This window comes from Microbacterium sp. FW305-3-2-15-F-LB2 (assembly GCF_058787255.1).
In genome coordinates, this window is the sequence record NZ_JBYSZO010000001.1 from 1401910 (window position 1) to 1456305 (window position 54396).

General features: G+C 70.0%; 58 protein-coding genes and 1 tRNA gene (2 of these 59 cut by a window edge). 29 read left to right on the forward strand and 30 right to left on the reverse strand.

Annotation, left to right across the window (positions count from 1 at the left end; translation table 11 throughout):
• From AC3WLZ_RS06790 to AC3WLZ_RS06805, 4 genes are all read left to right on the forward strand, one after another.
• Positions 1-177: the 3' portion of a phosphoglycerate kinase gene (locus AC3WLZ_RS06790; RefSeq protein ID WP_412924332.1), read on the forward strand. The gene continues 1038 nt to the left of window position 1, outside the view; only the last 177 of its 1215 coding nucleotides appear in the window; its start codon lies beyond the left edge, outside the window; it ends in the stop codon at positions 175-177.
• The gene (gene tpiA / locus AC3WLZ_RS06795; RefSeq protein WP_492469535.1) at positions 168-956 is read left to right on the forward strand and encodes a triose-phosphate isomerase; all 789 of its coding nucleotides are present in this window, start codon (positions 168-170) and stop codon (positions 954-956) included. The genes AC3WLZ_RS06790 and tpiA overlap by 10 nt, the downstream gene beginning before the upstream one ends.
• A 112-nt stretch (positions 957-1068) precedes the next feature.
• The gene (gene secG, locus AC3WLZ_RS06800) at positions 1069-1317 is read left to right on the forward strand and encodes a preprotein translocase subunit SecG (protein WP_138172459.1); all 249 of its coding nucleotides are present in this window, start codon (positions 1069-1071) and stop codon (positions 1315-1317) included.
• 1 nt (position 1318) lies between these two features.
• Positions 1319-1672 (forward strand): RNA polymerase-binding protein RbpA, encoded by a 354-nt coding sequence (locus tag AC3WLZ_RS06805; protein WP_063257886.1) that lies wholly within the window; start codon positions 1319-1321, stop codon positions 1670-1672.
• A gap of 59 nt (positions 1673-1731) precedes the next feature.
• On the opposite strand, the gene pgl is transcribed toward AC3WLZ_RS06805, so the two are convergent.
• Genes pgl through tkt form a run of 6 tightly spaced genes read right to left on the reverse strand, consistent with a single transcriptional unit; the run spans position 1732 to position 9878 of the window.
• The gene (gene pgl, locus AC3WLZ_RS06810) at positions 1732-2523 is read right to left on the reverse strand and encodes a 6-phosphogluconolactonase (RefSeq protein WP_492469536.1); all 792 of its coding nucleotides are present in this window, start codon (positions 2521-2523) and stop codon (positions 1732-1734) included.
• Positions 2520-3467 (reverse strand): glucose-6-phosphate dehydrogenase assembly protein OpcA, encoded by a 948-nt coding sequence (locus AC3WLZ_RS06815; protein ID WP_492469537.1) that lies wholly within the window; start codon positions 3465-3467, stop codon positions 2520-2522. The genes pgl and AC3WLZ_RS06815 overlap by 4 nt, the downstream gene beginning before the upstream one ends.
• A complete protein-coding gene (zwf, locus tag AC3WLZ_RS06820) occupies positions 3464-5014 on the reverse strand; it encodes a glucose-6-phosphate dehydrogenase (RefSeq protein ID WP_412924336.1) in 1551 nt (516 codons plus the stop codon). Before zwf ends, AC3WLZ_RS06815 begins: the two co-directional genes overlap by 4 nt.
• 4 nt (positions 5015-5018) lie before the next feature.
• Positions 5019-6644 carry a phosphoglucose isomerase-related protein gene (locus AC3WLZ_RS06825; protein ID WP_492469538.1) on the reverse strand — a complete coding sequence of 542 codons (1626 nt, stop codon included), beginning with the start codon at positions 6642-6644 and terminating at the stop codon, positions 5019-5021.
• The gene (gene tal, locus AC3WLZ_RS06830) at positions 6641-7762 is read right to left on the reverse strand and encodes a transaldolase (RefSeq protein ID WP_412924338.1); all 1122 of its coding nucleotides are present in this window, start codon (positions 7760-7762) and stop codon (positions 6641-6643) included. Before tal ends, AC3WLZ_RS06825 begins: the two co-directional genes overlap by 4 nt.
• A 19-nt stretch (positions 7763-7781) precedes the next feature.
• Entirely contained in the window at positions 7782-9878 is a 2097-nt protein-coding gene (tkt, locus tag AC3WLZ_RS06835) for a transketolase (protein ID WP_492470951.1), read from the reverse strand.
• A 230-nt stretch (positions 9879-10108) separates the two neighbouring features.
• On the opposite strand from tkt, the gene AC3WLZ_RS06840 reads away from it, so the two are divergent.
• Positions 10109-11035 carry a heme o synthase gene (locus AC3WLZ_RS06840; protein WP_412924340.1) on the forward strand — a complete coding sequence of 309 codons (927 nt, stop codon included), beginning with the start codon at positions 10109-10111 and terminating at the stop codon, positions 11033-11035.
• A gap of 223 nt (positions 11036-11258) precedes the next feature.
• On the opposite strand, the gene AC3WLZ_RS06845 is transcribed toward AC3WLZ_RS06840, so the two are convergent.
• Complete coding sequence (locus tag AC3WLZ_RS06845) at positions 11259-11750, reverse strand: dinucleotide-utilizing enzyme (protein ID WP_492469539.1); 492 nt, start codon at positions 11748-11750, stop codon at positions 11259-11261.
• Between the two features lie 112 nt (positions 11751-11862).
• Positions 11863-12831 carry a COX15/CtaA family protein gene (locus AC3WLZ_RS06850; protein ID WP_492469540.1) on the reverse strand — a complete coding sequence of 323 codons (969 nt, stop codon included), beginning with the start codon at positions 12829-12831 and terminating at the stop codon, positions 11863-11865.
• A 254-nt stretch (positions 12832-13085) separates the two neighbouring features.
• Between AC3WLZ_RS06850 and sufB the strand changes: the two genes are divergently transcribed.
• The 7 genes from sufB to AC3WLZ_RS06885 all read left to right on the forward strand — a co-directional run bounded on the left by sufB (position 13086) and on the right by AC3WLZ_RS06885 (position 19438).
• On the forward strand, positions 13086-14504 hold the full coding sequence (gene sufB, locus AC3WLZ_RS06855) for a Fe-S cluster assembly protein SufB (RefSeq protein ID WP_412924343.1): 1419 nt from the start codon (positions 13086-13088) through the stop codon (positions 14502-14504).
• The gene (gene sufD / locus AC3WLZ_RS06860) at positions 14504-15697 is read left to right on the forward strand and encodes a Fe-S cluster assembly protein SufD (protein ID WP_492469541.1); all 1194 of its coding nucleotides are present in this window, start codon (positions 14504-14506) and stop codon (positions 15695-15697) included. Before sufB ends, sufD begins: the two co-directional genes overlap by 1 nt.
• Positions 15694-16023 (forward strand): non-heme iron oxygenase ferredoxin subunit, encoded by a 330-nt coding sequence (locus tag AC3WLZ_RS06865; protein ID WP_412924345.1) that lies wholly within the window; start codon positions 15694-15696, stop codon positions 16021-16023. Before sufD ends, AC3WLZ_RS06865 begins: the two co-directional genes overlap by 4 nt.
• Positions 16024-16069: 46 nt before the next feature.
• Positions 16070-16840, forward strand: coding sequence for a Fe-S cluster assembly ATPase SufC (sufC, locus tag AC3WLZ_RS06870; RefSeq protein WP_492469542.1), 771 nt, complete (start codon positions 16070-16072; stop codon positions 16838-16840).
• A 9-nt stretch (positions 16841-16849) separates the two neighbouring features.
• On the forward strand, positions 16850-17179 hold the full coding sequence (locus tag AC3WLZ_RS06875; RefSeq protein WP_175988239.1) for a metal-sulfur cluster assembly factor: 330 nt from the start codon (positions 16850-16852) through the stop codon (positions 17177-17179).
• A 104-nt stretch (positions 17180-17283) separates the two neighbouring features.
• Positions 17284-18441, forward strand: coding sequence for a MalY/PatB family protein (locus AC3WLZ_RS06880; RefSeq protein ID WP_492469543.1), 1158 nt, complete (start codon positions 17284-17286; stop codon positions 18439-18441).
• A gap of 67 nt (positions 18442-18508) precedes the next feature.
• Positions 18509-19438, forward strand: coding sequence for a siderophore-interacting protein (locus tag AC3WLZ_RS06885; protein ID WP_412924348.1), 930 nt, complete (start codon positions 18509-18511; stop codon positions 19436-19438).
• A gap of 27 nt (positions 19439-19465) precedes the next feature.
• Here AC3WLZ_RS06885 and AC3WLZ_RS06890 read toward each other — a convergent pair whose 3' ends face one another.
• From AC3WLZ_RS06890 to AC3WLZ_RS06905, 4 genes are read right to left on the reverse strand one after another with little or no spacing between them, the layout of a single operon-like run.
• A complete protein-coding gene (locus tag AC3WLZ_RS06890) occupies positions 19466-20290 on the reverse strand; it encodes an ABC transporter ATP-binding protein (protein WP_492469544.1) in 825 nt (274 codons plus the stop codon).
• Entirely contained in the window at positions 20287-21336 is a 1050-nt protein-coding gene (locus AC3WLZ_RS06895; protein WP_492469545.1) for a FecCD family ABC transporter permease, read from the reverse strand. Before AC3WLZ_RS06895 ends, AC3WLZ_RS06890 begins: the two co-directional genes overlap by 4 nt.
• Positions 21333-22379 carry a FecCD family ABC transporter permease gene (locus AC3WLZ_RS06900; protein ID WP_492469546.1) on the reverse strand — a complete coding sequence of 349 codons (1047 nt, stop codon included), beginning with the start codon at positions 22377-22379 and terminating at the stop codon, positions 21333-21335. Before AC3WLZ_RS06900 ends, AC3WLZ_RS06895 begins: the two co-directional genes overlap by 4 nt.
• 25 nt (positions 22380-22404) lie before the next feature.
• Positions 22405-23439, reverse strand: coding sequence for an iron-siderophore ABC transporter substrate-binding protein (locus AC3WLZ_RS06905; RefSeq protein WP_492469547.1), 1035 nt, complete (start codon positions 23437-23439; stop codon positions 22405-22407).
• Between the two features lie 187 nt (positions 23440-23626).
• On the opposite strand from AC3WLZ_RS06905, the gene AC3WLZ_RS06910 reads away from it, so the two are divergent.
• A complete protein-coding gene (locus AC3WLZ_RS06910) occupies positions 23627-25225 on the forward strand; it encodes an ABC-F family ATP-binding cassette domain-containing protein (protein ID WP_492470952.1) in 1599 nt (532 codons plus the stop codon).
• A 96-nt stretch (positions 25226-25321) separates the two neighbouring features.
• Here AC3WLZ_RS06910 and AC3WLZ_RS06915 read toward each other — a convergent pair whose 3' ends face one another.
• From AC3WLZ_RS06915 to AC3WLZ_RS06930, 4 genes are all read right to left on the reverse strand, one after another.
• Complete coding sequence (locus AC3WLZ_RS06915; protein ID WP_492469548.1) at positions 25322-26215, reverse strand: SURF1 family cytochrome oxidase biogenesis protein; 894 nt, start codon at positions 26213-26215, stop codon at positions 25322-25324.
• Between the two features lie 137 nt (positions 26216-26352).
• On the reverse strand, positions 26353-26559 hold the full coding sequence (locus AC3WLZ_RS06920) for a hypothetical protein (protein WP_492469549.1): 207 nt from the start codon (positions 26557-26559) through the stop codon (positions 26353-26355).
• Positions 26556-26924, reverse strand: coding sequence for a DUF3099 domain-containing protein (locus AC3WLZ_RS06925; protein ID WP_412924355.1), 369 nt, complete (start codon positions 26922-26924; stop codon positions 26556-26558). The genes AC3WLZ_RS06920 and AC3WLZ_RS06925 overlap by 4 nt, the downstream gene beginning before the upstream one ends.
• Positions 26925-26966: 42 nt before the next feature.
• Complete coding sequence (locus AC3WLZ_RS06930; protein ID WP_492469550.1) at positions 26967-27380, reverse strand: DUF4190 domain-containing protein; 414 nt, start codon at positions 27378-27380, stop codon at positions 26967-26969.
• 341 nt (positions 27381-27721) lie between these two features.
• On the opposite strand from AC3WLZ_RS06930, the gene fabG reads away from it, so the two are divergent.
• Positions 27722-28432 (forward strand): 3-oxoacyl-ACP reductase FabG, encoded by a 711-nt coding sequence (gene fabG / locus AC3WLZ_RS06935; protein WP_492469551.1) that lies wholly within the window; start codon positions 27722-27724, stop codon positions 28430-28432.
• A gap of 59 nt (positions 28433-28491) precedes the next feature.
• On the opposite strand, the gene AC3WLZ_RS06940 is transcribed toward fabG, so the two are convergent.
• A complete protein-coding gene (locus tag AC3WLZ_RS06940; protein ID WP_492469552.1) occupies positions 28492-29163 on the reverse strand; it encodes an alpha/beta fold hydrolase in 672 nt (223 codons plus the stop codon).
• Between the two features lie 50 nt (positions 29164-29213).
• Positions 29214-29855, reverse strand: coding sequence for a phosphoserine phosphatase SerB (gene serB / locus AC3WLZ_RS06945; RefSeq protein ID WP_492469553.1), 642 nt, complete (start codon positions 29853-29855; stop codon positions 29214-29216).
• 102 nt (positions 29856-29957) lie between these two features.
• Here serB and AC3WLZ_RS06950 point away from each other — a divergent pair, with 102 nt between their 5' ends.
• On the forward strand, positions 29958-30431 hold the full coding sequence (locus AC3WLZ_RS06950; RefSeq protein ID WP_492469554.1) for an S-ribosylhomocysteine lyase: 474 nt from the start codon (positions 29958-29960) through the stop codon (positions 30429-30431).
• Complete coding sequence (locus AC3WLZ_RS06955) at positions 30431-31198, forward strand: SDR family NAD(P)-dependent oxidoreductase (RefSeq protein WP_492469555.1); 768 nt, start codon at positions 30431-30433, stop codon at positions 31196-31198. The genes AC3WLZ_RS06950 and AC3WLZ_RS06955 overlap by 1 nt, the downstream gene beginning before the upstream one ends.
• An 80-nt stretch (positions 31199-31278) precedes the next feature.
• On the opposite strand, the gene glgC is transcribed toward AC3WLZ_RS06955, so the two are convergent.
• Positions 31279-32523 (reverse strand): glucose-1-phosphate adenylyltransferase, encoded by a 1245-nt coding sequence (gene glgC, locus AC3WLZ_RS06960; protein WP_492469556.1) that lies wholly within the window; start codon positions 32521-32523, stop codon positions 31279-31281.
• 76 nt (positions 32524-32599) lie between these two features.
• On the opposite strand from glgC, the gene glgA reads away from it, so the two are divergent.
• From glgA to AC3WLZ_RS06975, 3 genes are all read left to right on the forward strand, one after another.
• Positions 32600-33790 (forward strand): glycogen synthase, encoded by a 1191-nt coding sequence (gene glgA / locus AC3WLZ_RS06965; protein ID WP_412924363.1) that lies wholly within the window; start codon positions 32600-32602, stop codon positions 33788-33790.
• A 62-nt stretch (positions 33791-33852) separates the two neighbouring features.
• Positions 33853-34638, forward strand: coding sequence for an ABC transporter ATP-binding protein (locus tag AC3WLZ_RS06970; RefSeq protein ID WP_412924364.1), 786 nt, complete (start codon positions 33853-33855; stop codon positions 34636-34638).
• A gap of 124 nt (positions 34639-34762) precedes the next feature.
• The gene (locus tag AC3WLZ_RS06975; RefSeq protein WP_412924365.1) at positions 34763-35014 is read left to right on the forward strand and encodes a type B 50S ribosomal protein L31; all 252 of its coding nucleotides are present in this window, start codon (positions 34763-34765) and stop codon (positions 35012-35014) included.
• A gap of 88 nt (positions 35015-35102) precedes the next feature.
• Here AC3WLZ_RS06975 and AC3WLZ_RS06980 read toward each other — a convergent pair whose 3' ends face one another.
• Complete coding sequence (locus AC3WLZ_RS06980) at positions 35103-35645, reverse strand: GNAT family N-acetyltransferase (RefSeq protein ID WP_492469557.1); 543 nt, start codon at positions 35643-35645, stop codon at positions 35103-35105.
• Between the two features lie 76 nt (positions 35646-35721).
• Here AC3WLZ_RS06980 and AC3WLZ_RS06985 point away from each other — a divergent pair, with 76 nt between their 5' ends.
• The gene (locus AC3WLZ_RS06985) at positions 35722-36153 is read left to right on the forward strand and encodes an SRPBCC family protein (RefSeq protein ID WP_492469558.1); all 432 of its coding nucleotides are present in this window, start codon (positions 35722-35724) and stop codon (positions 36151-36153) included.
• 25 nt (positions 36154-36178) lie between these two features.
• Here the strand turns inward: AC3WLZ_RS06985 and AC3WLZ_RS06990 are convergent, their stop codons facing one another.
• Positions 36179-37621 (reverse strand): HNH endonuclease signature motif containing protein, encoded by a 1443-nt coding sequence (locus AC3WLZ_RS06990; RefSeq protein WP_492469559.1) that lies wholly within the window; start codon positions 37619-37621, stop codon positions 36179-36181.
• 48 nt (positions 37622-37669) lie between these two features.
• Entirely contained in the window at positions 37670-38404 is a 735-nt protein-coding gene (locus AC3WLZ_RS06995) for an exonuclease domain-containing protein (RefSeq protein ID WP_492469560.1), read from the reverse strand.
• A gap of 179 nt (positions 38405-38583) precedes the next feature.
• Between AC3WLZ_RS06995 and AC3WLZ_RS07000 the strand changes: the two genes are divergently transcribed.
• The gene (locus AC3WLZ_RS07000) at positions 38584-39477 is read left to right on the forward strand and encodes an alpha/beta fold hydrolase (RefSeq protein ID WP_492469561.1); all 894 of its coding nucleotides are present in this window, start codon (positions 38584-38586) and stop codon (positions 39475-39477) included.
• On the opposite strand, the gene AC3WLZ_RS07005 is transcribed toward AC3WLZ_RS07000, so the two are convergent.
• Positions 39465-40025 (reverse strand): CGNR zinc finger domain-containing protein, encoded by a 561-nt coding sequence (locus tag AC3WLZ_RS07005; protein ID WP_492469562.1) that lies wholly within the window; start codon positions 40023-40025, stop codon positions 39465-39467. The two genes, AC3WLZ_RS07000 and AC3WLZ_RS07005, sit on opposite strands and share 13 nt — an antisense overlap.
• A 72-nt stretch (positions 40026-40097) precedes the next feature.
• Between AC3WLZ_RS07005 and AC3WLZ_RS07010 the strand changes: the two genes are divergently transcribed.
• On the forward strand, positions 40098-41090 hold the full coding sequence (locus tag AC3WLZ_RS07010; RefSeq protein WP_492469563.1) for a DMT family transporter: 993 nt from the start codon (positions 40098-40100) through the stop codon (positions 41088-41090).
• Between the two features lie 57 nt (positions 41091-41147).
• Here the strand turns inward: AC3WLZ_RS07010 and AC3WLZ_RS07015 are convergent, their stop codons facing one another.
• The 3 genes from AC3WLZ_RS07015 to AC3WLZ_RS07025 all read right to left on the reverse strand — a co-directional run bounded on the left by AC3WLZ_RS07015 (position 41148) and on the right by AC3WLZ_RS07025 (position 43315).
• Positions 41148-41621 (reverse strand): Lrp/AsnC family transcriptional regulator, encoded by a 474-nt coding sequence (locus AC3WLZ_RS07015; protein WP_412924373.1) that lies wholly within the window; start codon positions 41619-41621, stop codon positions 41148-41150.
• A gap of 141 nt (positions 41622-41762) precedes the next feature.
• Positions 41763-42350 carry a histidine phosphatase family protein gene (locus AC3WLZ_RS07020; protein ID WP_492469564.1) on the reverse strand — a complete coding sequence of 196 codons (588 nt, stop codon included), beginning with the start codon at positions 42348-42350 and terminating at the stop codon, positions 41763-41765.
• A gap of 116 nt (positions 42351-42466) precedes the next feature.
• Positions 42467-43315 carry a Sir2 family NAD-dependent protein deacetylase gene (locus tag AC3WLZ_RS07025; RefSeq protein WP_492469565.1) on the reverse strand — a complete coding sequence of 283 codons (849 nt, stop codon included), beginning with the start codon at positions 43313-43315 and terminating at the stop codon, positions 42467-42469.
• A gap of 107 nt (positions 43316-43422) precedes the next feature.
• On the opposite strand from AC3WLZ_RS07025, the gene AC3WLZ_RS07030 reads away from it, so the two are divergent.
• Positions 43423-44229, forward strand: coding sequence for a TrmH family RNA methyltransferase (locus tag AC3WLZ_RS07030; protein ID WP_492469566.1), 807 nt, complete (start codon positions 43423-43425; stop codon positions 44227-44229).
• Positions 44230-44231: 2 nt separating this feature from the next.
• Here AC3WLZ_RS07030 and AC3WLZ_RS07035 read toward each other — a convergent pair whose 3' ends face one another.
• The gene (locus tag AC3WLZ_RS07035; RefSeq protein ID WP_492469567.1) at positions 44232-45092 is read right to left on the reverse strand and encodes an SGNH/GDSL hydrolase family protein; all 861 of its coding nucleotides are present in this window, start codon (positions 45090-45092) and stop codon (positions 44232-44234) included.
• Between the two features lie 248 nt (positions 45093-45340).
• On the opposite strand from AC3WLZ_RS07035, the gene AC3WLZ_RS07040 reads away from it, so the two are divergent.
• Both AC3WLZ_RS07040 and AC3WLZ_RS07045 read left to right on the forward strand, forming a co-directional pair.
• Positions 45341-47260, forward strand: a complete 1920-nt coding sequence (locus AC3WLZ_RS07040; RefSeq protein ID WP_492469568.1) for a DEAD/DEAH box helicase — start codon at positions 45341-45343, stop codon at positions 47258-47260.
• A gap of 160 nt (positions 47261-47420) precedes the next feature.
• Complete coding sequence (locus AC3WLZ_RS07045) at positions 47421-48500, forward strand: VIT1/CCC1 transporter family protein (protein ID WP_492469569.1); 1080 nt, start codon at positions 47421-47423, stop codon at positions 48498-48500.
• Between the two features lie 155 nt (positions 48501-48655).
• On the opposite strand, the gene AC3WLZ_RS07050 is transcribed toward AC3WLZ_RS07045, so the two are convergent.
• Both AC3WLZ_RS07050 and AC3WLZ_RS07055 read right to left on the reverse strand, forming a co-directional pair.
• A complete protein-coding gene (locus AC3WLZ_RS07050) occupies positions 48656-49699 on the reverse strand; it encodes an isopenicillin N synthase family dioxygenase (RefSeq protein WP_492469570.1) in 1044 nt (347 codons plus the stop codon).
• A 133-nt stretch (positions 49700-49832) separates the two neighbouring features.
• Positions 49833-49917, reverse strand: a tRNA-Leu gene (locus AC3WLZ_RS07055).
• A 140-nt stretch (positions 49918-50057) separates the two neighbouring features.
• Between AC3WLZ_RS07055 and AC3WLZ_RS07060 the strand changes: the two genes are divergently transcribed.
• Positions 50058-51359 carry a M20/M25/M40 family metallo-hydrolase gene (locus AC3WLZ_RS07060; RefSeq protein WP_492469571.1) on the forward strand — a complete coding sequence of 434 codons (1302 nt, stop codon included), beginning with the start codon at positions 50058-50060 and terminating at the stop codon, positions 51357-51359.
• Between the two features lie 8 nt (positions 51360-51367).
• The gene (locus tag AC3WLZ_RS07065; protein ID WP_412924382.1) at positions 51368-52216 is read left to right on the forward strand and encodes an undecaprenyl-diphosphate phosphatase; all 849 of its coding nucleotides are present in this window, start codon (positions 51368-51370) and stop codon (positions 52214-52216) included.
• A 62-nt stretch (positions 52217-52278) separates the two neighbouring features.
• On the opposite strand, the gene AC3WLZ_RS07070 is transcribed toward AC3WLZ_RS07065, so the two are convergent.
• Positions 52279-53145, reverse strand: a complete 867-nt coding sequence (locus AC3WLZ_RS07070) for a PAC2 family protein (RefSeq protein WP_412924383.1) — start codon at positions 53143-53145, stop codon at positions 52279-52281.
• 97 nt (positions 53146-53242) lie between these two features.
• On the opposite strand from AC3WLZ_RS07070, the gene AC3WLZ_RS07075 reads away from it, so the two are divergent.
• Positions 53243-53935: an HAD family hydrolase gene (locus tag AC3WLZ_RS07075; protein WP_492469572.1), complete on the forward strand. Its 693-nt coding sequence runs from the start codon at positions 53243-53245 to the stop codon at positions 53933-53935.
• Positions 53932-54396 carry the 5' portion of a tRNA (adenine-N1)-methyltransferase gene (locus AC3WLZ_RS07080; RefSeq protein WP_492469573.1) on the forward strand. It continues 561 nt past the right edge of the window, so only the first 465 of its 1026 coding nucleotides appear in the window; the start codon lies at positions 53932-53934; its stop codon lies off the right edge, out of view. Before AC3WLZ_RS07075 ends, AC3WLZ_RS07080 begins: the two co-directional genes overlap by 4 nt.

Consider the following 54396-nt stretch of genomic DNA (forward strand, 5'->3'; position numbering starts at 1 on the left):
GCCCTGACCGAGGTCGACGGCCTGAGCGTCGTGGGCGGCGGTGACTCGGCCGCGGCCGTCCGCCAGCTCGGCTTCACCGACGACCAGTTCGGCCACATCTCCACCGGTGGCGGCGCCAGCCTGGAGTTCCTCGAAGGCAAGAAGCTCCCCGGACTGGAGGTCCTCGGATGGCAGTGAACAGAACCCCTCTCATCGCCGGCAACTGGAAGATGAACCTCGACCACCTGCAGGCGGTCGCGTTCGTCCAGAAGCTGCACTGGACGCTGAAGGAAGCGAAGCACGAGACCGGCAGCGTCGAGGTGGCGGTCTTCCCGCCGTTCACCGACCTGCGTACCGTGCAGACGCTCCTGGACGCCGACAAGATCGAGTTCGCCCTCGGCGGGCAGGACCTTTCGGCCCACGATTCCGGTGCCTACACCGGCGAGATCTCGGGGCAGTTCCTCGCGAAGCTCGACGCCCGTTACGTCATCATCGGGCATTCCGAGCGTCGGCAGTTCCACCACGAGTCCGACGAGGTCGTGGCGGCCAAGACCGCCGCGGCCCTGCGCCACGGTCTCGTTCCGGTGATCTGCGTCGGTGAGACCTCGGACGACCTCGAGAAATTCGGTGCGAGCGCCGTCCCCGTGGGGCAGCTCGAGGTCGCGCTCGAGGGCGTGGCATCCGATGCCGACATCGTCGTGGCGTACGAGCCGGTCTGGGCCATCGGCTCGGGCCAGGCCGCAACGCCGGACCAGGCTCAGGAGGTCGCGGCCAAGCTCCGCGCCGTCGTCGCCGACAAGCTGGGTGCGGACGCGGCGGCTCGCACGCGCATCCTCTACGGCGGTTCGGTGAAGTCGGGCAACATCGCCGGGTTCATGCGTGAGCCCGACGTGGACGGTGCCCTGGTGGGCGGTGCGAGCCTCGTCGTCGACGAGTTCGCGGCGATCATCCGGTACCAGAAGCACGTCGGAGTCTGACCGACACGATGCCCGCGGCCCTGCGCCGCGGGCATCCGTGTGTCCGGCCCCGCTCCCCGTATACTTGACGCTTGTGCGGCCGTCCCTGGCCGCTCGCGAAAGGCTTTCGACAGTGCAGATTCTCGAGTTCGTCCTGCAGGTTTTCCTGGGCGTGACCAGCCTCCTGCTGACCCTGCTCATCCTGCTCCACAAGGGACGCGGCGGCGGTCTGTCCGACATGTTCGGCGGCGGCATGAGCTCCGCGATGGGCTCGTCCGGCCTCGCCGAACGCAACCTCAACCGATTCACGATCGTGCTCGCGCTGGTGTGGTTCATCACCATCGTCGGCCTCGGTCTCCTGACCAAGTTCGCGGAGCTCTGACATGGCCACTGGCGGTAACGCCATCCGCGGCACGCGCGTCGGCGCGGGCCCGATGGGAGAACAGGACCACGGTTTCCACGCCGATCGGGTAGCGGTGTCGTACTGGGATGCGCTCGGCAACGAGACCGTCCGCTACTTCGCGGCGGGCATCCCCGACGACGAGATCCCCGAGACCATCGATTCGCCGCACTCTGGGCTTCCGGCGGGGCGCGACAAGAACAATCCGCCGGCGCTCGCGAAGACCGAGCCCTACAAGACGCACCTGGCGTACGTGAAGGAACGCCGGACCGACGAGGAAGCGGCGTCGCTCCTCGACGATGCGCTTCAGCAGCTGCGCGAGCGCCGCGGCCAGTAGAGACCGAACGAGAAAGAGACCGGATGCCGATGGCATCCGGTCTCTTTCGTCGTGCGGGCTCAGTACTCGCGATCGATGAGCTGCGGCGGCACCTGGTCAGCGGCGGCCTCGTCGACGAAGAACGCCGTGCGACGACGGCCCTTCGCCCCGGCGGCGGGAACGCTCTGGTAGCTCGCGCCGGCGAGGGCGAGGCCGAGAGCGGCGGCCTTGTCGGCGCCCGCGATGACCATCCACACGCGCTTGGACGAGTTGATGACCGGGCGGGTGAGCGAGATGCGCTCCGGCGGAGGCTTGGGGGAGTCGCGCACCGGCACCGTCGCCCGATCGGTGACGGAGATCTCCGGCCGATCAGGGAAGAGCGAGGCGATGTGCGCGTCGGGACCGACACCGAGGAAGCAGATGTCGAAGGACGGCCACGGGCCCGTCTCACTCCGGTCGGAGGGCGCGAACTGCGCGAGCTCATCGGCGTAGGCGATCGCCGCGGCGTCCAGATCGAGGCCGTCGTCGGTCGAGGCGGCCGAGTGGATGTTCTCGGCCGGGATGTCGAGACCGTCGAGGAAGGCGACACGCGCCTGCTTCTCGTTGCGATCGTCCGAGTCCCGGCTCACGAACCGCTCGTCACCGAACCAGAAGTGCACGAGCGACCAGTCGACCTCGTCGACACGCGGATCGCGAGCGGCCGAGCGCAGGACCGCACCGCCCATCGTGCCGCCGGTCAGGCAGACGTGCATGCGTTTGCCCTCGGCGACGCGCTTCACGATGCGGTTCACGAACCGGGTCGCGACGTAGTCCGCGAGGGTATCGGCATCCTTCTTGATGATGACCTGCTTGGCGGAGCCGTTCTCGGTCATCGGTCGCCCCCCTCGTCGAGGGTGTGCAGCAGCTCCGTGCACTGCGTCAGGACGCGGCCGTACAGCACATCGGGGTCGAGGCGACGGAGCTCCTCGGCGAGGCACTCGCGAAGCGTCCGACGCGGGAAGTCGAGCTCGTGCGTCGGCTGGCCGGGCTGCGTGAGGATCGCGACACCCGGCGTGGGGCGCTCGAGGAGGGTGTCTCCGCTCGCGCGTGTGAGGCGCACCGACTTGATGCCGCCGGCCCATTCGGCCTCCGGGAGGTAGCTGTACGTGACCGGCGCCTCGAGCTTCAGGCCCAGCCACGCCGCAAGCAGCGCCGTGGACGGCGAGTCGCTCGAGCCGGAGACCTCGATCGAGGTGACCGGCTCGTAGGGCGGCTGGTCCAGCACGGCGGCGAGCTGTTCCCGCCAGCGCGTGACCCGGGTCCACGCGAAGTCGGTGTCGCCCGGGGCGTAGTGTTCGCCGAGGTGCGCGACCCACGCGGTGGGGTCGGGCTGCGACTTGGCATCGGTGATGCGGCGCTGAGCGATCCGGCCGATCTCCGACAGGGAGGGGTCGGTGGGGGCCTCGGCGGGCCACCAGGCGACGACCGGCGCGTCCGGGAGCAGCAGACCCGTGACGAGACTCTCGGCGTTGGACGCGGCCGCTCCGTGGGCGCGGAGCACCACGACCTCGCTCGCGCCGGCGTCGCCGCCCACGCGGATCTCGGCGTCCAGGCGTGGCTCTTCATCGTCGTCGCCGAACAGCACGGCGATGACGCGCATCGGGTGCTCGCGGGAGGCGTCGTTGGCGGCCTCGATGACCTCTTCCTCGGCGCCGTGGTGCGTGACGATGATGAGGGTCAGCACGCGCCCGAGAGCGACGGCACCGCCCTCCTCCCGGACGCTGACGAGCTTCTTCGAGATCGCGCTGACGGTGGTGTCGGGCAGATCGATGATCACGGACGCCTCCAGGTGCGGCCATCGCGGGCGAGGAGTTCGTCGGCGGATGCCGGCCCCCATGACCCGGGAGAGTACTGTTCGAGCGGTCCGCCCTGGGCGGCCCAGAACTCCTCGATCGGGTCGAGGATCTTCCAGCTGAGTTCGACCTCTTCGTGCCGCGGGAACAGCGGCGGGTCGCCGAGAAGCACATCGAGGATGAGTCGCTCGTAGGCTTCGGGGCTCGCTTCGGTGAAGGCGTGGCCGTATCCGAAGTCCATGGTGACGTCGCGCACCTGGGTACCGTCACCGGGGACCTTGGATCCGAAGCGGATCGTGACGCCCTCGTCGGGCTGCACGCGGATGACGAGGGCGTTCTGCCCCAGCTCCTGCGTCTGGCTGCGAGAGAACAGCTGCTGCGGGGCGCGCTTGAACACCACGGCCACCTCGGTGACGCGGCGTCCGAGACGCTTTCCGCTGCGGACGTAGAAGGGGACGCCCGACCAGCGGCGCGTGTTGATCTCGAGCTTGACCGCGGCGTAGGTCTCCGTCACGGACTCCGGGTTCATGCCGTCCTCTTCGAGGAAGCCGAGCACCTTCTCACCGCCCTGCCATCCGCCGGCGTACTGCCCGCGGGCGGTCGCCTCGGCGAGATTCTCGGGCAGACGCACCGCCGCGAGCACCTTCTCCTTCTCGGCTCGCAGGTCGGCCGCGTTGAAGCTGATGGGCTCTTCCATCGCGGTGAGGGCCAGTAGCTGCAGGAGGTGGTTCTGGATGACGTCGCGGGCCGCGCCGATCCCGTCGTAGTACCCCGCACGACCGCCGACGCCGATGTCCTCGGCCATCGTGATCTGCACGTGATCCACATAGTTGCGGTTCCAGATCGGCTCGTACAGCTCGTTGGCGAACCGCAGCGCCAGGATGTTCTGGACGGTCTCTTTGCCGAGATAGTGGTCGATCCGGAAGATCGAGTCGGCCGGGAAGGCGCTCTCGACGACCTCGTTCAGCTCGCGCGCCGAGGCGAGGTCGTGACCGAACGGCTTCTCGATGACCACGCGCCGCCAGCCGGTGGTGTCGTCCGCGGTCTCGCCGACGAGTCCCGACGCCTTGAGCTGCGTGGTGACCAGCGGGAAGGCCTTCGGCGGGATCGACAGGTAGTACGCGTGATTGCCCATGGTGCCGCGCTCGGTGTCGAGCTTGTCGACGGTCTCGCGCAGACGCTGGAACGCCTCGGGGTCGTCGAACTCGCCCTGGACGAAGCGGATGCCTTCCAGCAGTTCCTGCCACGTCTCCTCGCGGAACTCGGTTCGGGCGTACTGCTTCACCGACTCGTGGACGACCTTGGCGAAGTCCTGGTCTTCCCAGTCGCGGCGGGCGAAGCCCACGAGCGCGAAGCCGGGGGGCAGTAGACCGCGGTTGGCGAGGTCGTAAACCGCCGGCATCAGCTTCTTGCGCGACAGGTCACCCGTCACGCCGAAGATGACCAGGGCGCTGGGCCCCGCGATGCGGCTGAGTCGGCGATCCTCGGGATCGCGAAGGGGATTGTGACCGGGTGTGATCTCTACGACCATGCTTTTACTGCGCCGCCTCGAAGAGTGAAAGCACCTCGACCTGCGGGTCGGTGAGCGTGAGCGTGACGACGGGACGGCCGTGACCGTCCGCCAGCACGCTCGCGTCGCCCGCGGCCTGTGCGTGGATGAGCTCACCGAACGTGAACGGTCGACCGGGAATCTCGAGGTCGACATCGGTGCGTTCGGTGATCTGGAGGAAGACGCCGTTCGCGGGCCCTCCCTTGTGGTACTGACCGGTCGAGTGGAGGAACCGGGGTCCCCACCCGAATGTCGTGGGACGACCGGAATCCGCCGCCACCAGTTCGCGCAGTCCCGCGAGCTGGGGCAGGTCGATCCGGTTCACGTACGCCTGGATGCTGACGTAGCCGTCGGCCGGAACCGAAGCCCACAGCGCGTCGAGAACGCTCGCGAGCGTGCCCCCGGATGCCAACGCGGGGTCCGACACGCGCACCTCGACGCCGTCGAGCACGAAGGCCGGAGCCGTCGGCTCGGGCCGGGCGTCCAGCAGGCCGCGGGCCGCGGCCTTCGCCGACTCCACATCGGGCTGGTCGAACGGATCGATTCCGAGCAGTCGCCCGGCGATGGCCGTGGCGTACTCCCACACGACGAACTGGGCTCCCAGCGAGCCGCTCACGAGGACATCGCCCTCGTGGCGGTCGAACAGATGGAAGGCGTCGGCGTGGTCGACGAGACGGACGACCTGCAGGTCGGCCGGCTTCGTCTCCAGCTCCGGGGACACCGGAAGCAGGACGACGGGCAGGATGCCGGTACCGTCCTTGCCCGTGGACTCGGCGATCAGCTGCTCGATCCAGTCCGGGAGACCCGGGAGGTGGCTCCCGTCGGTGACGAGGCCGAGCTTGTCACGGCGCTGGTCGCCGCCGCCCGCGATGGCCGCGGCCAAGACGAGCGCCGGGTTCTCGGGGGAGTCGATCGCGACCTCGAGAAGTGTGGCATCCGCTTCGTCCAGGAGGTCATCGAGGTCGACGCCGGCGAGACCCGCGGGCACCAGCCCGAAAGCGGTCAGCGCGGAGTAGCGTCCGCCGACGGTCGGGTCGTCGGTGAAGACGCGGTAGCCGTCGGCGCGAGCCGCCTGCTCGAGCGGAGAGCCGGGGTCCGTCACGACGACGATCCGCTCCGCGGGGTCGATGCCGAGGTCGCGGAACGCGGCCTCGAACGCACGCTTGGCCGAGTCGGTCTCGATCGTGGAACCGGACTTGCTCGAGACGACGAGCACCGTCTCCCGCAGGCCACCGGCTTCGGAGTCACCGTCGATCGCGGCGAGCACCTGCCCGGGGGCGGTGGAATCCAGGATGACCAGAGGGACGCCCGCGGCGCGCGCGATCACCTCGGGAGCGAGCGACGAACCCCCCATCCCGGCGAGGACGACGCGGGTCACGCCCTGCGCGACGAGGGCGTCGCGCAGGGCCGTGATCTCCGGCACGAGGGGGCGCGAGACGGAGACCGCCTGCACCCACCCGAGTCGACGGGATGCCTCGTCCTCGGCTGCGGGACCCCACAGCGTGGGGTCGCCCGCCGTGATGCCGGACGCGACGAGCGAACCGACCAGGCCAGGCAACTCGGAGTCGACGACCGCCTTGACGTGGCCGGTGACCTTGACGGCGAAAGTCACTTCGCCGCCTGGGCGCTTCCGGCCTCGAGCGCGGTGGCGACGGTCTCCTGCAGTTCGTGCCAGGACGCGATGAACTTCTCCACGCCTTCGTCCTCGAGCACCTGCGTGACGTCGGCGAAGTCGACGCCCGCGGCGGCGAGCTGGTCGAAGACCTCGTGGGCCTCGCCGTATGCGCCGGTGATGGTGTCGCCGGTGATCACGGCGTGGTCGAACGTTGCCTCGAGCGTCTTCTCGGGCATCGTGTTCACGGTGCCGGGGGCGACGAGCTCGGTGACGTAGAGCGTGTCGGGCAGCGCGGGGTCCTTGACGCCGGTCGACGCCCACAGCGGGCGCTGCACGGTCGCGCCCGCGGCGAGGAGCTCCTTGGCGCGGTCCTCCGCGAACTTCTGCTCGTACAGCTCGTAGGCCAGACGCGCATTGGCGATACCGGCCTTGCCCTTCAGCGCGGCGGCCTCGTCGGTGCCGATCGCGGCGAGACGCTTGTCGACCTCGGTGTCCACGCGGGACACGAAGAACGACGCCACCGACTGCAGGGTGGAGATGTCGTGTCCGGCCTCACGGGCCTTCTCGACACCGGCGAGGTACGCATCGATGACCTCGGCATACCGCTCGAGGCTGAAGATCAGCGTGACGTTGACCGAGATGCCCGCACCGATGACCTCGGTGATGGCGGGCAGGCCCGCCTTGGTCGCGGGGATCTTGATCAGGACGTTCGGGCGGTCCACCCGCGCCGACAGATCCTTGGCCTGGGCGACGGTCGCGTCGGTGTCGTGGGCGAGGTCGGGGGAGACCTCGATCGACACGCGGCCGTCGACGCCGCCGGTGGCCTCGAAGACGGGCAGGAAGATGTCGCATGCGTCGCGCACGTCGTCGGTGGTGATCGAGAAGATCGCCTCGTCAACGCCCGCGCCGTGGCCGGCGAGCTCACGGACCTGACCCTCGTAGGCCTCGCCCTTCGAGAGCGCGCCCGCGAAGATCGTCGGGTTCGTGGTGACGCCGGACACGTTGCGCTTCTCGATGAGCTCGGCGAGGTTGCCGGTCTGGATGCGCTGACGCGACAGGTCGTCCAGCCAGATGCTGACGCCCTGAGCGGAAAGCTGTTCGGTGGGAGTGCTCATTGTTCTCGTTCTCCTCGGATTACTTCGCAGCGGCGATCGACTCGCGGGCCGCCTCGACGACGGCCTCGGCGGTGATACCGAACTTCTGGAACAGGGTCTTGTAGTCGGCCGACGCACCGAAGTGCTCGATCGAGACGGAACGGCCGGCGTCACCGACGATGCCGTGCCACGACAGGGCGGAACCCGCCTCGACGGACACGCGCGCCTTCACGGACGACGGCAGGACCGACTCGCGGTACGCCTCGTCCTGCTCGGCGAACCACTCCAGCGACGGAGCCGACACGACGCGGGCCTGCACGCCCTCGGCGGCGAGGGTCTCGCGCGCCTGGACGGCGAGCTGCACCTCGGAACCGGTGGCGATGAGGATGACGTCCGGCTCGCCGCTCGCCGCCTCCGCCAGGACGTAGGCGCCCTTGACCGCATTCGCGGCCGAGGCGAACTCGTCGCCCGAGGCCTCACCGGCACCGCGGGGGAACACGGGGATGTTCTGTCGCGTGAGTGCGATACCGGCGGGACCCGCCGTGCGGCGGAGCATCTCGAGCCACACGACCGAGGTCTCGTTGGCATCCGCCGGGCGGACCAGAGCGAAGTTCGGGATCGCCCGGAGGGTCGCGAGCTGCTCGATCGGCTGGTGGGTCGGGCCGTCCTCACCGAGGGCGACCGAGTCGTGCGTCCACACGAAGATCGTCGGGATGTTCATCAGCGCGGCCAGACGCACCGGCGGGCGCATGTAGTCGCTGAAGATGAGGAACGTGCCGCCGAAGGGACGCGTCGGACCGTGCAGCACGATGCCGTTCAGGATCGCGCCCATCGCGTGCTCGCGGATGCCGAAGTGCAGCACGCGGCCGTAGGGGTCGCCCGACCATTCGTGCGTCGACCACGAGGTGGGGATGAAGGACTTGGCATCCTTGATCGTGGTCAGGTTCGACTCGGCGAGGTCGGCCGAACCGCCCCACAGCTCGGGGAGCTCGGCGGCGAGGGCGTTGATGACCGTGCCGGAGGCGGCGCGCGTCGAGACGTCCTTGCCGGCCTCGAACGCGGGCAGCGCGTCGGCGATGCCCTCGGGCAGTTCGCGAGCCTGCAGGCGGTCCCACAGCTGCTTGCGCTCGGGGTGGGCAGCGGCCCAGGCGTCGAACTTCTCCTGCCAGGCGGCCTTCTCGGCTTCGCCGCGCTTCACCAGCTCGCGAGTGTGCTCGAGCACGTCGTCCGCGATGGCGAAGTGCTGCTCGGGGTCGAATCCGAGCACCTCCTTCGTTGCACGCAGCTCGTCTGCTCCCAGCGCCGAACCGTGGATCTTGCCGGAGTTCTGCTTGCCGGGGGAGGGCCAGCCGATGATCGTCTTCAGGATGATGAGCGACGGCTTGCTCGTCTCGCCCTTCGCGGCCTCGATGGCCGCGAGCAACTCGGCGACGTCCTCGACGTACTGGCCCGTCTTCTTCCAGTCGACGGTCTGCACGTGCCAGCCGTAGGCCTCGTAGCGCTTCTGCACGTCTTCGGTGAAGGCGACGTTCGTGTCGTCCTCGATCGAGATCTGGTTCGAGTCGTAGATCGCGATGAGGTTGCCGAGCTCCTGGTGGCCGGCGAGCGAGGAGGCCTCGCTCGTGACGCCCTCCTGCATATCGCCGTCGCCGGCGATCACGTAGACGAAGTGGTCGAAGGGGCTCTCACCGGCGGGGGACTCCGGGTCGAACAGGCCGCGCTCGTACCGGGCGGCGTAGGCGAAGCCGACGGAGGAGGCGAGGCCCTGACCGAGCGGTCCGGTCGTGATCTCGACGCCGTCGGTGTGGCCGTACTCGGGGTGACCGGGGGTCAGGGAGCCCCACGTGCGGAGCGCCTCGAGGTCCTTCATCTCGAGGCCGAAACCGCCGAGGTAGAGCTGGACGTACTGGGTGAGCGAGGAGTGCCCCACCGAGAGGATGAAGCGGTCGCGGCCGGGCCAGTGCGTGTCGGCCGGGTCGTGGCGCAGGACGCGCTGATACAGCAGATAGGCCGCGGGTGCGAGGGACATGGCCGTACCGGGGTGGCCGTTACCCACCTTCTCGACGGCATCCGCCGCCAGAACGCGTGCGGTGTCCACCGCGCGCCGATCGATCTCGTCCCATTCGAAGTCCGACAACACGGTGCCTTTCTCGTCACTTTGCGCCCGGGGTCACGATCCGACGCCGCACTCGACGCCGTAGGGGCGGGAGTGGGGTGGGGTGGTCGGCGCGGGGCGCGCGTTCATCGCCAGCATAGCGAGAACGCACGAAGGGCCGGGACTGTTCCCGCGGGGGTCGACAGGCGGCCGGGTGTGTGTACGGGATGCCATAGAATCGTGGGGATACGCTCGCTCTACCCCGGGGGACGATGGACATCTCGACGACGTCGCACGTCACTGCGACGACCGATCGCCGCTCCGTCGGACGCACCCTCCGCGCTTACGTCGCGCTGACCAAGCCGCGGGTGCTCGAACTGCTCCTGGTCACGACCGTTCCGGTCATGATCCTCGCCGCGCGCGGACTCCCCGACCTCTGGCTCATCTTCGCCACCGTCATCGGCGGGTCGCTGAGCGCCGGTTCGGCCGCCGCGTTCAACATGTACCTCGACCGCGACATCGACGCGCACATGCAGCGCACCGAGAACCGTCCGCTGGTCACCGGCGAGGTGTCGCCCCGCGGCGCACTCACGTTCGCCTGGACCCTCGCCGTGTTCTCCACCGTGTGGCTGTGGGTGTTCACCAACCCGCTCGCGGCCGGTCTGTCGGCCGCGGCCATCTTCTTCTACGTCGTGATCTACACGATGATCCTCAAGCGCCGCACCGAGCAGAACATCGTGTGGGGCGGGATCGCCGGATGCTTCCCCGTGCTCATCGGCTGGTCGGCGGTGACGGGATCGCTCTCGTGGGCGCCCTTCATCCTGTTCGCGCTGGTGTTCCTGTGGACGCCGCCCCACTACTGGCCGCTGTCGATGAAGTACGCCGACCAGTACGACGAGGTGGACGTGCCGATGCTCGGCGCCACCCGCAGTGGATCGCAGGTCGGGCTGCAGGTCATCCTGTACGCGTGGGCGACGGTGGCGTGCTCGCTGCTGCTGATCCCGGTGGCATCCATGGGCCTGGTCTACAGCGTCTCCGCGCTGGTCTTCGGCGGTTGGTTCGTCTACGAATCGCACCGCTTGTACTCGCGAGCCGTGCAGGGTGGCGAGCCCCGACCCATGCGCGTGTTCCACGCGTCGATCACGTATCTGACGCTGCTGTTCGTCGCGATCGCGGTCGACCCGCTGCTGCCCTTCTGATCATCCGGGCCCGAGGGCCATTCGCCCCCTGTTCCGCGGGACGGGCGGTCATTCTCGGAGCCCGTGCGTCGGAACCCATGCACCGACGCACGAAGCGACCCCGGTGCGCCGACGCACGAGAACGCGCGGAAGCGATGACACACGAACGCGCGCGGGTGCACGGACGCACGAAGACGCCCGCCCCCGAATCGGGGAGCGGGCGTCTTCGGCGTGGTGGCGGTGGTCAGGCGCGAGGGGTGTCGTCGCCCGTGTCCAGCTTCGGGGCGTCGTGGCTCGCCGCGGCTGCTTCCGCTGGAGCGGGGGCGTTGGACGGGGTCTCGACGTCCGCGTCCTCGAGCACGAGGGGAGCGGCCGGAGCGGTCGTCGCAACGGCGGCCACGGTGGGAGCGGCGGCGAAGGGGGCGCTCTCGTCGTCGTCGGTCCAGTCGATCGTCTCGACCGACACGTCGGGGCGCGGACGCGTGGACACCACGGCGGCCACGGCGAGCGTCGCGACGAGGCCGAGAGCACCGGCACCGAGGACGGCGGCGCCGACGATCGCCCAGGACTGCGCGACGTAGACCGTGACGACCGTCGCGTTCGGGTCGTTCAGCACCGCTTGCATCGCGTCGATCTGGCGGAAGACGATGACGAGTCCGCCGAACACTGCGGCCAGGGAGAGGACCAGAAGAGCCCAGAACGGGATGCTGGTCACCAGGCGGGGGCGGGTCTGCATGGAATGAACTCCTTAGATTCCGGGCACGGTCGGCACCAGAGGGTCCACAGTCTCCCACGCACCGGTGCGCCCGCTCTGTGCGCTCGATGAATCGGCTATGAACGCGCTAAGGTCAGCGCTGCGCGGCGCCGACCGCGTCCCGTGCGTCGGTGCGCGTGACGGCGACGGGTGCCTTCAGCCGGAGGACGACGACCGTCATGGTCGCGGCGGCCAAGGCTGCCAGCACCATGTGGATGCCGACGGCGAGCTCGGGCAGGCCGTTGCGTGCCTGGTAGAGGCCCACGGCGATCTGGACCAGTTCGACCGCGAGCAGCGCGGTCGCCCAACGCCGCACGGGGAGGCGCAGCCGCCAGGCGATGACGACGATCACGAGGGTCAGGGCGAACAGGGCGTAGCCGGGCCAGGCGTGCACGTGCTCGAGGATCTCGGCGTCGAATCCGTTGCGCTGCACCGCTGCGGCATCTCCCGAGTGCGGTCCGGCGCCGGTGGTGAGCACGCCGAAGACGACGGTGAGGGCGAGGACGCCGGTCGTGGCATGGACCAGACCCGCGAACCACGCGGGGACGGCACGCTCGCGCGGACCGGCCGGAAGGTACATGAGTGTCAGGAACGCCGCGCACACGGTGACGAGGACGACGGACGCGATGTAGTGGAACCCGACGATGAACGGGTTCAGACCGGTGAGCACCGTGATGCCGCCGACGACGGCCTGCGCGACGATGCCGCCCAGCACCACGAGGGCCAGCACGAACATCCCGCGGCGCTGCCTCCGCATGCGCCACATGAGCACGACGACGACAAGGGCCAGGATGCCGACGACCCCCGTGAGCGTCCGGTTACCGAACTCGATGATGCCGTGGATGCCCATCTCGGGCGTGTTCACGAGCGAGTCCGGAGTGCAGCGCGGCCACGTGGGGCACCCGAGTCCCGAGCCGGTCAGACGTACCGCCCCGCCGGTGCCGATGATGAGCACTTCGGCCACGAACGACAGCCACGCAAACACGCGTACTCGGCGGTCGACCTGGGTCGGCAGCCCGTCGACGATGCGACGGAGGACGCGGGGGGACGAAGCGGTGGACATGCGCGCAGCCTCCTGGCGGCGAGGCTCTCGGGCCGCGGCGGCGGGTCAGCGCCGTGCCGGGAGCGGGTGTTGCCTGTAGAATCGAAGGGTCTTCGGGTGCAGCGCTCGCGCGTCCCGCACCCCTGACAGTCTAGGCGCGCAGCCAGCGCCTTCGAGCGGGCCTACCAGCGACCTTCCTGTGACTCCGACCGGAGTTCCTCCTGGAATGTCGGGGCGGATGACACCGTTGAGGCCCGAGAAGGAGAGTGACCACCATGTCCGATGTACTCATCGACCGACCAGAGCTCGAAAGCCTGGGGCAATACGAGTTCGGCTGGCACGACACGGATGCCGCAGGCGCGCTCGCGCAGCGCGGCATCAACGAAGACGTCGTGCGCGGCATCTCCGCCCTGAAATCCGAGCCCGAGTGGATGCTGAAGACGCGTCTGAAGGGCTACCAGCTCTTCGGCCGCAAGCCCATGCCCACGTGGGGCGCCGACCTGTCGGAGATCGACTTCGACAACATCAAGTACTTCGTGCGCTCGACCGAGAAGCAGGCGCAGTCGTGGGAGGACCTCCCCGAGGAGATCCGCAACACGTACGAGAAGCTCGGCATCCCCGAGGCCGAGCGTCAGCGTCTCGTCGCCGGCGTCGCCGCGCAGTACGAGTCCGAGGTCGTGTATCACCAGATCCGCGAAGACCTCGAGCAGCAGGGTGTCATCTTCATGGACACCGACACGGCGCTGCGCGAGCACCCCGAGTTCTTCGAGGAGTACTTCGGCACCGTCATCCCCGCCGGCGACAACAAGTTCGCCGCGCTGAACACGGCCGTCTGGTCGGGCGGCTCCTTCGTGTACGTGCCGAAGGGCGTGCACGTCGAGATCCCCCTGCAGGCGTACTTCCGCATCAACACCGAGAACATGGGTCAGTTCGAGCGGACCCTGATCATCGCCGACGAAGACAGCTACGTGCACTACATCGAGGGCTGCACGGCCCCGATCTACAAGAGCGACTCGCTGCACTCGGCCGTCGTCGAGATCATCGTGAAGAAGAACGCCCGCGTGCGCTACACGACGATCCAGAACTGGTCGAACAACGTCTACAACCTCGTCACCAAGCGCGCCGTCGCCCACGAGGGCGCGACCATGGAGTGGGTCGACGGCAACATCGGCTCCAAGGTGACGATGAAGTACCCGTCCATCTACCTCATGGGCGAGCACGCCAAGGGCGAGACCCTCTCGGTCGCTTTCGCCGGCCCCGGTCAGCACCAGGACGCCGGCGCGAAGATGATCCACATGGCGCCGTACACGCAGTCGTCGATCGTCTCCAAGTCGATCGCGCGCGGCGGAGGTCGAGCCGGTTACCGCGGCGAGGTCCGAGTGGATGCCAATGCGCACCACTCCGCGAACACCGTGCGCTGCGACGCGTTGCTCGTCGACACGATCTCGCGCTCGGACACGTACCCCGCGATCGACATCCGCGTCGACGACGTGCAGCTCGGTCACGAGGCCACGGTCTCGAAGGTCAGCGAGGAGCAGCTGTTCTACCTGCAGTCCCGCGGCCTTCCCGAGGACGAGGCGATGGCGATGATCGTGCGCGGCTTCATCGAGCCGATCGCGCGCGAGCTGCCCATGGAGTACGCCCTCGAACTGAACAAGCTCATCGAGATGGGCATGGAAGGATCCGTCGGCTGATGACGACTGCGACCCAGACCCCCGTCGGCGCCGCGGAGGGTCACATCGACCCTGCCGCCCTGGTGGCATCCGTGGTTCCCGTCCAGACCCGGTCGGAGCGCCCGACCTCGTTCGACCCCGGCGACTTCGGCGTTCCCAGCGGCCGCGAGGTCAACTGGAAGCTGACCCCCGTCGGCCGCCTGGCTCCGCTGTTCGTCGACGAGGCGGGCGTCGAGGGCGTCGTGCGCGTGGAGGTCAGCGCCCCGGCCGAGGTGGTGCAGCAGCGACTGCGCGTGGGCGACGCCCCGCGGGGCGAGCACTTCCGCCCCGAGGACCTCACCGCCGCTCTCGCGTGGACACACGAGCCCGAGGCGCCGCTGCTGCGCATCCCGGCGAACGTCGAGCTCGACGAGCCCATCGTCGTGCGGCTGACCGGCACGGGCGGCCTCGCGCACGCCCATGTCGTCATCGAGGCGCAGCCGAACTCGCGCGGCACGGTCGTGCTTCGTCACGAGGGCAGCGCGCACCACGCGCAGAACGTCGAGATCCTCGTGCGCGACGGCGCCGACCTCACGGTCGTGTCGGTGCAGAAGTGGGACGACGACGCGCTCCACGCGTCCTCCCACCAGGCGCGCGTCGACCGCGACGCCAAGCTCACGCACGTCGTGGTGAGCTTCGGCGGTGGCGTCGTCCGCGTGAACCCGTCGGTCGAGCTCTCGGGCGCGGGCAGCGAGGGACGCCTCTACGGCCTGTCGTTCGCGGATGCCGGTCAGCACCTCGAGTCGCAGGTGTACCTGCACCACAAGGGTCCGCACACCGTCGGCGACGTGCTCTACAAGGGTGCGCTCCAGGGCGAGAACGCCCGGAGTGTCTGGATCGGCGACGTGCTCATCGGACACGACGCCACCGGCACCGACTCCTACGAGGCCAACCGCAACCTCGTGCTCACCGACGGCGCGCGCGCCGACTCGATCCCGAACCTCGAGATCGAGACCGGCGACATCCAGGGCGCGGGTCACGCCAGCGCGACGGGTCGCTTCGACGACGAGCAGCTGTTCTACCTGCAGGCCCGCGGCATCGCGGAGGACGAGGCCCGCCGTCTGGTCGTGCTCGGGTTCCTCACCGAGATCGTCCAGCGCATCGGCATCCCGGAGCTCGAGACCGAGCTCATCGAGGCGATCGAGCGAGAGTTGGCCGAAGGGGCGGCGGCGTGAGCGCGTCGCGCGTGTGCGGGCTCAGTGAGCTCGTCCAGGACGAGGCCCGCCGGGTCGAGGTCGACGGCGTCGCGATCGCCGTGGTACTCGACGGCAACGGCGAGGTCCACGCCATCGGCGACGTCTGCACGCACGGCGACATCTCGCTGTCCGACGGCTTCGTCGAGGGCGAGACGCTCGAGTGCTGGGCACACGGCTCCGCGTTCTCGCTGAAGACCGGGCGCCCCCTCAATCTCCCGGCCTACGAGCCGGTTCCCGTGTACGAGGTCGTGATCGACGGTGACGACGTGCTCATCGATCCCGCCGTCACCAAGGCGACGGCCTGACGGTCGCGTCCCCCACGACTCCCCGAACTACCGAGTAAGGAACATCATGTCTGTCCTCGAGATCCGCGACCTCCACGTGACGGTCGAGACGGATGCCGGCACGACCCCGATCCTCAACGGTGTGACGCTGACGCTGCGCACCGGCGAGACCCACGCCATCATGGGCCCCAACGGCTCCGGCAAGTCGACCCTGGCCTACACCATCGCCGGTCACCCGAAGTACACCGTCACGAGCGGCTCGATCACGCTCGACGGTGAGGACGTGCTCGAGATGAGCGTCGACGAGCGTGCGCGCGCGGGCCTCTTCCTCGCGATGCAGTACCCCGTCGAGATCCCCGGCGTCACCGTGACGAACTTCCTGCGCACCGCGAAGACGGCCATCGACGGCGAGGCGCCGGCGATCCGCACGTGGACCAAGGACGTCAAGGGCGCCATGGAGAACCTGCGGATGGATGCCAAGTTCGCCCAGCGCAATGTCAACGAGGGCTTCTCGGGCGGCGAGAAGAAGCGCCACGAGATCCTCCAGCTCGAGCTGCTCAAGCCGAAGATCGCGGTGCTCGACGAGACCGACTCGGGTCTCGACGTCGACGCGCTGAAGATCGTGTCCGAGGGCGTGAACCGCGCCAAGGAGAACACGGACCTCGGCGTCCTGCTGATCACGCACTACACCCGCATCCTCCGCTACATCCGCCCCGACTTCGTGCACGTCGTCGTGAAGGGCCGGATCGTCGAGGAGGGCGGCCCCGAGCTCGCCGACCGGCTCGAGGAAGAGGGTTATGACCGTTTCCTCGACGCCGGTGCCCCGGTAGACGCGTAGGATCGTTACATGACCGCAACACTCGCTCCCGAGAAGTACGACGAGGTCACCGAGGCCCTCAAAGACGTCATGGACCCCGAACTGGGGATCAACGTCGTCGACCTCGGTCTGATCTACGACCTCGCGTGGGATGACGAGAACGACGCGCTCGTCATCCATATGACCCTCACCTCGGCGGGGTGCCCCCTGACCGACGTGCTCGAGGAGCAGACCGCGCAGGCCCTCGACAGCGTCGTGGATCGTTTCCGCATCAACTGGGTGTGGATGCCGCCGTGGGGCCCCGAGCGGATCACCGACGACGGCCGCGACATGATGCGCGCCCTCGGCTTCGCGATCTGAACCCGTGCGAATGGCCCGTCCCGCTTTGGCGAGACGGGCCATTCTGTTTCCCCGTCTGACGGCGGGTATGTGGCATCCGAGGCGTGCTGGTTAGGGTCGACAGCGTGAGTGTCCCCCCTTTGAAGGCCCTGCCGCTCGAGCTGCTGCGTCAGCGATCGAGCACGAAATGGCGATCGTACGGGGACGACGTCATTCCGATGTTCGTCGCCGAGACGGATTTCCCGCTCGCGCCGGCCATCACCGCGGCGCTCGTCCGTGCCGTCGAGATCGGCGACACCGGGTACACGCCGCCGCGACCGGGGATCGACCGCGACTTCGCCGACTTCGCCGATCGGCGTTGGGGGTGGCGTCCCGACTCCGGTCGCATCCGCTGGACCGGGGACGTCATGATGGGCGTCGTCGAGGTGCTGCGCGCGGTGACCTCGCCCGGGGACCGCGTCGTCGTGACGCCGCCGGTCTACCCGCCCTTCTACGACACGGTCGAGGAGGCGGGCGCGGTCGTCGAGCGGGTTCCGCTCGTCGACACGGGGGAGCGGTGGGAGCTCGACCTCGAGGGGATCGCCGAGGCACTGGCATCCGGAGCGAAAGCCGTCCTGCTCTGCAACCCCCACAACCCGACGGGCACCGTGCACACGCGGGAGTCGCTCGCGGAACTGGCGCGCCTCGCCGCGAGGTTCGGCGCATCCGTCGTCAGCGACGAGATCCACGCTCCGCTCACCCACGCGCCGTCGGTGTTCACCCCGTTCCTGGATGCCGCTCCCGAGGCGGCGGAGGTCGGCTACACGGTGACGAGCGCGAGCAAGACCTATAACCTCGCCGGGCTCAAGTGTGCGGTGATCGCCACGGGATCCGACGAGACCGCCGCGGTCGTGCGCGCGTTGCCCTGGGAGGTCGAGTGGCGTGCGGGTCTTTTCGGCATCATCGCCAATCGCGCGGCCTTCGCCCCGGAGAGCGACGCGTGGCTCGAGCAGCTGCTGGTCGCCCTCGACGACAATCGCCGCCTGCTCGCCGATCTACTGGTCGAGCACCTCCCCCTCGCGCGGTACCGGCTGCCTGAGGCGGGGTTCCTCGCGTGGGTCGATGTCTCCGCGTACGGGTGGGGCGACAACCCCGCGCCGTACATCCGTCGCGAGGCGAAGGTCGCGCTGCATCACGGACCCCTGTTCGGCGCCGAGGGTGTGGGGCACGTGCGCATCAACGTGGGCTGCGATCCCGACGTGCTACGCGAGGCCGTCCAGCGCATCGGTGCCCTCGTCGGGTAGTTCGGCGGTGACCTTTTCCGGGCGGCGCGACGTGGCATCCAAGGATAGGTAAGGATATCCTTATCGGGTGAAGACAGCCACGCGTCCCGCCTACCGCCCGTACGTCGCCGTGGTGAAGGAGGCCCGCCGGCTGTCGCCGCACTTCGCGCGGATCACGTTCACGTCGCCCGATTTCGAGATCTTCGGCACTGATCGCCGCGACCAGCGCGTGAAGATCGTCCTGCCGGGGTCGGATGGCACGCTGTGCGACATCGGCCAGACGGATCCCGTCGCGATCGACAACGGGGAGTGGTACACGCGCTGGCGTGACCTCCCCGACGACGAGCGGATGCCGTTCCGCACCTACACCGTGCGCCGGATCGATCCCGCGGCGCGCGAGCTCGACATCGACTTCGTCCTGCACCATGACGCCGGTCCCGCGGGCGCGTGGGCCGAGATGGCCGCCATCGGCGATCGGATCATCGTGGTCGGTCCGGACGCGCGCAGCCCGGAGTCCGCGCAGGGCATCGACTTCCACCCGGGGACCGCGCAGCGTCTGCTGTTGGCCGGCGACGAGACCGCTGCGCCGGCGATCTGCGCGATCCTGGAGGGCCTCGGAGAGGGCTTCATCGTGGATGCCTTCATCGAAGTGCCGACGGAGGGCGACGCCCTCCCCGTCGCCGCCGGCGACGCGCGCGTACGCTGGCTGTCCCGCGGAGACCTCCCGCACGGTGAGGTCCTGATCGAGGCCGTCGAAGAGTGGACCGCGGCGTCCGGGGACGTGCTCGCGCGGGCCGCGGCTCCGCGGCCGCAGGAACTGGACGACATCGACGTCGACGTGGAACTGCTGTGGGACAGCCCCGACGACACGGAGGGTGAGTTCTACGCGTGGATCGCCGGGGAGTCGCAGACCGTCAAGACCCTGCGGCGTCTGCTCGTCCAGGGCTGCGGGGTGGACCGCAAGCGGGTGGCCTTCATGGGCTACTGGCGCACCGGCCAGGTCGAGCGGACGGCCTGAGGCGTCCCGCTCGCCCGAGCGGCGGGATCAGCCCACGGCCTGCTCCGGCTCCACCACGGTGTGGTGGCGCCCGATCGGGATGACCATGGGGCGACCGGTCAGCGGATCGGGGACGACTCGGCTGTCGAGGCCGAACACCTCGCGCACGATGTCTTCGGTCAGGACCTCGCCCGGGTCGCCCGCGGCGATGACGCGGCCGCCGGCCATCGCGACGAGGTGGTCGGCGTAGCGGGCGGCGAGGTTCAGGTCGTGCAGCACCATCGCGACGGTCGTGCCGCGCTGGCGATTGAGGTCGGTCAGCAGGTCGAGCACGTCGATCTGGTGGCTGATGTCGAGGAACGTCGTGGGCTCGTCGAGGAGGAGGACGTCCGTCTCCTGCGCGAGCGCCATCGCGATCCACACGCGCTGGCGCTGGCCGCCGCTGAGCTCGTCGACATGGCGGTCGGCGAGATGCGCGGTGTCGGTGGCCTCCAGGGCACGTGCGACGGCGTCGTCGTCGGCCCGCGTCCACCGGGCGAGTGCTCCCTGGTGCGGATGCCGCCCCCGGCTGACGAGGTCGGACACGGCGATGCCGTCGGGGGCGACGGGCGACTGGGGGAGCAGGCCCAGGACACGCGCGACCTGCTTCGTCGGCATCCGGTGTATGGCCTTGCCGTCCAGGAGCACCTGACCGGTCGTCGGTGCGAGGAGGCGTGCCATGGACTTCAGCAGCGTGGACTTCCCGCACGCGTTCGCGCCGACGATCGTCGTCACGCGTCCCGGGGGGAGCTGCAGATCGAGTGTCTCCACGATGACGCGGTCGCCGTAGCCGAGGGTGACTCCTTCGGCGCTGAGAGTGCGCTCGATGGTCATAGCGTGGTTCCTCCGGATCGACTGCTGCGGACGAGCAGGTAGATGAGATAGGGCGCGCCGAGCACGCCGGTGATGACGCCGACGGGAAGCCGCGTGCCGAACGCGTACTGCGCGCAGAAGTCGGCGACGAGGACGAGAAGGGCTCCGACGAGTCCCGCGGGCAGGACGGGGGAGCCGACCGGGCCCAGGATCCGCACGGCGATGGGGCCGGCCAGGAACGACACGAACGCGATGGGACCCGCCGCGGCGGTTCCGAACGCGAGGAGACCCACAGCCGCGACGATGAGCAGAAGGCGGCTGCGTTCGACGGGCAGGCCGAGGGCGGCCGCGGTGTCGTCGCCCATCCGCAGGATCTCCAGGCGGCGGGCGAGAACGAGGAGCACCGGGCCGAGCACCACGACCGCGCACACGACGGGCAGGGCGCGGTCCCACGTCGCATCGTTGAGATTGCCGGTGATCCAGCGCATCGCGGCGGGGAGGTCGTACTCGGCGGCCCGCGCGATCACGTACGACACGACGGCCTGGCACATCGCGGCGACCCCGATGCCGACGAGGATCAGCCGCGCGCCCGATCCGCCCTCGCGGTAGGCGAGGAGGTAGATCGCGAGCGCGGCGGCGAGGGCGGCGGCCATCGCGAGGAACGACACCGCGGTCTCGCCGAGGCCCAGCACGACGATGCCGATGACGGCCGCGGCGCTGGCACCGGTGTTGATCCCGATGACGTCGGGGCTCGCGAGGGCGTTGCGCAGCATCGTCTGGAAGACCACGCCGCCCATGCCGAAGCACAGGCCGGTGAACAGTGCCGTGGTGGCGCGGGGGAGGCGCAGTTCGCCCACCGTGAACGACGCACCCCGGACGCGTTGGCCGGTGAGGACGCCCCAGACCTCGGCGGGGGAGTAGTTCGTCTGGCCCAACATCAGCGACAGGGCGAACGCGACGACGACGAGGACCGCCAGGACAGCGGTGACGGTCACCCAGCGCCGGCGGCGGCGGTGCCGACCGGCGGTGACGGATGCCAGGACGGGCGAGGTCGTGATCGCGCTCACAGGGCGCGCATCCTCTGCCGGCGCACGAGCGCGATGAAGAAGGGGGCACCCACGAGCGCCGTGACGATGCCGACCTCGATCTCCTCGGGGCGGGCCACGACGCGGCCGATGACGTCGGCGAGCGTGAGGAGAACGGCGCCACCGAGAGCGGAGACGGGCAGGAGCCACCGGTGGTCCACCCCGACGACGAGCCGGATCATGTGCGGGACGATGAGGCCCACGAAGCCGATGGGACCGGCGACCGCGGTCGCGGCGCCGCAGAGGATCACGGCGCCGGCCGATGACGCGAGGCGGGCGGTACGCACTCGGGCCCCCAGGCCCGTGGCGAGTTCGTCGCCGAGAGCCAGGGTGTTGAGCGCGGACGCGCTCGCGAGACAGATCACGAGCCCGACGAGGAGGAAGGGCGCCACCTGGAGGATCGTCTCCGGCGTTGCTCCGCCCACGCCGCCGATCTGCCAGAACCGGAACTCGTTCATGACGTTGACGCGCGGCAGCAGGATCGCGCTCGTGAGGGAGCTGAAGGCGACCGCGGTGACCGCGCCGGCGAGCGCGAGCCGCAGCGGCGTCGCGCCGCCGCGACCGAGCGAGCCGACGGCGTAGACCAGGACGGCGGCCGCCCCGGCCCCGATCATGCCGACCCAGATGTACGACGTGGCCGAGCCGAGACCGAGGAAGGCGATGCCGACGACGATCGCGAGCCCTGCGCCGCCGTTGATGCCGAGGATCTGCGGATCGGCGAGCGGGTTGCGCGTCGCCCCCTGCAGCACGGCTCCGGAGACGGCGAGCGCCGCCCCGACGAGGATGGCCAGCACCGTCCGCGGTACCCGCTTGGCCACCGCGGCCGCGGAGGCCGTGTCGGTGGAGCCGGTGAGTCCGCTCCACACGTCTGCGGGGGATACGTCGCGTGCGCCGAAGGTGACAGACAGCACGGCGGCGGCGATGAGCACGAGCACGAGGGCCGTCACCCCCACGACCCGTCGCCGCCCCCAGCGACGCGGGCGGGCGTCACCGGGGGCGGTCGAGGTCGGAGCGAGAACGGTCATCGCGCCGACGGGTGGGCGACCTGCATCAGGACGAGGCCTTCTCGGCTGCTGCTCCGACGAGACCGATGTACTCGTCGCCGTAGCTCGTGCCGATGTTCAGCGGCGTCGGGGTGATGGCGGACGAGAGCGTCGAGCCGCTCTCGATGACGGCGATCGCGCCCTTGGCGACCGCGGGGATCTTCGACAGGAGCGGGTCGGCCTGCATGGCGCTGATCATGCCGTCGGCACCGTACGCGACCATCATCTCGACGTCGGTGAAGTTCTCGATCTGCTCGGTGCTGGGCGTGAACCAGAAGGTTTCGGAAGCTGCCGACTGCGAGGCGACGTACGACGACGGGGCGAGCCCGAGCTCCTCCAGGTATCCCATGCGGGGGTCGAGCGTGTTGTAGAAACCGAGGGTCGACAGGTTCGTCGGGTCGAAGTAGGTCAGGAGCGACTTCTTGCCCGCGAGGGCGGGGTACTTCGCCACTTCGTCAGCGATGTGCTGCTCCTTATCGGACACGAGCTTCTCCGCCTCGTCCTTCAGTCCGAGGGCCGTGCCGTCGAGCACGGTCATGTCCTGCCAGGTGGTGCCCCAGGCGACGCTCTGGTAGGTCACGACCGGCGCGATCTTGCTCAGGGTGTCGTACTGCTCTTGGGTCATGCCCGAGTAGGCGGCGAGGATGACATCGGGCTGCGCGTCGGCGATCGCCTCGTAGTCGTAGCCGTTCGTCTCGTCCATGAGCGTGGGGGTCTCGGCCCCGAGCTCGGCGAGCTTGTCCTTGGTCCAGGGCAGGAGGCCGTCGCCGTCTTCGTCGCCGTAGGTCACCTTCGGCATGGCGACCGGGACGATGCCGAGTGCCAGCGCGACGTCCTGGTTGCCCCAGTCCACCGTGACGACGCGCTCGGGCTTGGCGTCGATCGTGGTCTCACCGAAGACGTTCCCGATCGTGAGGGGGAATGCCCCGTCCGCCGTCGTGGAGGCCTCCGAGGCGCCGGGAGCGGCGGAGGTGCCGGCGCAGCCGGTGAGGACGAGGGCCGTGCCGGCGGCGAGAGCAGCCAGCGCGCGGTATCGGGACACAGAGGACCTCCTGCGGGTTAGGTAAGGATAGGCTTAGTTTAGATCACGCCCCGTCGGCGACCGCAAACCGGGATGCCATCACCTGGGCCGGAACCTCTCGACGGCGAGGTAATCGCCCGGCGACGTATACTGGGTGGCTGGCCACCTCGGCCGCCCCTCCCTCTCCTTCAACGAACGGACGTCTGCTGTGCTCGCCGTGCACGATCTCGAGATCCGCGTCGGCGCGCGCGTGCTGATGTCGGAGGTGTCGTTCCGCGTCTCGGACGGCGACAAGATCGGACTCGTCGGCCGCAACGGCGCGGGCAAGACCACGTTGACGAAGGTCCTCGCCGGCGATCTGCTGCCCTCGGCGGGTGGCGTCGACCGCATCGGCGAGCTGGGCTACCTGCCGCAGGATCCGCGCTCCGGTGATCCCGAGATGCTCGCGCGTACGCGCATCCTCGACGCTCGCGGCCTCGGCACGCTCGCCCTCGGGATGCAGGAGGCGTCGCTTGCGATGGCCAGCGACGACCCCGCCATCGCCGCGAAGGCGATGAAGAAGTACGGCAACCTCACCGAGCGATTCGAGGCCCAGGGCGGATATGCGGCGGAGGCCGAGGCGGCATCCATCGCTCACAACCTCTCTCTCCCCGACCGGATCCTCGACCAACCGCTCAAGACGCTCTCGGGCGGCCAGCGCCGTCGCATCGAGCTGGCTCGCATCCTGTTCTCGGACGCCCAGACGATGATCCTCGACGAGCCCACCAACCACCTCGACGCCGACAGCGTCGTGTGGCTGCGCGAGTTCCTGAAGGGGTACAAGGGCGGACTCATCGTCATCTCGCACGATGTCGAGCTCGTGGGCGAAACGGTGAACCGCGTGTTCTACCTCGACGCGAACCGCCAGGTCATCGACGTCTACAACATGAACTGGAAGAACTACCTGCGCCAGCGCGTGGCCGACGAGGAGCGCCGCAAGAAGGAGCGCGCCAACGTCGAGAAGAAGGCCACGGCGCTGCAGCAGCAGGCCGCCCGGTTCGGGGCCAAGGCCTCCAAGGCCGCGGCCGCGCACCAGATGGTCGCGCGCGCCGAGAAGATGCTGTCGGGTCTGGATGACGTGCGTCAGGACGAGCGCGTCGCGAAGCTCCGGTTCCCCAAGCCGGCACCGTGCGGCAAGACCCCGCTCATGGCATCCGGTCTCTCGAAGTCGTACGGCTCGCTCGAGATCTTCACCGACGTGGACCTCGCGATCGACCGCGGGTCGCGGGTCGTCATCCTGGGTCTGAACGGTGCGGGCAAGACGACGCTCCTGCGCATCCTCGCCGGTGTCGACAAGCCGGATACCGGGCAGCTCGAGCCCGGACACGGACTGAAGATCGGCTACTACGCCCAGGAGCACGAGAACCTCGACGTCAACCGGTCGGTTCTCGACAACATGATGTCGGCCGCCCCCGACATCACGGCCACCGAAGCGCGCAAGGTCCTCGGATCGTTCCTCTTCGTCGGCGATGACGTGCTGAAGCCCGCCGGGGTGCTCTCCGGTGGCGAGAAGACGCGTCTGTCGCTCGCGACGCTCGTGGTGTCGTCGGCCAACATGCTGCTGCTGGATGAGCCGACGAACAACCTCGACCCGGCCTCCCGCGAAGAGATCCTCGGCGCCCTCGCCCACTACGAGGGCGCGGTCGTGCTCGTGTCGCACGACGAAGGGGCCGTCGAGGCGCTGAACCCCGAGCGCGTGCTGATCCTGCCGGATGGCGTCGAAGACATTTGGGGCCGCGACTACGCGGACCTCGTGACGCTGGCGTAGCTCCTCCGCTCACCGGATCGGATGCCGCTGCCGCGGCGTCCCGGCACGGTCAGCGCGCCACGGTCACCGCGCGCCGACGGGGGTGTCCCGGCACGGTCAGCGCGCGTCGAGCAGGGCGTCTTCGTCGTCCGCGTCGCGATCCTTCGGACGCTTGCGGGAGCGGTGGAGAGCGACGGGGTCGACCCGGCGACGCTCGGTCGAGGCCTTCTCGGGTTCGGGCGTCAACACGAGGTCGTCCTCGTCCTCGTCCTCCTCCTCGTGACGGAGCTTCCGTTCGCTGACGATCACATACGTGATGAAGCCGAAGCCCATCACGGCGAACAGGATCCACTGCACCGCGTACGACAGGTAGGGGCCGGGGTCGTTGCTCGGCGGGTCGACGGGAGAGGGTGCGGTGGCCGGCGCCGGGGACTCCGACATGAGCAGCCCGTAGGCGCCCTGCTCGATCGGCCCCGTCTGCTCGGCGACGAGACCGAGGTTGATCGTCGGTACCTGTCCGGGCTCGGCGGTGCGCCCCGAGGTCGGTGCGGCTTCCTCGGGCCGCAGTCGCACCTCGACGGTGACCGTGCCCGACGGGGGCGCCGGGATCTCGTCCGGATCCGCTTGACGGTTCCCGGGCGGGAGCCAGCCGCGATCGACGAGGAACGTCCGCCCGTCGTCCAGACGGAACGGGACGAGCTGCTCGAAGGCGGCCGACCCTCCGTGCGCACGGTTGCGGACGAGCAGCTGCTCGTCCGAGAGGTACTGACCCTGCATGCGTACGGGACGCCACTCGTCGGCCGGGTTCATTCGCGCGCCCGGAGCGAGCAGCTCGGCGAGGGGCACGGGCGCGGCGTCGTAGTTGTCGGTGACGAGCTGCAGCTGTTCGCTGCGCTCGGCGTTGCGGGAGAACTGCCAGTTCGACAGGAACCCGCAGGCGATCGCGAAGACGATCGCGATACCGACGTACATGGTCCAACGCGCGGCCGTGGGCATCTCTCGCGCGCTCATGACCCGTCTCCGCTGCGAGCGCTCCCGGGGTGCACGGCTGTCGAACGCGCACGAACGGACCGCCGTGCGCGGCGCGCGCTCACTTCGACAGACCCGGCCACGTCATCCAGGGTACGTCGGTCGGAGCAGCCCCGTGCTCATGCGCGTCCGCTCGTCAGGGCGGCGACCTCGACGGGGAAATCGCGTGCCCTCAGGAACTCCCGCAGGTAACCCACGTGCTCTGGGCACGCGACCCAGGTCTTGCGTCGATCCGCGGTGTGGATGCGGGGATTGCGCCAGTGGATCGCCCACTCCGCCTGCGCGCGGCAACCGGCTCGGGAGCAGTGGACGGTGTCGTCGGTCACGACCGCTCGTCGCGCGGCTGCTCGAGACGGGGGGTCTCAGCGATACGGATGACGGTCGGAGCCTCAGCGGCGGGGGCGGGGGGAGCGGACGCGGCCGTCTCGATCATGCGCTCGGGGTTCACGGCGTCAGGCACCTCGGCATCCTGCCCGACGTTCGCGACGATCACCGCCAGATACGGGAGGAAGATAGCCCCGGCCGCGAAGACGAACGTGTACCACCCGTAGGGGGTCACGACCGCCATCGCCACGAAGCACGCGATGCGGATCCCCATCATCACCATGTACTTGGTGAAACGGGATCCGGCGTCGTCCCGCGGAGCCTGCGGGAGCGACGTCGCTGATTGGGCACGAGACGATGTCTTCACGGTGAACCCAGGGTACGCCCGTCCCGCCCGGGCGGGATCCGTTTAAGCGCCGTATCGAGATGACTGGCTCGCCGCGATTCCGATGCTCACGAGCAGTCCGATCACGAACAGCACGATGGCGCCGATGCCGACCCAGCCCACGATGGTGCCGGCGAGCGCCATTCCGCGTCCCTTCTCGCCGGTTCGCTTGATCTGCCCGAGCGAGATGTGTCCCGTGACCACCGCCGCGATCGGTCCGATGACCGGCAGGATCCAGAGGAATCCCGCGATGGACGCGACGAGCGAGATGATCGAGAGCACGTTGGTGCGCACGGTCGAGTAGGCGGATGCCGCGTACTGCGCGGCACCGTACTGTTCGGCGCCGTACGGAGCCGCGCCGTATGTCGGCGCGGCGGGGTTCTGGCCGTAGGCGGGAGCGCCGTACGGCGGCGCGGGGGGCGCGTCATAGCGGGGCACCGGCGGCGCGTCGTATGCGGGAGCAGCCGGCGCAGCGGCGGGAGCGTCGGAACCAGGACCCGCGGGTGCGCTGTAAGTGGGCGGGGCATACGCCGGCGCGTCCGGGACGGGCGGGACCGGAGGGGCAGCGTGCGAGCCGTCGGGCGCGCCGGCCGTCGTCGGCGTGTCGTGCCCGTCGGGCGATGCGGGAGTCTGGTTGTCGCTCACAAGGAGTCCCTTTCGTCGTGCTCGCCCCCAGGCTTCCAGCGGGCATCGGCCGTGTCAAACGCCGACACCCCCGAGGGACGCGGGCTCCTGGGTAGGCTGGGCCGGTTCCGTCCCTCGCACCGCAGGAGTCTCATATGTCGCAGGACCGCGTCGTCGTCGTTACCGGAGGCAATCGGGGCATCGGTCGCGCCATCGCCGAGCGTTTCGTCGCCGAGGGGTGGCGGGTCGCGGTCACCGCCCGTTCGGGCGAAGGTCCGGAGGGCGCGCTCACGGTTCGCGCGGACGTCACGGATGCCGCCGCCGTGGACGCCGCGTTCAGCCAGATCGAGGCCGAGCTCGGCCCGATCGGTGTCGTGGTGGCCAACGCGGGCATCACCAAGGACACCCTGCTGCTGCGCATGAGCGAGGACGACTTCGACAGCGTCGTCTCCACGAACCTCGGCGGGGCGTTCCGCGTGGTCAAGCGCGCCTCGAAGGGGATGTTGAAGGCACGGTGGGGCCGCGTCATCCTCATCTCGAGCGTCGTCGGTCTGTACGGGTCGGCGGGCCAGATCAACTACTCGGCGTCCAAGAGCGCTCTCGTCGGCTTCGCCCGATCGCTCACGCGCGAGCTCGGCGGACGGGGGATCACCGCGAACGTCGTGGCGCCCGGTTTCATCGAGACCGACATGACCGCGGAACTCCCCGCGGACACCCAGGCGGAGTACAAGAAGAACATCCCCGCGGGCCGCTTCGCCTCGGCCGACGAAGTCGCGGGAGTCGTCACCTGGCTCGCCGGCGACGACGCCGCCTACATCTCGGGGGCTGTCATCCCGGTCGACGGTGGCCTCGGCATGGGCCACTGAGAGAACCTGCCTCCCGTAGCGCCGGCGCGGCGTCTGCGCCGGTCGAGGAGATCCCGGGCTCAGCGCACCGCGCCCCGCAGCTTCGCCGCGAACGTCTCGGGTTGTGAGAACTGCGGCCAGTGCCCCGAGCCGAGCGTGATGACCTCCGTGTCGCGGATCGCGGAGAACTCGTCGGCCCACGCACCCCACTCCGCCAGCGCGTGCGCGAGGGTCGTGGCATCCAGCTGCCCGGAGAGCACGGTGACGGGAACGTCGTAGCGACGGTCGTCCGACAGCGGCAGCGGGTCGGTGGGGACGGCGCCCGGCACGTCGACGGCGCGCTCGGCGACACGCTGTCGCGTCTCGTCGTCGAGATCGGCGATGTCGGGCTCATCGAAGAAGTCCCACCCCGGGAACGGCACCACACCGTCGCGGATGGGGAACTCCGAGATCATCGCCCCGGGGGGCGGTGGCATCGTGTCCACGAACACGACACGACGGACGCGGTCGGGTCGGGCATCGGCGGCTCCCCAGACGACGTTGCCGCCGCCGGAGTGACCGACGAGCACGACCGAATCCGCCGCGCCATCGATCTCGGCGACGACCGCCGCGACCCAATCGCCGATGCGGGCATCGGGGGCTGCCGGGAGGGTGAGCGGGTGCACGGTGTGCCCCGCCTCGGTGAGCGCCGGTGTCACGGCATCCCACGACGATGCATCGAGCCACAGGCCCGGAACCAGAATCACGTCCATGGCGAGACCCTACGCGCGGCTTCCGACATCGCGGGAGGGCGGACCGGATGCTAGCGCGGCAGCAGCGGAACGACCTCGGCCAGGTCGACGCGACCGATCACGAGGTCAGCGTTCGCGCGGACCGCGGGCTTGGCGTTGAAGGCGAGGCCGAGTCCGGCTGCCTCCATCATGCGCAGGTCGTTGGCGCCGTCGCCGATCGCGAACGTCAGGGCCATCGGCACGCCGTGATCGGACGCCCACTCGCGCAGGGTGTCGGCCTTGGCCGTGGCATCCACGATCGGTCCGTCGACCTCGCCCGTGAGCGCCCCGTCGGCGACGGCGAGCCGATTGGCGCGCCACACGTCGACGCCGAGGTCGGGCGCGACGGTATCGAGCACCTCGTGGAACCCGCCCGAGACCACGCCGACGAGGCCGCCGCGCGCGTGGACCGTGTCGATGAGCTCGCGGACTCCGGGAGTCGGTTCGATGCGCGCGATCGCGCGGGCGAACGCCTCGACCGGCACTCCGGCGAGCGCCGCGACCCGCGTCCGCAGGCTCGTGGCGAAGTCCACCTCGCCTCGCATCGCCGCCTCGGTCGCGGCGGCCACCTCGGCGCCGCGGCCCGCTTCGTCGGCGAGCAATTCGATCACCTCGTTGCGGATGAGGGTGGAATCGGCATCCAGGACGACGAGGAAACGGACGGGCTCGGGCACGGCCTCGACCCTAGCGCGTCACGTGGCGACGCACTCGGCAGGGGCGGCAGCGGCGCGCGTAAGCTCAAAAAGCCCGTGCCCGCAGCCGAAAGGACCACTCCCATGGCCGACGTCGAAAGCTTCACACTCGATCACACCGCCGTTCTCGCCCCCTACATCCGCCTCATCGGCACCGAATCGGGTCCGCGCGGCGATGTCATCTCGAACTTCGACGTGCGCCTGGTGCAGCCCAACGAGGGCGAGATCCCCACCGCCGGCATCCACACGATCGAGCACCTGCTCGCGAGCCTCCTGCGCGACCGCATCGACGGCGTCATCGACATCTCGCCGTTCGGCTGCCGCACCGGCTTCCACCTGATCATGTGGGGCGAGCCCGACCTGGGGGACGTCGTCACGGCCGTCACCGACTCGCTGCGCGCGATCGCCGAGGACGTCGAGTGGGAGGACGTGCCGGGAGTCGACGCGTTCAGCTGCGGCAACTACCGCGACCACAGCCTTCACACGGCGCGCGAGTGGTCGAAGCTCGTGCTGTCCCAGGGCATCAGCCGCGACGCTTTCGCCCGCGTCGGGGTCTGATGTTCGCCGAGCTCCGCGGCCGAGTGATCCTCGTCACCGGAGGAGCGAACGGCATCGGCGACGGCGTCGCCGCCGCGTTCGCTGAGGAGGGGGCGGTCGTCGTCCGCGCGGACACCGCCTACCCCTCCGGTGCCCTTCAGCGAACGGCCGAAGGCGCCCGTGTCGCGCTCGACGTGACCGATGAAGCCGCCGTCGAACGCGTCGTGGCCGAGGTCGAGGGCGAGCTCGGACCGATCGAGGTGCTCGTCCACGCGGCGGGCACGTCGACGATGGCTTTCGGGGTCGACACGACCGAGGCCGAGTGGGATCTGAACCTCGACGTCAACGCGAAGGGATCGTTTCTCGTCGCGAAGCACGTCGCGCGGGGTCTTCGTCGCGCCGAGCGTCCGGGCAGCATCGTCCTCATCGCGTCGCAGGCGGCGAAGAACGGGTATCGCGGCATGTCCGCGTACGTCGCGTCGAAGCACGCCGTGCTCGGGCTCACCAAGACTCTCGCGACCGAGCTCGCGCGGGAGCAGATCCGCGTCAACGCCATCTGCCCCGGCATCATCGAGACGCGCATGAAGCAGCGGGAGCGTCGCGAGGGAGCCGAACTTCGCGGCCTGACGGTGGCGGACATCGAGGCGGAGGACCGCTCCCAGGTTCCGCTCGGTCGCACGGGAACGCCGCAGGACGTCGCGGGGGTGGCGCTCTTCCTCGCGAGCGACCTCTCGTCGTACATGACCGGGCAGGGCATCAACGTCACCGGTGGCATGACGATGCACTGACGGCCTACGGATGCCAGAAGGGGCGGTGACCGCACTGGTCACCGCCCCTTTCGGCATCCGGGTCTGGCCGGCATCCGGGCTCAGGCGTCGACGCGGACGTCCTTCCCGACCACGGTGATACCCGTCTCGGTGACGGTGAAGCCCCGCGCGAGGTCGCGTTCACGGTCGACGCCAATCGTCGCTCCGGGAGCGAGGGTCACGTTCTTGTCGAGGATCGCGCGGTGGATGCGGGCACCCGCACCGACCTGCACGCCGTCGAACAGGACCGAGTCGGTGATCGTCGAGCCGCCGCCGGCGAGCGCCCACGGACCCACGACGCTGCGCTCGAGGTGCGTGCCCGAGAGCACCGATCCGAGCGAGACGATCGAGTCGATCGCGTTGCCGATGCGCCCGACCGAGTCGCGGACGAACTTCGCCGGGGGAGCGTTGAAGGTCTGCGAGAAGATCGGCCAGTCGGTGTTGTAGAGGTTGAAGATGGGGAGGGTCGAGATCAGGTCCATGTGCGCGTCGTAGAACGACTCGATCGTGCCCACGTCCCGCCAGTACGACCGGTCGCGCGGGGTCGACCCGGGCACGTCGTTGCGCTGGAAGTCGTAGACCGCAGCCTCTCCGCGATTGACGAAGTACGGCACGATGTCGCCGCCCATGTCGTGGGCGGAGGTCGGCAGTTCACCGTCGTGCGCGACGGCCTCGACGAGCGCGTCCGCGTCGAAGATGTAGTTGCCCATCGACGCGAGTACCTCGTGCGGAGCGTCGGCGAGCCCGGTGGGGTTCTGCGGCTTCTCGAGGAACGCGCGGATCATCGTGGGATCGCTGGGGTCGGTGTCGATGACGCCGAACTGGTTCGCCAGCGAGATCGGTTGACGGATGCCAGCGACGGTGGCCCGCGCGTCCGAGGCGATGTGCGCGTCGAGCATCTGCGCGAAATCCATGCGGTAGACGTGATCGGCGCCGATCACGACGACGATGTCGGGCTTCTCGTCGCGGATGAGGTTCATCGACTGCAGGATCGCGTCGGCCGATCCCGAGAACCACCGCTTGCCCAGTCGCTGCTGGGCGGGGACGGATGCCACGTACGAGCCGAGCATCGGCGACATGCGCCACGTCTGCGAGATGTGGCGATCGAGGCTGTGCGACTTGTACTGGGTCAGCACGACGAGCTGACGCAGTCCCGAATTGATGAGATTCGAGATCGCGAAGTCGATCAGGCGGTACTGACCCCCGAACGGCACGGCGGGTTTGGCGCGGTCGGCCGTCAAGGGCATGAGTCGTTTGCCCTCGCCGCCGGCGAGGATGATTCCGAAGACCTTCGGCGCTGCAGGCATGGCACAACACTAGGGGTCGAGTGCGATCGCGGGAACCGGCACGCGGCGGGGGTTGCGCTGCGCTACGGTTCGTCTCATGCGCGTCGATGTCGTCACCAAGGAGTACCCGCCGGAGATCTACGGGGGAGCGGGTGTCCACGCGACCGAGCTGGTCCGTGCGCTCCGCGCGGAGGGCACCGAAGTGCAGGTGCGGGCCTTCGGGGCGCCGCGCGACGAGGCCGACACGACGTCGTACGCCGTGCCGAGCGAACTGGCATCCGCCAACGGGGCGATCCAGACGCTGGGCACCGATCTCGAGATCGTGTCCGACGTCGCCGGCGCCGATGTCGTGCACTCTCACACCTGGTACGCGAACTTCGCCGGACACCTCGCCTCGTTGCTGCACGGCATCCCTCACGTGGTGACCGCACACAGCCTCGAGCCGCTGCGCCCCTGGAAGGCCGAGCAGCTCGGGGGCGGCTACGCCGTGTCCAGCTACATCGAGAAGACCGCCTACGAGGGGGCCGCGGCCGTCGTCGCGGTGAGCGAGGGGATGCGCGCCGACATCCTGCGCAGTTACCCGACGCTCGACCCCGACAAGGTGCGGGTCATATACAACGGCATCGACACCGAGGCGTGGCATCCGGTGACGGACGACGCATTCCTCGCCTCGGTCGGCATCGATCCCTCGCGGCCCTCGGTGGTGTTCGTCGGGCGCATCACGCGTCAGAAGGGGCTGCCGTACCTGCTCCGCGCGGCCGAGCAGCTGCCCCCCGACGTGCAGCTGGTGCTCTGCGCCGGCGCGCCCGACACCCCGCAGATCCTCGCCGAGGTCGAGGAGCTGGTCCGCGGACTCCAGGCCACGCGTGAGGGCGTGGTGTGGATCGACCGACTGCTGCCGCGCCACGAGCTGTGCGCGATCCTGACCTCCGCGACGACGTTCGTGTGCCCCTCGGTGTACGAGCCGCTCGGCATCGTCAACCTCGAGGCCATGGCGTGCGGCGCGGCCGTCGTCGGTACCGCGACGGGCGGCATCCCCGAGGTCGTCGTCGACGGCGTCACCGGACGTCTCGTGCCCATCGAGCAGGTGCAGGACGGCACCGGCACGCCCGTCGATCCCGAGCGCTTCGTCGACGACCTCGCCCGGGTGCTCACCGAAGTGGTGACGGATGCCACGCGAGCGGCGGAGTACGGCGAGGCCGGGCGTCGCCGCGCGATCGAGGACTTCAGCTGGGCCGCGATCGCCCAGACGACAGCGGCGCTGTACGCCGAGGTCGCGGGTCGGTAAACCTCGCGCCGAGGGGTGCGCTGGTGCCGGGCATCGGCGTCTCCGGCCGTTAGGCTGGACGCATGCCGCAGGTTCTGGAGTTCTCCGACGTCGTCGTCCGCCGGAACGCCCGGGATATCGTCTCCCACCTCGACTGGTCGGTTTCGGACGATGAACGCTGGGTCGTCCTCGGTCCGAACGGCGCCGGCAAGACCACGGTGCTGCAGCTCGCCGACACGCTCCTGCACCCCACGTCGGGTGCGGTCACGATCCTCGGCGAGCGTCTCGGCCGCACCGACGTGTTCGAACTACGTCCGCGCATCGGTTTCGCCTCGTCGGCGATGGCGCGTCGCGTGCCGCCCGAGGAGACGGTGCTCGACGTCGTGCTGACGGCCGCCTACTCGGTGACGGGTCGCTGGCGCGAGGAGTACGACGACATCGACGAGCGTCGCGCGCTGCGCGTCCTCGCGGAGTGGCGTCTCGACCACCTCGCCGACCGCACTTTCGGGACGCTGTCCGACGGCGAGCAGAAGCGCGTGCAGATCGCGCGCGCCGTGATGACCGACCCCGAGCTCCTTCTCCTCGACGAGCCGACCGCGAGCCTCGACCTCGGCGCGCGCGAAGAGCTGCTGGCGCTGCTCTCCGGGTACGCGCAGGCCCCGACCACGCCCGCGATGATCATGGTCACGCATCACGTCGAGGAGATTCCCGTCGGGTTCACGCACGTCCTGCTGCTGCGGGACGGCGAGGTCGTGGCATCCGGGCCCCTGTCCGAGGCGCTCACGGCCGAGAACCTGTCCGCGACCTTCGGGGTGCAGATCACGCTGACCCAGGATGCCGGCCGCTACGCGGCGCGCGCATCGTCCTGAGGGTCGCATGGCCGACGTCGTGATCGGGCCTCGGGCCTGGTAGACTCGTCCTTTGGTGCCTCCGGCGCCGCAGACTTTGACCGTCCTGGCAGAATCCAGGGCACCACTTCTCAAAGGACCTCCCATGAAGACTGACCTCCACCCGGACTACCGCGCCGTCGTGTTCCGCGACCTCGGCTCGGGCGAGACGTTCCTCACCCGTTCGACGGTGACGAGCGACAAGACGATCGAGCTCGACGGTGTCGAGTACCCCGTTATCGACGTGGAAATCTCGTCGGCCTCGCACCCCTTCTACACGGGTAAGCAGCGCATCATGGACTCGGCCGGTCGCGTCGAGAAGTTCAACCAGCGCTTCAAGAACTTCGGCGCGCGCTGAGTCGCGGCGGTTCTCGCCGGAAGCCCTCGTCCTTCGGGACGGGGGCTTCCGCCATTTCTGGTGGGTGTCGGCGCCGCGCGACTGATTCTCACCGGACCAGGCGCACCGTGCGCGGGATCGGGCCGAACGAGGACTCGGCGCCGTCCGGGCGGAAGCCGTTCCGCAGGTAGAAGGCGTGCGCGCGCGGATTGTCGGCGGCGACCCAGAGTGAGGCCGGGCGGTCGGCGAGCACGGCGTCGAGCAGCGCCTGCCCGGCACCCGAGCCGTGGGCGCTGCGGAGCACGTAGATCATCGTGAGTTCCTCGGGACGGACGGCATCCGGTTCCGCCGTCGGTGTCGTCGAGGCGAATCCGACGATGCCCCCCTCGCCTTCCGTCACGGCCGTGGTGTGGGAGTCCTCCCGCAGAGTGGCCTGCCACATGGCGATCCGGCGGTCAACGCGGAACCACCGGCTTGTGTCCGGGTCATCGACGAACTTGCCGTACGTTTCGCGCCAGGATGCCGCGTGCACGCGGGAGATCGCCTCGGCGTCGGAGAGACGGGCGCGGCGCACCCGGAAATCACCGGCACCGGCGTTCGCCTCGGAGTCGGGTGCCGGCGCGGGCGTCTCGGGGTCGCGGGCGGGATCCATACCGGGCAGCGTAACGTTGCGCGACCGCGAGACCTCGGAGACCTCCCGAGGTCAGCGTGCTCGATAGCGTGGGTGGATGCATTCTGACTCGGTGACCGTTCGCGCCGACATCGATGCACCCGTGGAGGTTGCCTGGCGAGTCTTGACCGTAGAACGGGACTCGTGGTGGCCCGAGATGCGGTTCACCGCAGCCGTCGGAGCCTCGCTCAGCGAAACCTGGACGGAGGATGGGCACCGGATGAGCGCGACCGGCACGGTTACCCGCTGCCTGCCACCGCACGGTCTCGCATTCCGGTGGATCGAGCCGCGGTGGAGTCTGCCTCTCGACGTGGACATCCGCCTCGCCCGGCGGTCGGGGGCCACGTCGGTCACGCTCGTCGAATCCGGGTTCGTCCGCGCGACGAGTTCGCCAACGTTGCCCGCGGAGCACGAAGACGGGTGGATGTACCACCTGGAGCGGTGGAAGCGCGCGAGCGAGCGGGCCGTGAACGACGACCGCGTACGGTGACCGCTCCAGCCCTTCCCGCGGCGATCTAAAACGGTGGCGGATCTGCGTCGATGTGGGCGCCGAGCGGGCTGGTCCAGACGAGGGCGCCGGTGTCGGGGTCGCGACCGGCGGCCCAACGGGTCTCGTGGCGGAGGCGGTGATGGTGGCGGCATTCGGGATCGAGGTTGTCGTCGTCGGTGGCACCGCCCTCGCTCCACGCGCGGAGATGGTCGAGGTCGCAGTCTCGTGTCGGCCGGCCGCATCCGGGGAACGCGCAGGTCGGCGACGTGATGCCGAGCCACCGTCGCAGGGCCGTGGGCACCCGGTACGTCGTGCGGTCGAGAGCGAGGGGAGCCCCGGTGACGGGGTGGGTGAGCACGCGGACCCACGACGTCGCCTCTCCGGCGAGCCGCCGTGCCGTGTCGAGGTCGATCGGCCCGTAGCCCTCGAGAGTCGGCGGGGTGTCGTCCGCGCCGAGCAGGGTGAGAGCCGGGATCGTGACGACGACACCGGGACGAGAGACGGGTCCGCTGCGGCGTGCGCGGGCGGGGCCGGCGGGGGTTGCCGCGGCATCGACCCCAGCCCCCGCTCCGGTGAGCAGATCGGCCAAGGCGTCGGCGCGGAGCTGCGCGAGCGTGCGCTCCTCGTCCTCCGCGGTGGCGAGGTGGCGCGCGGCCCGGTCGAGGTGGGTCATTGCGGCGGCGGCGCGATCAACGGGGAGGAACGCGGTGAGCGTTGCCATGCCATCGAGCTCGGCAGTCATCCAGACGCCCCGGTCTTCGCGGGCGCGCTCGTGGCGAGTCTGGAGGGATTCGGCGTGCACGCGCTCGCGCAGAGCCCGCGCCGACGTTGCGAAGCGGGCAGGGGAGAGCCGGAGCGCCCGGTCGCGCGCGCCCGTGTCAAACGCCGCCCACGATGCGGGGTCTGCGGGGAGGCTCACGGAGAGCCGCGCGGTCTCGATCGCGTGACGTTCCGACACGAGCCCCTCGGCGAACGCTCCCCAGACCCTCGGGCAGCGTTCGCCAAGGATCGCAGCGTGGGCCGCGCGGGTGCGTACCGTCTGCTCCGCGAGTCGCAGACGGACCGCGATCTCGGCCACCGCGGCGCGTTCGGCCATGTCGAGCCGGTCGCGTCGGACGGCGGCGGCGGAGCGCCCGCGAGGGTCGCGCCAGAGGCCGTTCAGCGTGGGGTCGGGGCCGACCCAGGGATCGGGGTCATTGAGGGCGTCCTGGAGCACGCGTCGGATCAGGTCGTACTCCGCAGCCGTCGCGCGGTGCCGGGCGGTCGCCGACTCTTCGAGACGGTCGATGAGCAGCGCCCGGGATGTGGAGAAAGCGCCGTCGTCGTCGTCGTCTTCGTCGACCAGACCGAGGGCGATCGCCCACGCGGAGTCCGCGTCGGCTTGCAGGATGTCGTCGCCCGGCCGAGGCACCCCCGCCCACGCGTCGGCCGCGGGCGACCGATCGTGTGCGGGTGCGGGTAACTCCATGATCGAACGCTACCGAGGGCCTCCGACATCGCAGCCCGACGTCGCGGTTCAGCGGATCGGCCACGCCCCGTCGAGCGGGGGAGCCTCGGCATCCAACCGTCCGATCTTCACGAAGTACTCCGTGAGGCTCGCCGCCTGCGCCCGCGCCCACGCGATCTGTCGCGTGTGCAGTTCGTCGAGAGTCGGCGGCAGCCACGCGGCGTAGCGCTCGGCGAGGGCGAGGGCGAGGCGTCCCGCGGCGACGGCGTCGGCGCAGGCTTCGTGCGCGGACTCGAGCGGCACGGCGTAGTGTGCGGCGACGTGTGTGAGCGTGCGCTTGCCGCGCCGGTAGCGGTCGTAGGTCTTGTCGACGACGAGCGGGTCGATCACCGGTGACGGAGCATCGATCGGCAGGATGCCGTGGCGTAGGGCCTCGTACTTCAGCAGCGAGAAGTCGAACGGAGCGTTGTACGCCACGACGGGGATCCCGGCGTCGAACAAGGCCCGCAGCGCCTCGACGACCTCGGACACGACGGAAGCGGCCGGCGCCCCTTCGGCGCGGGCCTGAGCGGTGGTCACGCCGTGGATCGCGGCGGCGCCCGCGGGGATCTCGACGCCGGGGTCGGCGAGCCAGTCACGGGCGTCGATGATGTGGCCGTCGGCGTCGAGCACGCCCACGTGCGCGGTCACGATCCGATCGTTCCTGACGTCGACGCCGGTGGTCTCGAGGTCGAACACGCCGACGACGCGCGCCCACTCCGGGGTCTGGAACAAGGGGAGCGGCTCGGCCTGCCACGTGGTCATGCGCTCACGCTAGGGCGGGGTTCCGACACGGCGCGCGAGGCGCTCCGCAACGGCCCCCACGCCGGACCTCCCGCGCCCCCGGCCCGGCGTCCCCGGGACGGAAGACCACGCCCACGCCGGACCGCCCGCGCCCCGCCCCGACGCCCCGGAGCGCGCACCCCACCTCGTAGAATCGACGGATGCCGAACCCCTACGCCCCGCTCCTGGCCGAGATCGCGGTCGAGCGGCGGACGGCCGAGATCCTCGGCGGGACGACGGCGTACTGGACCTACGGCGACGAGGACGCCGCGACGACGATCGTGGCGGTGCACGGCTTCCGCGGCGAGCACCACGGGCTCGAGCCGGTCGTGGCGCACCTGCCCGGCATCCGGGTCATCTCGCCCGATCTGCCGGGTTTCGGCGAGACCGCTCCGTTGCCGGGACGCACGCACGACCTCGACGCGTACGCGGACTGGTTGCGCGCGTTCGTGGAGTCGGTGGCGCCGGGGGCGATCGTCCTCGGTCACTCGTTCGGCTCGATCGTCGCCTCCGCGGCGGTCGCCGGCGGTCTCGCGACGCCGCGGCTCATCCTGGTGAACCCGATTGGCGCTCCGGCGCTCGAGGGGCCCCGTGGGCTGCTCACGCGCCTCGCGGTGTTCTACTACCTCGCCGGCGCGCGTCTTCCGCGCGCGCTGGGGGATGCGCTGCTGCGCAACGGTGTCATCGTCCGGGTCATGAGCATCGCGATGGCCAAGACCCGCGAGCCCGATCTGCGCCGGTTCATCCACGAGCAGCACGACGCGTACTTCTCGCGTTTCGCCGACCGCGACGTCCTGCACGACGCGTTCGTCACGAGCGTGTCGCACGACGTGCGCGAGTTCGCTCCGCGCATAGCGCAGCCGACCCTCCTCGTCGCCGCCGAGAAGGACGACATCACCCCCATCGAGGCCGAACGCCACCTCGCAACCCTGTTCCCGGATGCCGAGCTGGTCGAGATCCCGGCCGTCGGTCATCTGATCCACTACGAGACCCCGGCCGTCGCGGCATCCGCGATCCGCGGGTTCCTCGGAACCGAGGATTCTCAGGCCGGCTGATCCGCCTTGCGGCGCCGGTAGGCGTTGACGTTCATGCGATTGCCGCAGTTGCCCGAATCGCAGTACCGCTTCGAGCCGTTCTTCGAGAAGTCGACGTACACGCCGCGGCAGTCGTCGGCATCGCACACGCGAACGCGCGCGTACTCGTCGGCGCGGATGACGTCGACGAACGCCATCGCCGCCTCGACGAGGATGCGCTGAGCGAGCGCGTCCGAGGGGTCGGACGCGTGGATGTGCCAGTCGAATCCGTCGTGGCGCACGAGCTGCGGGAGGGCGCGGCCGTCGCGGAGCATCGCGTTCACGAGGGGGACGCCCCCGTCGCGGTCGACCGTCCACAGCTCGTAGATCCGGTTGCGGATGCCGCGGACCGCGGCGAGCTCGCGATCGTCGTGCGTGCGCGAGCCCGTGTAGCCGTGCCGGGTGGCGAAGTCCTCCAGCTGCTCGGGCGAGACGAGCGTGTCTTCGCCCGCGGTGTCGGTGTGGGGGAGCGTGTTGACCAGCTCGACCGTGGCGCGAAGGACGAGTTCGGTGTCACGGATGAAGACCATGTTGACTCCTGACAGGCGAAGGCTCTACTGTCACGAGTGTAAACGTATTTGACTCCTGACAGCGGGCTTTGCATGACCACTTCCTCCGTCGCCCTCCCTCGCCCGACCCACCGCGGGTCAGGCGCCGTCACCGGCCTCGCGATCGCCGTCGCGTCCGCCCTGGCGTTCTCCTCCAGCGGCCCCTTCGTCAAGCCGCTGCTGGAGGGCGGGTGGTCGCTCGGCGCCGTCCTGCTCGTGCGGATGGCCCTGGCATCCCTGATCCTGTCGCCGGCCCTCATCCGCGCGATCCGCCGTCAGCGCGGGTTCCTGCGCCGCCACGGGCTGATCATCGTCTCGTTCGGTTTGACGGCCGTGGCCGGATGCCAGGTGTTCTACTTCGCCGCGCTTCAGCGGATGCCGGTCGCCGTCGCGCTGCTGATCCAGTACATCGCGCCGGTTCTGCTCGTGGTGGCGGTGTGGGTGCGGACGCGCCGGGCGCCGTCCAGGCTCGTCATCATCGGTTCCGTCGTGGCGATGGCGGGTCTCGTGCTGGTCGTGGACATCAGCGGGGCGCGCTTCGATCTGCTGGGAACGCTCTTCGCCCTGTGCGCCGCGGTGTGTGCGGCGGCGTACTTCGTCATCGCGGCACGCGCCGGCGATGAGCTTCCGCCTCTCGCGCTCGCGGCCGGTGGTCTGCTCACCGGCACCCTCGTCATGGCCGTCCTGGTGGCCACCGGGGTGCTCCCCTTCGCCGCTCCCGCGATCACGGTGCAGGTGCTGGGGCTCGAGGTGCCCGGCATCCTGCCCCTGCTGTGGGTCGGCGCCGTCGCGACGACCCTCGGGTACGCGCTCGGCGTGATCGCCGTGCCGCTCATCGGTTCGCGCGTTGCGTCGTTCGTGGGGCTCAGCGAGGTGCTCTTCGCGCTCGGTTTCGCGTGGCTCCTGCTCGGCGAGACGCCGGCGCCCGTGCAGTTCATCGGGGGAGCGGTGCTCCTCGCGGGAGTGGTGCTCGTGCGGCTGGATGCCAGTGACCCGGTCGAGCAGCGGACCGAGACCGCGAGCATTCCGGTGGTGCCGTCGCCCTAGGTCGCTCGTTGCGCACGGACCCGTGGGCGGTGCGCGGTCGACCAGCGGGCGCCCGGCTCAGAGCTGCTCGCGCGCCAAGTCCATCAGCGGGCTCACGCGGTAGCCGATGACCTCGCCCATCACGAGAGATGTCTCGGTGCGTTCCACGCCCTCGATCGAGAGGATGCGCGCGTCCGTGTCGAACAGGTGCTGGGTGTCGCGACAGGCGACGCGCACGAGGAGGTCGACTTGGCCGCTCAATCCGTGGGCCTGCAGCACCTCGGGCACCCGGGCGAGAGCCTCACGGATCGTCGGCAGCTCGGCCTGGCGCACCGTCACCTGCAGGAACGCCTCGATGGGGAACCCCAACGCCTCGGCCGACAGCGTGCGCTCGTACGAGAGGAAGACCCCGCCCTTCTCCAGGCGGCTCATGCGCGCCTGGACCGTGTTGCGGGAGAGCCCCAACTTTTCAGCGAGCGCAACCACCGTCGCACGCGGTTCGTGGGACAGGGCGCGGAGGAGGTCGAGGTCGACCGCGTCGAGCTTGGTCATGCTTCGGAACATTAGCAGGATGCCGAGCTCTCACGATGTGCACAATGCTGAATCAGCGTGGCAGGCGTTGAGCGCCCTGCGTGCCGAGCGTGCTTCGCGCGTCGGAATCCCGCCGCGATGCGCGGGTCCGGGGCCCGATGCTCAGTTCGCGACGCCGGCGTAGGCCAGCATCTCCCACTCTTCGCCGTCGAGGCGGAACACGGTCGCGGAGCAGTTCGGGAGCCGTTCGCCCACGCGGGGGAACTCGCCGTCGGTGGCATGCATGATGACCTCGCGGATCAACGCGCCGTGCGCGACCGCGATGACATCCACGCCCTCCGGCGTTTCGGCGACGACCTCGGCGATCGCGGCGAGGGCGCGCTCGCGCACGACCGGCCACGCCTCGGCGCCGGGAACCTGGGCCGCGTGCCACGGTCCGTACGCGTCGGAGAACGTGGCGGCATCCATGCCCTCGGCGTCGCCGTACGAACGCTCGCGCAGGCCCGGGAGTCGGCGGGTGACGATCGTGCCGAGCGCGTCCGCGATCGTGTCGGCGGTCTCGGCGGCCCGGGAGAGGTCGCTCGAGACGACGACGACGTCGCGTCCGGCGAGGTCGGCGGCGAGCGTCGCGGCGACCTCACGGGCCTGCGCGCGGCCCGTGTCGTTCAGGGGGATGTCGGTCGAGCCCTGGACGCGGCCACGGGCGTTCCAGTCGGTCTCGCCGTGGCGCACGAGGGTGAGGATCGTCACGCTTCGAGCCTACCCGCGGGCGTCGGAGCGGGGCGCCGCCCGGTGCGAGGCAGCGCCGCCGCGCGTTCCGGCGCGACCGCGTGCACGTCGCGCGGAGAGCGGCCGCTCCGCCCGCCTTACCGCAGCTCCGGCAACCGCTCCGCGAAGGTCGTCAGCACGTCGCTCGTGCCGGCGTCGATCTTGACGGCCGCGCGCTGGTCGGCGCGGGTCGCACCGCGGTTGATGATGACGACGGGGAGCCGTCGACGGCGAGCCCGCTCGACGAGACGGATACCGGAATTCACGACGAGGGACGAACCCGCCACCACGAGCGCATCGCTCGCGTGCACCAGTTGTTCGGCTTCGCGGAACTTCTCGACCGGGATGTACTCGCCGAAGAAGACGACATCGGGTTTGAGAGTGCCTCCGCAGACGGTGCACACCGGGACGATGAAGCCCTCCGCCGAGGCCGGCGTGACGTCGCCGTCGGGCCCGAGCTCGACGTTCGCGGGCACGGTGATCCAGGGGTTGTCGGCCTCGACGCGCGCCGCGAGGTCGCGACGGTCGAACACCTGCCCGCAGTGCAGGCACCCGACACGGCGCATCGTGCCGTGCAGCTCGACGACGCGGTGGCTTCCGGCGCGCACGTGGAGGCCGTCGACGTTCTGCGTGATGACCCCGTTGGAGACGCCGGCGTTCTCGAGCGCTGCGAGGGCGCGATGCCCGTCGTTCGGCTCGGCTGCCGCGAACGCCTTCCACCCGAGATGGCTGCCGACCCAGTACCGCCGGCGTGCGTCGGCGTTCGCCAGGAACTGCTGTGCCGTCATCGGGGTGCGTGTCGGTGCCCCTTTGCCGCGGTAGTCGGGGATCCCGGAATCGGTCGACACCCCGGCGCCCGTCAGGACGGCGATGCGGCGACCGGCAAGCACTTCGACGGCTCGATCGATGGATGCCACCGTCTCGGCATCCCTCGTCGTGTCCGTCATGCCCACCTCCGTCGTGTCGAGTCTAGGACCGCCCGCGAACGCCGTCGTCCGGGGCGGTTCGAGCCGCGCGGGGCGCGGGACGATCCTGGCCCTGGCAGAGTGGGACGATGCCCGTGACCCCGATCGACTCTGCGACCGACTCGCGGCTCGCCGATTATCGCGACCTGACGGACGTGTCGCTGCGGCGCGTCAGCGAACCCGCGGGGGGCCTGTACATCGCGGAGTCGTCCAAGGTGCTGGACCGTGCGCTCCGCGCCGGACACCGCCCGCGCTCCGTGCTCGTGCAGGAGAAGTTCCTCGACGACGCCCTCGCCCTCGTCGGACCGGATGCCGAGGTCTACGTCGTCCCGGCCGAGGTGGCCGAGCGCGTCACCGGGTACACCGTGCACCGCGGGCTGCTGGCATCCATGCATCGCCCCGTCCTCGGGTCCGTCGCCGACGTCGTCGCGGGCGCCCGGCTCGTCGTGGTGCTCGAGGACATCGTCGATCACACCAACGTCGGGGCGGCGTTCCGGTCGGCGGCCGCCCTGGGCGCGGACGCGGTGCTCGTGACCCCGCGCTGCGCGGACCCGCTGTACCGCCGGAGCGTCCGGGTCAGCATGGGGACCGTGTTCCAGGTGCCGTGGACGCGGCTGCCGGAGTGGCCCGAGGCGAAGCCGCTGCTGCAGGACGCGGGGCTGCACCTCGCGGCCCTCGCGCTCGCCGACGACGCCGTTCCGCTCGACGCGTTCGCCTCGGCCGGGCACGAGCGCGTCGCGCTACTGCTCGGTGCCGAGGGCGACGGCCTCAGCCGTGGTGCGTTGCAGGCCGCCGACACGGTCGTCACGATCCCGATGGCCGGGGGAGTGGACTCGCTCAACGTCGCCGCGGCGAGCGCGGTCGCGCTCTGGGAGCTCGGCCGCGCGCTGCGCTGACCTCAGACCTGCGTCTCGCGTGAGGCCGCGGCATCCCGGCCCGGGGCGAGCGTCGTCACCGGCAGCGGCTCGGGGCGCTTGGGCAGGATGTCGTCGCCCGACGACTGGTGGCGCAGACGCCGCAGCACCCACGGCATGAGGTACGACCGCGCCCACACGAGGTCTTTCTCGCGTGCGGCGCGCCAGGTCGTGGCGGTCAGTGCCTCGGGCTGCATCGGCTGCAGGTCGTTGGGCACGTTGAGCGCGCGCAGCACCATGCGCGCCACCTCGTGATGACCGAGGGAGTTGTAGTGCAGTCGGTCGTCGTCGAAGAAGCGCATGTCCTGGACCTCTTTCAGGCCCCACTGGTTGGCGACGATGCAGTCGTAGCGATCGGCGATGGAACGGATGTTCTCGTTGTAGATCGCGACCTTGCCCCGGATGCCACGGAACACCGGCGTGAACTCGGTGTCGATCCCGGTGAACACGACGAGTGTCGCGCCGTCGCTGCGCAGCCGGACGACCGCGTCCTCGAACTGCTGCGAGACGAGGTCGGGGTCGGTGCCGGGGCGGATGACGTCATTCCCTCCGGCGGAGAACGTGATGAGATCCGGCTTCAGAGCGAGCGCCGGTTCGATCTGGTCGGCGACGATCTGACCGATGAGCTTCCCGCGCACCGCGAGGTTGGCGTACGCGAAGTCGTCGACCTGGGATGCCAGCACCTCGGCGACGCGGTCGGCCCACCCGCGGTGACCGCCGTCGGGCAGCGGGTCGCCGATGCCTTCGGTGAACGAGTCGCCGAGGGCGACGAACCGGCGCCAGGGGTGCGGGCCGGGGTTGTCGGACGGAGACGGGGTGGCGGGCGAGTGCGCATCGAGTGTCATCGAAACCTCCGACCCCAGGCTAACCCCGGCCTCCGACAGGACAAGGGTCCTGCTGCTCCCCCTCTCCCGGGCGCTGGGCCGACCCCCTCGATAAACGCTCCGGCTGGGCAGAAACGCCGCGCCGGAGCGTTTCTGCCAACGTAGAGCGTTTATCGCTGATGGGGTCGCGGAACCGTCCCCAGGCCGGCGCGTGACCCCCGCGCCGTCGCCTATCGTGGATGTTCGCGCTCGCGAGGGATGGAGGTTCGATGCTGGAAGAAGAAGCCCGCACTCCGGCCCTCTCGCACACCGCCGACGCCACCGCCCCCGAGCTCTCCTTCGACGAGGCGCCGGAGGGTGGCGACGAGCATCACTTCGGCTCCTTCGCCGCCGAGCACCTCTCGCCCTCGTTCCCGCAGCGCGCCCCGTGGGGAACCGCCCAGCGCCTGCGCGCGTGGCAGGCCGAGGCGCTGGACCAGTACTTCGGCTCCGACGGTCCCGACGGCGTCGGCAAGGGCCCGCGCGACTTCCTCGCCGCCGCCACCCCCGGCGCCGGTAAGACCACGTTCGCCCTGCGCCTCGCGTCCGAACTCATGCGCCGCCGCGTCGTCGATCGCATCGTCGTCGTGGCCCCCACCGAGCACCTCAAGACCCAGTGGGCCGAGGCGGGAGCGCGCGTCGGCATCCGTCTCGATCCGTACTTCTCCAACCGGCACGCCACCCCCTCGCGGCAGTATCACGGCGTCGCGGTCACGTACGCGCAGGTCGCGGTCAAGGCCGAGGTCCACCAGCGCCTGACGATGGATGCCAGAACCCTGGTGATCCTCGACGAGGTACACCACGGCGGCGACGCCCTCAGCTGGGGCGACGCGCTCCGCGAGGCGTACGGGCGGGCGACCCGGCGTCTCCTGCTGTCGGGGACGCCGTTCCGCAGCGACACCGCGCCGATCCCGTTCGTGGAGTACCACCCGAACGACAAGGGCATCCGCCTCTCGCGCACCGACTACGCCTACGGCTATCGTCGCGCGCTCGACGACGGGGTCGTGCGCCCCGTCTTCTTCCTCGTCTACGCCGGGCAGATGCGCTGGCGCACCAAAGCGGGCGAAGAGATGGAGGCGCAGCTCGGGCAGGACAACACCAAGGACATCACCTCGCAGGCCTGGCGCACCGCGCTCGACCCCAACGGCGACTGGATCCCCGCGGTGCTGCGCTCGGCCGACCGGCGCCTGACAGAGGTGCGAGAAACGGTCCCGGATGCCGGCGGCCTCGTCATCGCCACCGACCAGACCGCCGCGCGCGCCTACGCCACGATCCTCGAGGACATCAGCGGCGAGAAGGTCACCGTCGTCCTTTCCGACGAGGCCGAGGCCTCGGGCCGCATCGAGACGTTCTCGAAGGGCACGAGCCGCTGGATGGTCGCGGTCCGCATGGTGTCCGAGGGCGTCGACGTCCCGCGCCTCGCCGTCGGCGTGTACGCCACGAGCGCCTCCACGCCGCTCTTCTTCGCGCAGGCCATCGGCCGCTTCGTCCGCGCCCGTCGGCGAGGAGAGACCGCGAGCGTCTTCCTCCCCAACGTGCCGCAGCTCCTGGCGCTCGCCGGAGAGATGGAGGCCCAGCGCGACCACGCCCTCGACCGCGACAGCGACGCGGACGACCAGTGGAACGCCGAAGAAGACATGATGGATGCCGCCGAGCGCGAGGACAAAGCCTCCGACGCGCTCGAGCAGGAGTTCGAGTATCAGGCCCTCGGCTCGCTCGCCCACTTCGACCGCGTGCTGTTCGACGGGCAGGAGTTCGGCCAGCTCGCCGTCCCCGGCACGGTCGAGGAGGAGGAGTTCCTCGGCATCCCGGGGCTCCTCGAACCCGAGCAGGTGCACGAGGTGCTCATGACGCGCGCGTCCCGTCAGTCGCGGCACCGCTCCTCGCGCGAGGCGAAGGAGAAGGCCAGCGGCCAGGAGCCGCCCAGCGTCGACGAGGGCGGCCTGCCGCAGCCGCTGCACCGCACCCTCAAAGAGCAGCGGCAGCTCCTCAACAGCCTCGTCGGGCTCTACGCCCGGCAGACGGGCGAAGCGCACGGTCTCGTGCACGCCGAGCTCCGCCGCATCTGCGGCGGCCCCGCCGTTTCGCACGCCACCGTCGCGCAGCTGCAGGCCCGCATCGAGGTGCTGCGCAAGCGCGTCCGTTCCTGAGCCTCATTCGGGACGGTTTCGCGGGCCCGAAATGCTGGCACCGGGGTAGTGGCATCCGCGTCTTTTCGGGCTTCGGAGACCCGAAATGCTGTCAGTCTCCGCCCGCGCGCCCGGGGAGGGAATCCCTCCCTCTAACGTGGGGGCGACCCGAAGGAGAACCGTGACGATCGCCGCCACACCCACCGCCCGCGACCGCCGCCGCTGGGCGCGCTACCTCGTCGACGAGCGCGCCGAGGCCCGCGTGTACCGCGACCTCGCGAGCCGACGCGCCGGCGAGGAACGTGAGATCCTGCTCGCGCTCGCCGAGGCCGAGGGTCGCCACGAGCAGCACTGGCTCGACCTGCTCGGCGACACGCCGCAGCGACTTCCCCGACCCGGTCTGGGCACCACGCTGTTGGCCTGGATGGCACGTCGGTTCGGCTCGATCTTCGTCCTCGCGCTGGCCCAGAACGCCGAAGCCCGCTCGCCGTATGCCGACGAGCCCTACGCCACCGCGCAGATGGCCGCCGACGAGCAGGTGCACCACGAGGTCGTGCGCGGTCTCGCCGCCCGCGGACGCCGCCGCCTGTCGGGTACGTTCCGTGCCGCGGTGTTCGGCGCGAACGACGGACTGGTGTCGAACCTCGCGCTCGTGATGGGCGTCGGTGCCACGGGCGTCGCGCCGAGCTTCGTGCTCTTCAGCGGCATCGCCGGTCTTCTCGCCGGCGCCCTGTCGATGGGGGCGGGGGAGTTCGTCTCGGTCCGGTCGCAGCGCGAGCTGCTCGAGGCGACCGAGGAGAACGACTTCGCCGATGCCGCGCTCCCTCACCTCGACCTGGATGCCAACGAGCTCGCGCTCGTCTATCGCACCCGCGGGATGGATGCCGACGAGGCCCTCGTGAAGGCGCGCGATGTCGTGTCCGCGGCCCAGGCGGGCACCGCTCCGGTCGCCGCGGCGCCGGGGGAGTCCTCGCACGAGGTCGTCGGGAGCGCCTGGGGCGCGGCGCTGTCGAGCTTCCTGTTCTTCGCCTCCGGCGCGATCATCCCGGTCCTGCCGTGGATCTTCGGTCTGAGCGGCGTCGGCGCCGTGGCCGTGGCGCTGGCGCTCGTGGGCATCGCTCTGCTGGGAACGGGCGCGATGGTCGGCCTGCTCTCCGGCGCCTCGCCCCTCAAGCGCGGGCTGCGCCAGCTCGCGATCGGTTTCGGCGCCGCCGCCGTGACGTACGTCCTGGGCCTGCTGTTCGGGGTGTCGGCGGCCTGAGTCTGCGGCCTGAGTCTGCGGCATCCATCGATAAACGCGATTTGTGCCGAGAAACGCGCTCTCGCGGCATGTTTCGCCGCAGATCGCGTTTATCGCGTGGGCTGGGGCGCGCGGCGGGGGGGGGGGGGGGGGGGGGGGGGCGGGACGCGGCGGGGTCAGCCGCGGCTCGCGTGTACGCGCGCGGCTTCGCGCACGGCGCTGATGTTCTTGCGACCGGCGCGGGAGCCGGCGAGCTTCGCGGTGATGTGCTGCGCGACCGTCACCGGCTCGTACAGTGCGGGGAACTCGGCGGTCGCGAAGTGGGGGAGCACCCCCACCACCGCATCGGCGTTGCCGTCGTGGAAGAAGGCCGCCGACCGGCGTCGCTCGATCGTCCCGTCGATCACGGGCGGCTTGACCCGGTGCAGCGTCGAAAGCCACTTGTCGTTCGTGAGCCGCGCGGCGACGTCTCCGATGTTCACCAGCAGCGCCCCGTCCGCGGGCATGACGTCGTTCCACGATCCGTCCAGCCCCAGCACCTGGAGCCCCGCCACCTGGTCGGCCCACAGCACGGTGACCAGGCCGAAGTCGGTGTGCTCGCCCATGCCTGTCAGCTCGGCGCCGAGCTCGATCGACCCCGGCGGCAGCGCGTAGTTGTTCATCCGCAGCACGTCGATCGAGTGGTCGGTGAGCGAATCGAAGTAATCGTCGGGCACGCGCAGGGCCGCGGCGAAGATCTGCGTCAGGGTGTGAGCGACCCGCCGTGCCTCGCCGAAGTAGGTCTCGACCGCCCCGCGGAACACCGGGGCTGCGTCGGGCCAGGTGTTCTCGGCGTAGTCCGCGGCCGTCGCCGTCGTCCCGGGATACTCCCGCCACGACGTCCCGACGTTGAACGCCTCGAAGAAGTCGTTCATGCGGGTCACCGGGTCGACCCCCAGGCTGTAGCTCAGCGACTCGCTCTTGGGCGGCGTGTAGCCGCGGTTCTCAGACGAAGGTCGCACGTACTGCTTCTTGGCCTCCAGGGGCAGTGCGAAGAACTCGTCGATCCCGGCTTCGAGGTCGTCGACGACGACATTCGGGATGCCGTGACCCACGATCTGCATGAACCCGACGGTGCGGCAGGCGTGGTCGACGGCCGCGACGACGGCGGCGCGGGCGGCTTCGGGACCGGGGGCGACCCAGGGCGAGATGTCGATCGTGGGAACGTGGAACCGGTACATGTGGCATCCATCCTTCCGGGATGCCTCGACGCTAGAGCCGTGATGTCACATCGGCGTTTCGCCGGCGTCACGGTGGTGCGCAGCACTGGAAAAGAAGAAGGCCCCGGACGAATCCGGGGCCTTCTTCTCTTTGTGCGCGAGGGGGGACTTGAACCCCCACGCCCTATACGGGCACTAGCACCTCAAGCTAGCGCGTCTACCTATTCCGCCACCCGCGCATTTGGGTGTCTGTCGCTTTCGCAACGAAGAACGACATTACCACGCCAGGAGGACAGCCTACGAACCAGCGTCGCACCCCGGGCGCGTCCTGAAGTGGCGTGGACGGGGGAGGGGGCACGCGCCCGGTACCGTAGTGCGCATGTCCGAGCACGACGCCGACCCGCCCGAGGTCGCCCGCGTGGCCGCCGACCTCATCCGCTTCGACACCACGAACTTCGGTGGCGGCAGGTCCCGCGGCGAGCGCGAGGCCGCGGAGTACGTCGGCGCCTCCCTCGAAGCCCTCGGCCTCGACGTCGACTACTACGAGCCGATCGACCGCCGCACCAATGTCTGTGCGCGCGTGCCCGGGCGAAACCCCGACAAGCCGGCACTCATCCTCCACGGGCACCTCGACGTCGTCCCCGCGGTCGCGGAGGACTGGAGCGTCGACCCGTTCGCGGGCGAGATCCGCGACGGCATCCTGTGGGGCCGCGGGGCGGTCGACATGAAGGACATGGATGCCATGATCCTCACCGCCGTGGCCGACGTCCTGCGCGCGGGGGAGCAGCCCGAGCGCGACATCATCGTGACGTTCTTCGCGGACGAGGAGAACGGCGGCGTCGAGGGCTCGGCGCTCGTCGTCCGCGACCGTCCCGAGTGGTTCGCGGGGGCGACCGAGGCGATCAGCGAGGTGGGCGGGTACTCGATCACGGTCGACGACCGACGCGCGTACCTCCTGCAGGTGGGCGAGAAGGCGCTGCTGTGGATCAGGCTCGTGGCTCGCGGCCGCGCCGGTCACGGCAGCGCCCTGCACCCCGACAACGCCGTCACCGCCGTGGCCGAAGCCGTCGCCGCGCTCGGTCGCACGCGCTGGCCGGTCCGCCTCACCGACACCACGACGCAGCTCCTCGCCGGCCTCGCCGAGCTCACGGGCGACGACGCGGGCGACCCCGACGCGCTGGCGCAGCGCACGGGCGCCGCATCCGGCTTCCTCCGTTCGACGCTTCGCACGACGACGAACCCGACGGGGCTCACCGCCGGCTACAAGCACAACGTCATCCCCGACCGGGCGGAGGCGCTCATCGACGTGCGCGTCCTCCCCGGCACCGAAGAGGCGGCGCTGGCCGACATCCGCCGCATCGTCGGGCCCGCCATCGAGGTCGAGATCGTCCACCAGGACATCGGCCTGGAGGTCCCGTTCTCGGGTGACCTCGTGGATGCCATGGTCGGACAGCTGTCGCGGCACGACCCGGGCGTGCCGGTCATCCCGTACCTCATGGGCGGCGGCACCGACAACAAGGCTCTCGCCTCCCTCGGAATCTCCGGTTACGGGTTCGCGCCGTTGCGACTCCCGTCCGATCTCGACTTCACCGGGATGTTCCACGGTGTGGATGAGCGCGTCCCCGTGGACGCGCTCGAGTTCGGTCGTCGAGTTCTCGCCGACCTCATCCGGACGTACTGAAGGACTCCATGCACATTTTCGAGGTCATCATCCTCGGGCTCGTCCAGGGCCTGACCGAGTTCCTCCCGATCTCCTCCAGCGCGCATCTGCGCATCGTCGGCGAGTTCCTGCCGTCGCAGACCGATCCTGGCGCCACGTTCACCGCGATCACCCAGATCGGCACGGAACTGGCGGTGGTGATCTACTTCCGCAAGAAGATCGGCCGCGTCATCTCGCGATGGTTCCAGTCGCTCACCGGCAAGGTGCCACGCAACGACCCCGACGCGCGGATGGGGTGGCTGATCATCATCGGAACCATCCCGATCGCGGTGCTCGGCGTGCTGCTGCAGAGCCTCATCCGCGACAACTTCCGGAGCCTGTGGATCACCGCGATCGTGCTGATCGTCTTCGGCGTCCTGCTCGGCCTCGCCGATCACTACGGCAAGCGACGCTACGAGCTCGATGACCTGACGTACCCGCACGGCTTCGCCTACGGCTTCGCCCAGGCCCTCGCCCTCGTGCCGGGCGTGTCACGCTCGGGAGCGACCACGACCCTCGGCCGCGCGCTCGGCTACAAGCGCACCGCGGTGGCCGAGTACTCGTTCCTGCTCGCCGTGCCCGCGGTGTTCGCGAGCGGGTTCTTCGAGCTGTACAAGAGTTTCGACGAGGGCACCGGCCCGTACACGCTCGGCGAGACGGGCATCGCGACCGTCATCGCCTTCGTCGCGGGCTACCTCGTGATCGCGTTCCTCATGCAGTACCTCAAGCGCGGCAGCTTCCTGCCGTTCGTGATCTACCGCGTCGTGCTGGGCGTCATCGTCATCGTCCTGCTGCTGACCGGGGTCGTGCCGGCGGAGTCGGCGATCATCGCCGGATAGTCTCCGACGCGAAGACCGACGGCGCCGCCCCCGATGAGGGACGGCGCCGTCGTCGTTTCCGCTCAGCGGCGAGGCGGCTCGTCGCGTCCGGGCTTGGTCGGGCCGTCGCCGCCCCGCCGGAGGTAGCGCTCGAACTCTTGGGCGATGGCATCCCCCGACGCCTCGGGCGAGTCCCACGTGTCGCGCGTCTGCTCGAGCTGGTGGATGTACTCGCGCATCTCGTCGTCGTCTGCCGCTGCGGCGTCGATCGACGCCTCCCAGGCGACGGCTTCGGCGGCGAGCTCGCCACGGGGCACGGGGATGCCGGAGACCGACTCCAGACGGTCGAGGAGCGCGAGCGTGGCCTTGGGGGACGGCGTGTGGCCCGCGACGTAGTGCGGCACGCTCGCCCATAGGCTGGCGGTAGGGATGCCGGCGCGCTCGGCAGCGTCACCGAGGGCGCTGAGGATGCCGACCGGCCCCTCGTACAGGCTTCGCTCGAGTCCGAGCGACTGGCGCACACCGTCGTTGTCGCTGCCGGCGAAGACGGAGATCGGTCGGGTGTGCGGCACGTCCGACATCATCGAGCCGAGGGCGACGAACCCGGTGACGTCCTCGCGCAGGGCGACGTCGATGAACTCGGCGGCGAACGCCTGCCAGGCGCGCGCGGGCTCCACGCCGACGAGCAGCCAGATCTCGGGGTCATCGGTGCGGCGCGCGGGGCGAAGGAGCGTCGCCTCGGGCCACGTGAGCGTGCGGTGACCCTCGGCATCCACACCGATCTGGGGCCGCGTGTACTGATAGTCGAAGTACAGCTCCGGATCCACGGAATGGACCACCTCGTAGTCGCTGCCCGTCCGCAGCATCGCTGCCGCGGCCGAGGCCGCCTCCCCGGCATCGTTCCAGCCGTCGAAAGCGGCGACGATGATCCGGCGACCCAGTGCGTCCACGCAACCTCCTCTGCCCCTGCGGGGCTGGATATCCAGGATAGGCGCATGCGACCGGGGGAGCGCTCGGCCCGCGGGGCCCGCTGGATACGATGGAACGATGACTTCCCCCGCCCTCGCCGCCGTCCTGTGGGACATGGACGGCACTCTGGTCGACACCGAGCCGTTCTGGATGGCTGCCGAGACCCCTCTCGTGGAGCGATTCGGCGGCACGTGGTCGCATGCACAGGCGTTGGGCATGGTGGGTCTCGCGCTGGAGGATTCGGCCCGGTTGCTGCAGAACGCGGGCGTCCCGTGGGGCGTGGACGAGATCATCGCCTACCTCACCGACGAGGTCCTGCGCCAGCTCGCCGTGGAGGGCGTGCCGTTCCGTCCCGGCGCGCGCGAGCTGCTCGCCGACCTGCGGAGCTCCGGGGTCAAGACGGCGTTGGTGACGATGTCGATGCGTCGAATGGCACTGTCGGTCGTCGATCTGATCGATTTCCCGGCCTTCGACGTCGTCGTCGCCGGCGACGACGTCACCCGACCCAAGCCCCATCCCGACCCGTACCTCCGGGCCGTGGACGCGCTAGGGGTGGCCATCTCCGACACCGTCGCGATCGAGGATTCACCGAACGGGCTGCGCTCGGCGATCGCCAGCGGTGCGGTGACGCTCGGCATCCCGCTGATGGTCTCGCTCGACGAGGTCGGCGCACACGCGTTGTGGCCGACGCTCGAGGGCCGCGGCGCCGCGGACCTCACGGCCCTTCATTCCACTCACGCACCAGCGACCACCCCACAGGAGACCCGATGAGCGAGACCCCGCACCTGAGCGGACCCTTCCGGGTCGGCGATCGCGTGCAGCTGACCGGTCCCAAGGGGCGGATGCACACCATCACCCTGCGGGAGAACGGCGAGCTGCACACCCACAACGGCGTGCTCAAGCACGAACTCCTCGTCGGTCAGCCCGACGGCAGCGTCGTCACGAACAGCTCGGGCCACGACTACCTCGCTCTGCGGCCGCTCCTGCGCGACTTCGTGATGTCGATGCCCCGAGGCGCCGCGATCGTCTACCCCAAGGACGCGGCGCAGATCCTCTCGCAGGCCGACATCTTCCCCGGCGCCACCGTGGTGGAGGCCGGCGTCGGTTCGGGCGCGCTCTCGCTCTGGCTCCTTCGGGCGATCGGACCGAGCGGGCGCCTGGTGTCGTTCGAGCGCCGCGAAGAGTTCGCCGACGTCGCCCGCGCGAACGTCGAGACCTTCCTGGGTGCGACC

Coding starts and splice junctions, on each gene's coding strand:
- tpiA (WP_492469535.1), top strand. CDS start 168: ATGGCAGTGAACAGAACCCCTCTCATCGCCGGCAACTGGAAGATGAAC.
- AC3WLZ_RS06805 (WP_063257886.1), top strand. CDS start 1,319: ATGGCCACTGGCGGTAACGCCATCCGCGGCACGCGCGTCGGCGCGGGC.
- pgl (WP_492469536.1), bottom strand. CDS start 2,523: ATGACCGAGAACGGCTCCGCCAAGCAGGTCATCATCAAGAAGGATGCC.
- zwf (WP_412924336.1), bottom strand. CDS start 5,014: ATGGTCGTAGAGATCACACCCGGTCACAATCCCCTTCGCGATCCCGAG.
- tal (WP_412924338.1), bottom strand. CDS start 7,762: ATGAGCACTCCCACCGAACAGCTTTCCGCTCAGGGCGTCAGCATCTGG.
- AC3WLZ_RS06840 (WP_412924340.1), top strand. CDS start 10,109: ATGGACATCTCGACGACGTCGCACGTCACTGCGACGACCGATCGCCGC.
- AC3WLZ_RS06845 (WP_492469539.1), bottom strand. CDS start 11,750: ATGCAGACCCGCCCCCGCCTGGTGACCAGCATCCCGTTCTGGGCTCTT.
- AC3WLZ_RS06850 (WP_492469540.1), bottom strand. CDS start 12,831: ATGTCCACCGCTTCGTCCCCCCGCGTCCTCCGTCGCATCGTCGACGGG.
- sufB (WP_412924343.1), top strand. CDS start 13,086: ATGTCCGATGTACTCATCGACCGACCAGAGCTCGAAAGCCTGGGGCAA.
- sufD (WP_492469541.1), top strand. CDS start 14,504: ATGACGACTGCGACCCAGACCCCCGTCGGCGCCGCGGAGGGTCACATC.
- sufC (WP_492469542.1), top strand. CDS start 16,070: ATGTCTGTCCTCGAGATCCGCGACCTCCACGTGACGGTCGAGACGGAT.
- AC3WLZ_RS06875 (WP_175988239.1), top strand. CDS start 16,850: ATGACCGCAACACTCGCTCCCGAGAAGTACGACGAGGTCACCGAGGCC.
- AC3WLZ_RS06890 (WP_492469544.1), bottom strand. CDS start 20,290: ATGACCATCGAGCGCACTCTCAGCGCCGAAGGAGTCACCCTCGGCTAC.
- AC3WLZ_RS06900 (WP_492469546.1), bottom strand. CDS start 22,379: ATGACCGTTCTCGCTCCGACCTCGACCGCCCCCGGTGACGCCCGCCCG.
- AC3WLZ_RS06915 (WP_492469548.1), bottom strand. CDS start 26,215: ATGAGCGCGCGAGAGATGCCCACGGCCGCGCGTTGGACCATGTACGTC.
- fabG (WP_492469551.1), top strand. CDS start 27,722: ATGTCGCAGGACCGCGTCGTCGTCGTTACCGGAGGCAATCGGGGCATC.
- AC3WLZ_RS06940 (WP_492469552.1), bottom strand. CDS start 29,163: ATGGACGTGATTCTGGTTCCGGGCCTGTGGCTCGATGCATCGTCGTGG.
- AC3WLZ_RS06950 (WP_492469554.1), top strand. CDS start 29,958: ATGGCCGACGTCGAAAGCTTCACACTCGATCACACCGCCGTTCTCGCC.
- AC3WLZ_RS06955 (WP_492469555.1), top strand. CDS start 30,431: ATGTTCGCCGAGCTCCGCGGCCGAGTGATCCTCGTCACCGGAGGAGCG.
- glgC (WP_492469556.1), bottom strand. CDS start 32,523: ATGCCTGCAGCGCCGAAGGTCTTCGGAATCATCCTCGCCGGCGGCGAG.
- glgA (WP_412924363.1), top strand. CDS start 32,600: ATGCGCGTCGATGTCGTCACCAAGGAGTACCCGCCGGAGATCTACGGG.
- AC3WLZ_RS06970 (WP_412924364.1), top strand. CDS start 33,853: ATGCCGCAGGTTCTGGAGTTCTCCGACGTCGTCGTCCGCCGGAACGCC.
- AC3WLZ_RS06975 (WP_412924365.1), top strand. CDS start 34,763: ATGAAGACTGACCTCCACCCGGACTACCGCGCCGTCGTGTTCCGCGAC.
- AC3WLZ_RS06980 (WP_492469557.1), bottom strand. CDS start 35,645: ATGGATCCCGCCCGCGACCCCGAGACGCCCGCGCCGGCACCCGACTCC.
- AC3WLZ_RS06985 (WP_492469558.1), top strand. CDS start 35,722: ATGCATTCTGACTCGGTGACCGTTCGCGCCGACATCGATGCACCCGTG.
- AC3WLZ_RS06990 (WP_492469559.1), bottom strand. CDS start 37,621: ATGGAGTTACCCGCACCCGCACACGATCGGTCGCCCGCGGCCGACGCG.
- AC3WLZ_RS06995 (WP_492469560.1), bottom strand. CDS start 38,404: ATGACCACGTGGCAGGCCGAGCCGCTCCCCTTGTTCCAGACCCCGGAG.
- AC3WLZ_RS07000 (WP_492469561.1), top strand. CDS start 38,584: ATGCCGAACCCCTACGCCCCGCTCCTGGCCGAGATCGCGGTCGAGCGG.
- AC3WLZ_RS07005 (WP_492469562.1), bottom strand. CDS start 40,025: ATGGTCTTCATCCGTGACACCGAACTCGTCCTTCGCGCCACGGTCGAG.
- AC3WLZ_RS07010 (WP_492469563.1), top strand. CDS start 40,098: ATGACCACTTCCTCCGTCGCCCTCCCTCGCCCGACCCACCGCGGGTCA.
- AC3WLZ_RS07015 (WP_412924373.1), bottom strand. CDS start 41,621: ATGACCAAGCTCGACGCGGTCGACCTCGACCTCCTCCGCGCCCTGTCC.
- AC3WLZ_RS07025 (WP_492469565.1), bottom strand. CDS start 43,315: ATGACGGACACGACGAGGGATGCCGAGACGGTGGCATCCATCGATCGA.
- AC3WLZ_RS07030 (WP_492469566.1), top strand. CDS start 43,423: ATGCCCGTGACCCCGATCGACTCTGCGACCGACTCGCGGCTCGCCGAT.
- AC3WLZ_RS07035 (WP_492469567.1), bottom strand. CDS start 45,092: ATGACACTCGATGCGCACTCGCCCGCCACCCCGTCTCCGTCCGACAAC.
- AC3WLZ_RS07040 (WP_492469568.1), top strand. CDS start 45,341: ATGCTGGAAGAAGAAGCCCGCACTCCGGCCCTCTCGCACACCGCCGAC.
- AC3WLZ_RS07050 (WP_492469570.1), bottom strand. CDS start 49,699: ATGTACCGGTTCCACGTTCCCACGATCGACATCTCGCCCTGGGTCGCC.
- AC3WLZ_RS07060 (WP_492469571.1), top strand. CDS start 50,058: ATGTCCGAGCACGACGCCGACCCGCCCGAGGTCGCCCGCGTGGCCGCC.
- AC3WLZ_RS07065 (WP_412924382.1), top strand. CDS start 51,368: ATGCACATTTTCGAGGTCATCATCCTCGGGCTCGTCCAGGGCCTGACC.
- AC3WLZ_RS07075 (WP_492469572.1), top strand. CDS start 53,243: ATGACTTCCCCCGCCCTCGCCGCCGTCCTGTGGGACATGGACGGCACT.